This is a genomic window from Burkholderia sp. HI2761 (assembly GCF_002223355.1).
Classification (GTDB): Bacteria; Pseudomonadota; Gammaproteobacteria; order Burkholderiales; family Burkholderiaceae; genus Burkholderia.
Genome location: NZ_NKFN01000007.1, coordinates 803156 through 858627 on the forward strand (window position 1 = coordinate 803156; position 55472 = coordinate 858627).

Annotated in this window: 55 protein-coding genes, 1 pseudogene and 1 riboswitch (2 of these 57 running past the window's edge); of the genes and pseudogenes, 37 read left to right on the forward strand and 19 right to left on the reverse strand. The window is 66.4% G+C overall.

The genetic code is table 11. From position 1 onward, the window contains the following. The 4 genes from CFB46_RS36525 to cynR all read right to left on the reverse strand — a co-directional run. Window positions 1-368, reverse strand: partial view of a hypothetical protein gene (locus tag CFB46_RS36525; protein WP_227789698.1) — the 5' portion only. 187 nt of this gene lie to the left of the window's left edge; the window shows 368 of its 555 coding nt (coding positions 1-368); the start codon lies at window positions 366-368; its stop codon lies beyond the left edge, outside the window. Further along, window positions 356-844 (reverse strand): DUF4123 domain-containing protein, encoded by a 489-nt coding sequence (locus CFB46_RS36530; RefSeq protein ID WP_227789699.1) that lies wholly within the window; start codon window positions 842-844, stop codon window positions 356-358. The genes CFB46_RS36525 and CFB46_RS36530 overlap by 13 nt, the downstream gene beginning before the upstream one ends. Window positions 845-858: 14 nt before the next feature. Continuing rightward, window positions 859-3411 carry a type VI secretion system Vgr family protein gene (locus CFB46_RS21155; RefSeq protein ID WP_089501148.1) on the reverse strand — a complete coding sequence of 851 codons (2553 nt, stop codon included), beginning with the start codon at window positions 3409-3411 and terminating at the stop codon, window positions 859-861. Between the two features lie 208 nt (window positions 3412-3619). After that, window positions 3620-4516: a transcriptional regulator CynR gene (gene cynR / locus CFB46_RS21160; protein WP_089501149.1), complete on the reverse strand. Its 897-nt coding sequence runs from the start codon at window positions 4514-4516 to the stop codon at window positions 3620-3622. Between the two features lie 113 nt (window positions 4517-4629). Here cynR and CFB46_RS21165 point away from each other — a divergent pair, with 113 nt between their 5' ends. The 4 genes and pseudogenes from CFB46_RS21165 (at window position 4630) to CFB46_RS21185 (ending at window position 6752) form a co-directional block, all read left to right on the forward strand. Next, window positions 4630-5289, forward strand: coding sequence for a carbonic anhydrase (locus CFB46_RS21165; RefSeq protein WP_089501150.1), 660 nt, complete (start codon window positions 4630-4632; stop codon window positions 5287-5289). A gap of 30 nt (window positions 5290-5319) precedes the next feature. Next, on the forward strand, window positions 5320-5790 hold the full coding sequence (gene cynS / locus CFB46_RS21170) for a cyanase (RefSeq protein ID WP_089501151.1): 471 nt from the start codon (window positions 5320-5322) through the stop codon (window positions 5788-5790). 201 nt (window positions 5791-5991) lie between these two features. Beyond that, window positions 5992-6226 (forward strand): annotated as a pseudogene (locus CFB46_RS21180) (putrescine ABC transporter permease PotI); the annotation flags it as partial. Window positions 6227-6317: 91 nt separating this feature from the next. Then, window positions 6318-6752: a GNAT family N-acetyltransferase gene (locus CFB46_RS21185; protein ID WP_027782174.1), complete on the forward strand. Its 435-nt coding sequence runs from the start codon at window positions 6318-6320 to the stop codon at window positions 6750-6752. A 234-nt stretch (window positions 6753-6986) separates the two neighbouring features. On the opposite strand, the gene CFB46_RS21195 is transcribed toward CFB46_RS21185, so the two are convergent. The 4 genes from CFB46_RS21195 to CFB46_RS21210 all read right to left on the reverse strand — a co-directional run bounded on the left by CFB46_RS21195 (window position 6987) and on the right by CFB46_RS21210 (window position 11502). Beyond that, a complete protein-coding gene (locus CFB46_RS21195; RefSeq protein WP_089501152.1) occupies window positions 6987-9437 on the reverse strand; it encodes a phosphocholine-specific phospholipase C in 2451 nt (816 codons plus the stop codon). A 111-nt stretch (window positions 9438-9548) separates the two neighbouring features. Beyond that, the gene (locus tag CFB46_RS21200) at window positions 9549-9755 is read right to left on the reverse strand and encodes a hypothetical protein (RefSeq protein ID WP_227789700.1); all 207 of its coding nucleotides are present in this window, start codon (window positions 9753-9755) and stop codon (window positions 9549-9551) included. 98 nt (window positions 9756-9853) lie between these two features. Then, a complete protein-coding gene (locus CFB46_RS21205) occupies window positions 9854-10534 on the reverse strand; it encodes an HAD family hydrolase (RefSeq protein ID WP_089501154.1) in 681 nt (226 codons plus the stop codon). 23 nt (window positions 10535-10557) lie between these two features. Beyond that, window positions 10558-11502, reverse strand: a complete 945-nt coding sequence (locus tag CFB46_RS21210) for a choline ABC transporter substrate-binding protein (protein WP_089501155.1) — start codon at window positions 11500-11502, stop codon at window positions 10558-10560. A 266-nt stretch (window positions 11503-11768) separates the two neighbouring features. Here CFB46_RS21210 and CFB46_RS21215 point away from each other — a divergent pair, with 266 nt between their 5' ends. The 4 genes from CFB46_RS21215 (at window position 11769) to CFB46_RS21230 (ending at window position 14337) form a co-directional block, all read left to right on the forward strand. Beyond that, window positions 11769-12449, forward strand: a complete 681-nt coding sequence (locus CFB46_RS21215; RefSeq protein WP_089501156.1) for an MgtC/SapB family protein — start codon at window positions 11769-11771, stop codon at window positions 12447-12449. A gap of 43 nt (window positions 12450-12492) precedes the next feature. Continuing rightward, window positions 12493-13260 carry a DeoR/GlpR family DNA-binding transcription regulator gene (locus CFB46_RS21220; RefSeq protein ID WP_089501157.1) on the forward strand — a complete coding sequence of 256 codons (768 nt, stop codon included), beginning with the start codon at window positions 12493-12495 and terminating at the stop codon, window positions 13258-13260. A 141-nt stretch (window positions 13261-13401) separates the two neighbouring features. After that, complete coding sequence (locus CFB46_RS21225; RefSeq protein WP_089501158.1) at window positions 13402-13893, forward strand: molybdopterin-dependent oxidoreductase; 492 nt, start codon at window positions 13402-13404, stop codon at window positions 13891-13893. 120 nt (window positions 13894-14013) lie between these two features. Further along, on the forward strand, window positions 14014-14337 hold the full coding sequence (locus tag CFB46_RS21230) for a winged helix-turn-helix domain-containing protein (protein WP_089501159.1): 324 nt from the start codon (window positions 14014-14016) through the stop codon (window positions 14335-14337). A 24-nt stretch (window positions 14338-14361) separates the two neighbouring features. Here CFB46_RS21230 and CFB46_RS21235 read toward each other — a convergent pair whose 3' ends face one another. From CFB46_RS21235 to CFB46_RS21250, 4 genes are all read right to left on the reverse strand, one after another. Continuing rightward, the gene (locus tag CFB46_RS21235; RefSeq protein ID WP_089501160.1) at window positions 14362-15708 is read right to left on the reverse strand and encodes a DUF2325 domain-containing protein; all 1347 of its coding nucleotides are present in this window, start codon (window positions 15706-15708) and stop codon (window positions 14362-14364) included. A gap of 120 nt (window positions 15709-15828) precedes the next feature. Beyond that, a complete protein-coding gene (locus CFB46_RS21240) occupies window positions 15829-16530 on the reverse strand; it encodes a hypothetical protein (protein ID WP_227789702.1) in 702 nt (233 codons plus the stop codon). Between the two features lie 69 nt (window positions 16531-16599). Beyond that, complete coding sequence (locus tag CFB46_RS21245; protein WP_089501162.1) at window positions 16600-17493, reverse strand: helix-turn-helix transcriptional regulator; 894 nt, start codon at window positions 17491-17493, stop codon at window positions 16600-16602. 550 nt (window positions 17494-18043) lie between these two features. Beyond that, complete coding sequence (locus tag CFB46_RS21250; RefSeq protein WP_089501163.1) at window positions 18044-19435, reverse strand: MFS transporter; 1392 nt, start codon at window positions 19433-19435, stop codon at window positions 18044-18046. A 212-nt stretch (window positions 19436-19647) separates the two neighbouring features. On the opposite strand from CFB46_RS21250, the gene CFB46_RS21255 reads away from it, so the two are divergent. Continuing rightward, window positions 19648-20598 carry an IS110 family transposase gene (locus tag CFB46_RS21255; RefSeq protein ID WP_373558197.1) on the forward strand — a complete coding sequence of 317 codons (951 nt, stop codon included), beginning with the start codon at window positions 19648-19650 and terminating at the stop codon, window positions 20596-20598. 227 nt (window positions 20599-20825) lie between these two features. Here the strand turns inward: CFB46_RS21255 and CFB46_RS21260 are convergent, their stop codons facing one another. After that, window positions 20826-21194 (reverse strand): hypothetical protein, encoded by a 369-nt coding sequence (locus CFB46_RS21260; RefSeq protein ID WP_089501164.1) that lies wholly within the window; start codon window positions 21192-21194, stop codon window positions 20826-20828. Between the two features lie 22 nt (window positions 21195-21216). Beyond that, the gene (locus CFB46_RS21265) at window positions 21217-21597 is read right to left on the reverse strand and encodes a winged helix-turn-helix transcriptional regulator (RefSeq protein WP_089501165.1); all 381 of its coding nucleotides are present in this window, start codon (window positions 21595-21597) and stop codon (window positions 21217-21219) included. 136 nt (window positions 21598-21733) lie between these two features. Between CFB46_RS21265 and gstA the strand changes: the two genes are divergently transcribed. From gstA to CFB46_RS21295, 6 genes are all read left to right on the forward strand, one after another. Beyond that, entirely contained in the window at window positions 21734-22366 is a 633-nt protein-coding gene (gstA, locus tag CFB46_RS21270) for a glutathione transferase GstA (RefSeq protein ID WP_027782189.1), read from the forward strand. An 87-nt stretch (window positions 22367-22453) separates the two neighbouring features. Continuing rightward, entirely contained in the window at window positions 22454-22840 is a 387-nt protein-coding gene (locus CFB46_RS21275) for a hypothetical protein (protein ID WP_089501166.1), read from the forward strand. 91 nt (window positions 22841-22931) lie between these two features. Next, window positions 22932-24224 (forward strand): TolC family protein, encoded by a 1293-nt coding sequence (locus tag CFB46_RS21280; RefSeq protein WP_089501167.1) that lies wholly within the window; start codon window positions 22932-22934, stop codon window positions 24222-24224. A gap of 11 nt (window positions 24225-24235) precedes the next feature. Continuing rightward, window positions 24236-25759, forward strand: coding sequence for an efflux RND transporter periplasmic adaptor subunit (locus tag CFB46_RS21285; RefSeq protein ID WP_089502289.1), 1524 nt, complete (start codon window positions 24236-24238; stop codon window positions 25757-25759). After that, the gene (locus CFB46_RS21290; RefSeq protein WP_089501168.1) at window positions 25756-28962 is read left to right on the forward strand and encodes an efflux RND transporter permease subunit; all 3207 of its coding nucleotides are present in this window, start codon (window positions 25756-25758) and stop codon (window positions 28960-28962) included. The genes CFB46_RS21285 and CFB46_RS21290 overlap by 4 nt, the downstream gene beginning before the upstream one ends. Then, window positions 28959-29327: a copper-binding protein gene (locus CFB46_RS21295; RefSeq protein ID WP_027782194.1), complete on the forward strand. Its 369-nt coding sequence runs from the start codon at window positions 28959-28961 to the stop codon at window positions 29325-29327. Before CFB46_RS21290 ends, CFB46_RS21295 begins: the two co-directional genes overlap by 4 nt. 93 nt (window positions 29328-29420) lie before the next feature. On the opposite strand, the gene CFB46_RS21300 is transcribed toward CFB46_RS21295, so the two are convergent. Further along, complete coding sequence (locus tag CFB46_RS21300; RefSeq protein WP_089501169.1) at window positions 29421-30431, reverse strand: sodium:calcium antiporter; 1011 nt, start codon at window positions 30429-30431, stop codon at window positions 29421-29423. 68 nt (window positions 30432-30499) lie between these two features. After that, a riboswitch (yybP-ykoY riboswitch) is annotated at window positions 30500-30668 on the reverse strand. A 116-nt stretch (window positions 30669-30784) separates the two neighbouring features. Between CFB46_RS21300 and CFB46_RS21305 the strand changes: the two genes are divergently transcribed. The 6 genes from CFB46_RS21305 to CFB46_RS21330 all read left to right on the forward strand — a co-directional run bounded on the left by CFB46_RS21305 (window position 30785) and on the right by CFB46_RS21330 (window position 35737). Beyond that, the gene (locus tag CFB46_RS21305) at window positions 30785-31060 is read left to right on the forward strand and encodes a metal/formaldehyde-sensitive transcriptional repressor (protein ID WP_012338822.1); all 276 of its coding nucleotides are present in this window, start codon (window positions 30785-30787) and stop codon (window positions 31058-31060) included. Window positions 31061-31071: 11 nt separating this feature from the next. Further along, a complete protein-coding gene (gene dmeF, locus CFB46_RS21310) occupies window positions 31072-32082 on the forward strand; it encodes a CDF family Co(II)/Ni(II) efflux transporter DmeF (protein ID WP_089501170.1) in 1011 nt (336 codons plus the stop codon). 2 nt (window positions 32083-32084) lie between these two features. Further along, the gene (locus CFB46_RS21315; protein WP_027782197.1) at window positions 32085-32270 is read left to right on the forward strand and encodes a DUF1289 domain-containing protein; all 186 of its coding nucleotides are present in this window, start codon (window positions 32085-32087) and stop codon (window positions 32268-32270) included. A 98-nt stretch (window positions 32271-32368) separates the two neighbouring features. After that, window positions 32369-33577: an MFS transporter gene (locus CFB46_RS21320; RefSeq protein ID WP_089501171.1), complete on the forward strand. Its 1209-nt coding sequence runs from the start codon at window positions 32369-32371 to the stop codon at window positions 33575-33577. Between the two features lie 18 nt (window positions 33578-33595). Next, window positions 33596-33829: a hypothetical protein gene (locus CFB46_RS35985; protein ID WP_179235096.1), complete on the forward strand. Its 234-nt coding sequence runs from the start codon at window positions 33596-33598 to the stop codon at window positions 33827-33829. Between the two features lie 93 nt (window positions 33830-33922). Next, window positions 33923-35737, forward strand: coding sequence for an ExeM/NucH family extracellular endonuclease (locus CFB46_RS21330; RefSeq protein WP_089501173.1), 1815 nt, complete (start codon window positions 33923-33925; stop codon window positions 35735-35737). Here the strand turns inward: CFB46_RS21330 and CFB46_RS36535 are convergent. Then, complete coding sequence (locus CFB46_RS36535; protein WP_227789688.1) at window positions 35689-36198, reverse strand: hypothetical protein; 510 nt, start codon at window positions 36196-36198, stop codon at window positions 35689-35691. The genes CFB46_RS21330 and CFB46_RS36535 overlap by 49 nt on opposite strands. Window positions 36199-36435: 237 nt before the next feature. On the opposite strand from CFB46_RS36535, the gene CFB46_RS21345 reads away from it, so the two are divergent. After that, complete coding sequence (locus CFB46_RS21345) at window positions 36436-38283, forward strand: S10 family serine carboxypeptidase-like protein (RefSeq protein ID WP_089501174.1); 1848 nt, start codon at window positions 36436-36438, stop codon at window positions 38281-38283. Between the two features lie 82 nt (window positions 38284-38365). Beyond that, window positions 38366-38758, forward strand: coding sequence for a 2-oxoglutarate dehydrogenase (locus tag CFB46_RS21350; RefSeq protein ID WP_227789689.1), 393 nt, complete (start codon window positions 38366-38368; stop codon window positions 38756-38758). A 70-nt stretch (window positions 38759-38828) separates the two neighbouring features. Here the strand turns inward: CFB46_RS21350 and CFB46_RS21355 are convergent, their stop codons facing one another. After that, window positions 38829-39908, reverse strand: a complete 1080-nt coding sequence (locus CFB46_RS21355; protein ID WP_089501175.1) for an alcohol dehydrogenase catalytic domain-containing protein — start codon at window positions 39906-39908, stop codon at window positions 38829-38831. Between the two features lie 109 nt (window positions 39909-40017). On the opposite strand from CFB46_RS21355, the gene CFB46_RS21360 reads away from it, so the two are divergent. Continuing rightward, window positions 40018-40809 carry a helix-turn-helix transcriptional regulator gene (locus CFB46_RS21360; RefSeq protein WP_089501176.1) on the forward strand — a complete coding sequence of 264 codons (792 nt, stop codon included), beginning with the start codon at window positions 40018-40020 and terminating at the stop codon, window positions 40807-40809. A gap of 93 nt (window positions 40810-40902) precedes the next feature. On the opposite strand, the gene CFB46_RS21365 is transcribed toward CFB46_RS21360, so the two are convergent. Together CFB46_RS21365 and CFB46_RS21370 are read right to left on the reverse strand one after the other, a co-directional pair. Beyond that, complete coding sequence (locus CFB46_RS21365; RefSeq protein WP_089501177.1) at window positions 40903-42381, reverse strand: aminotransferase class V-fold PLP-dependent enzyme; 1479 nt, start codon at window positions 42379-42381, stop codon at window positions 40903-40905. A 182-nt stretch (window positions 42382-42563) separates the two neighbouring features. Further along, window positions 42564-43547, reverse strand: coding sequence for an NADPH:quinone reductase (locus tag CFB46_RS21370; RefSeq protein ID WP_089501178.1), 984 nt, complete (start codon window positions 43545-43547; stop codon window positions 42564-42566). Between the two features lie 141 nt (window positions 43548-43688). On the opposite strand from CFB46_RS21370, the gene CFB46_RS21375 reads away from it, so the two are divergent. The 13 genes from CFB46_RS21375 to CFB46_RS21440 all read left to right on the forward strand — a co-directional run. Then, on the forward strand, window positions 43689-44024 hold the full coding sequence (locus CFB46_RS21375) for a winged helix-turn-helix transcriptional regulator (protein ID WP_089501179.1): 336 nt from the start codon (window positions 43689-43691) through the stop codon (window positions 44022-44024). A 666-nt stretch (window positions 44025-44690) separates the two neighbouring features. Further along, the gene (locus CFB46_RS21385; RefSeq protein ID WP_089502290.1) at window positions 44691-45944 is read left to right on the forward strand and encodes an MFS transporter; all 1254 of its coding nucleotides are present in this window, start codon (window positions 44691-44693) and stop codon (window positions 45942-45944) included. 160 nt (window positions 45945-46104) lie between these two features. After that, entirely contained in the window at window positions 46105-47034 is a 930-nt protein-coding gene (locus tag CFB46_RS21390; protein WP_089501181.1) for a LysR family transcriptional regulator, read from the forward strand. 115 nt (window positions 47035-47149) lie between these two features. Beyond that, window positions 47150-47644 carry a hydroxyquinol 1,2-dioxygenase gene (locus CFB46_RS21395; protein ID WP_089501182.1) on the forward strand — a complete coding sequence of 165 codons (495 nt, stop codon included), beginning with the start codon at window positions 47150-47152 and terminating at the stop codon, window positions 47642-47644. A gap of 37 nt (window positions 47645-47681) precedes the next feature. Continuing rightward, a complete protein-coding gene (locus CFB46_RS21400) occupies window positions 47682-48701 on the forward strand; it encodes a hydroxyquinol 1,2-dioxygenase (RefSeq protein ID WP_089501183.1) in 1020 nt (339 codons plus the stop codon). Window positions 48702-48757: 56 nt separating this feature from the next. Next, on the forward strand, window positions 48758-50224 hold the full coding sequence (locus tag CFB46_RS21405) for an aldehyde dehydrogenase family protein (protein WP_089501184.1): 1467 nt from the start codon (window positions 48758-48760) through the stop codon (window positions 50222-50224). Window positions 50225-50231: 7 nt separating this feature from the next. Beyond that, the gene (locus tag CFB46_RS21410) at window positions 50232-51299 is read left to right on the forward strand and encodes a maleylacetate reductase (protein WP_089501185.1); all 1068 of its coding nucleotides are present in this window, start codon (window positions 50232-50234) and stop codon (window positions 51297-51299) included. A 108-nt stretch (window positions 51300-51407) separates the two neighbouring features. Further along, entirely contained in the window at window positions 51408-51719 is a 312-nt protein-coding gene (locus CFB46_RS21415; protein WP_089501186.1) for a YciI family protein, read from the forward strand. Between the two features lie 3 nt (window positions 51720-51722). After that, on the forward strand, window positions 51723-52058 hold the full coding sequence (locus tag CFB46_RS21420; protein ID WP_089501187.1) for a Rieske (2Fe-2S) protein: 336 nt from the start codon (window positions 51723-51725) through the stop codon (window positions 52056-52058). Between the two features lie 192 nt (window positions 52059-52250). After that, window positions 52251-53339, forward strand: coding sequence for a porin (locus CFB46_RS21425; protein ID WP_089501188.1), 1089 nt, complete (start codon window positions 52251-52253; stop codon window positions 53337-53339). A gap of 185 nt (window positions 53340-53524) precedes the next feature. Further along, window positions 53525-54340, forward strand: a complete 816-nt coding sequence (locus tag CFB46_RS21430) for a MipA/OmpV family protein (protein WP_089501189.1) — start codon at window positions 53525-53527, stop codon at window positions 54338-54340. Between the two features lie 8 nt (window positions 54341-54348). After that, the gene (locus CFB46_RS21435) at window positions 54349-55023 is read left to right on the forward strand and encodes a response regulator transcription factor (RefSeq protein ID WP_089501190.1); all 675 of its coding nucleotides are present in this window, start codon (window positions 54349-54351) and stop codon (window positions 55021-55023) included. A gap of 51 nt (window positions 55024-55074) precedes the next feature. Continuing rightward, window positions 55075-55472, forward strand: the start of a protein-coding gene (locus tag CFB46_RS21440; protein ID WP_089501191.1) for a sensor histidine kinase. Its footprint extends 955 nt past the window's final position; 398 of the gene's 1353 nt are visible here — the first part of the coding sequence; its start codon is at window positions 55075-55077; the stop codon falls past the right edge of the window.

Sequence of the window (55472 nt, forward strand, 5' to 3'; positions counted from 1 at the left end):
GCATCGAACGCCGGATGCACGTTCATCCCGACCAGCACGAAATAGGCGAGATCGTTCTCGTTCGCGAGCCCGTACCGCTCCCGCGCCCGCACGACCAGATCCTTCACATAGCGAATACCCCACCGGCCCGGCACAGCCGACATTGGCGGCAGGAATTCGTCGTGCAACTGGAAATAGAGCGTCTCCGCGAATCCCTCGCGCGCCAGCGCTTCGTACTGCGTATCCGTGAACACGATCGGTATTGCCGCCACGGCAGGCAACGGTCCCTCCTCCTCGCCGACCACGCTCTCCCACGGATCGAACCGGTAACGCAATTCGACGAATGCCGTCAGCAGTTCGCGCCGCTGTGCAGGCGTCAGAATCGGCACGAGGTTTTCGACATCGACGGATCGTAGTAGCGCAACAATGCCTGGCGCGTATCAGGCAACGTCGCCTCGGCCAGCGGATGCAGATATGCGGCGAGTTCGGGCAACGCATGGCCCGTCGCGAGCCAGACGACGAGATCCGAATCGCCGCCGGCATTCAGCAGGTCGAGCATCATTGCACGCGACGCATCGTCGTCCGCCGTCAGGTCGAGCAGGAACGGGCCGATTTCGGGCCGCGACGCCTCGAGCATCGTGGCCGGATACAGCGACTGCCATGCAATGCCGCGCCAGCGCGCTGCGTCGAGCACGGTCTCGTCCAGCGCGCCGTCGAGAAGCGCCAGCAGGCGCAGCGGGCGCGTCTCCGCGGCCTGCCGCGTGCGATGCCAGTCGCGCAGGTCGTCGAGCCGCTGCGCGGCGGTTGTGCGTGGCCATTGCGCCGGCAGCGGCAGCGCGCGCGTCAGATCGTGAAACGGCTTCATGGAGGCGGCGGATTTCATGTGCGGGGCGTCAACGCGGACTTCATTTTCGCGGCGCTGCGCCGGCATTCCGAACACACGCCTTCAGGCAGGCGCGGCAGCGGGTAGTTGGTACTGGCCGGGCCCGAGAAGCTGTGGTCGCCGCCCTTGAAATCCACCTTGCCGGGCGCATGGATCTCGATGTTGCCGTTGCCGATGCGGATGTACGCGCCGCCGGACGTCAACAGGATCGGCTGCTTCGATGCGACGTCGATCTGTTCGGTCGCGGCGAGGATCTTGACGGTCTTCTGCGCGGTGAGCTCGACGTTGTCGTCGTGCGCACGGATCTCGATCTTGCCCTTGCCGGCGAACAGCTTCATTCCGGCGTTCTGCGCGAACAGGCTGACCGACGAGATCACGCTCGCGACCAGCGATTTCCCGGCCGCGATGTGAGTGTTCTGGCCACTGACGACGTTGACATGCCGGTCGGCGACCATCTGCAGCGATTGCTGGCTCGCCATCCCGATGCCGGCCGGGCTGCCGAACAGCATCACCGGCTGCGTGAACGCGTTCGCGTTGCCCGTGCCGCCGCCGGCCGTGCGTCCGCCCGATGCCGCGCCTGGCACGCTCTGCTGTGTCGCGTCGGTGAACGTCTTCAGCGCGTCGCGACCGGGTTTCAGCGTGTCGGCCTGATGCGTCTCGCTCACGTCAGACAGCGATTCGAGCAGGCTCTCGGCGCCGACGAGCTGTTGCTGCGTCTCACGCACGTCGAGCGGCTGGCTCGACACGGTCTTCGGATGCGTGGTGACGTACAGGCCCTGGTTCGCGCGCACGGCGCCGTATGCATCGGTCCGCAGGTCGAAACCGCTGCCGACGTACGCGCCGCGTGTGTTGCCGGACTGTTCGATCAGATAACCGACATGCAGCAGGCTGTTCGCCGTGCTGCTGTAGAGCTGCGAGCGGTTTTGTCCGGTCGCGTCGTCCATCACGAGCTGGTTGTATCCGCCGCCCGCGTATTCCTTCGAGCGGAAGCCGGACAGGATGCCGTCCGTATGCCACTGCGGTTTGGTCGCACCGTTGTAGAGCCGGGCCGTGACGATCGGCCGGTCGCAGTCGCCGGACATCCAGTCGACCACCACTTCCTCGCCGATGCGCGGCACATGCACGCTGCCGTACCCGCCGCCGGTGTCCGACGACGCGACGCGCAGCCAGCACGATGCGCGCTCGTTGCCTTCGTTTAGACGATCCCAGTGGAACCGGACCTTGATCCGGTTAAGTTCGTCGGTATGCACTTCCTCGCCCTTCGGCCCCGCGACGGTCGCGGTCTGTAGATGCATCTCGGGCTTCGGATGTTCGAACGGGCTGCGGAACGGCACCGCCTGGCGCTGCGCCTCGATCTCGACGAGATAGAAACCCTCGCTGCCGTCGGCGTGGCGCACGGTCATCGTGCGGGCCGCGTCGCCGAGTTGCGCCTTCATCGCGTCGAACTGCGCGGCCAGGCCATGCGGAAAATGCGACGGCGCAACCGGAATGTTGTTCCTGATCCACCAGACCGTCTCGATGACGGCGAACCGGTTGCCGTCCTGTTCGGCCGGCGGATGGGCCGCATGGTCGGTCAGCTCGAATACCCGGCCAGCGTCGATGCCGCGCATGCCGCCGATACCGTGGAATCGCTTCGCGCGCGATTCCCATTCTTCCATCCGGATGGTCGACTGGCGATTGCCGTCGCCCTGCGCACCATACGTATAGGCGCCCGTGTACGTATAGACTTCGGTCTGGTTCGGCAGGTCGCCCTGATCCGGCCGGGTCGGAACATCGGTGCTCTTCGGATTGAGCGCGGTGCCGGGCGACTTGTAGTCGAACGTGCGCGTCGTGTAGTGGCTGCTCTGCAAGGTGCGCGTGCCCGACCACTGGACGAGCGCCTGCGTTTCGTCGCCCCAGGCCGCGCGCTGGAACGGCACGCGGGCCGGCGCGGCGGCGGGCAGTGCACGGAGCGAATCGGTGATCACCAGCGTGTGGTGCGAACCGTCGCTGGCCTGCTCGAAATAGCCGAACAGGCCTTCGTCCTCGAGCAGGCGATGGACGAAATTCCAGTCATCCTCGAATTGCATGCAGAACGAGCGGTTCGGCAGCGGTGCGGAGAGCGCGAACCGGAACATGCCGCCGGCTTGCGGATGCTGGTTGAAAACGTCAGTCAGGATTGCGTCGGCGGTGCGGTCCTGCCAGATGCGCTGGTCGCGGCGGTACCGGAGGAAGCCGAGCCACGACATGAACCGGATCTGGTACGCGGTGATGCCGCCGTCGAAGCCGAGCCGGCGCGCGGTCTGCACGTAGCCGTGCCACGGCAGATAGGTGTCGCCTTGCTGTTCGATCCACAGCGTGACAGGCTGCGCGATCAGCTTCTTCAGTTCGATGGTGTCGCGCGTGGAGACTGCGTCGACCGTCAACGTGAAATCGCGGCCCAGCCGCGATACGCCGTGAACCGTCTGGGGCAGCAGGACATTCTGGCCCAGCGGCGTATCGAGCTTGAGCAGGCGAGCTTGCTCAAACAGGCCGCCGCTGATCGCGCGAACCAGTTCTCGGGAATTCATCGTCGTGGCCCTCTTGAATCGAGAACGATGAGCAGGTAGGCGATTCGACCGCCGGTTTTATCGTACAAATTCTCTCGATCCGCGATTTTACAGGATAAATCAGGGGATTACGGCGGCGCGGCGCCGGTCAAAAATGGTGCCAGATTCGCCACTTCAGGCCGGCCCGACGGCCGTCGATGGCCATGCGTGCGCCATCCGGCAGCCCTTGTCATCGCGTGCGTCTGGCCGGTCTTGCCCCCTGCGCGAGCGCCAGCTCGACGAACGCGCGCGCGGCCGCGCTCCGGTACGCGCCCTTGCGCTGCAGCAACACGGCCGTGCGCCGCAGCACGGCCGGATCGAGCGCGACGGCGACGAGATCGTCGTGCCCGGTCGCGACCGTCGCGGGCAGTAGCGTCGCGAGGTGCGTGCGGCGCACGATCTCGATCACTGCACCCAGCGAATTCGCCTCCATCAGCACGCGCGGCCGCACGTCATGCTCGCGGAAGTAACGGTCGATCTGCGTGCGCGTCGCGAACTCGGCGGTCAGCAGCACGAGCGGCGCGTCGTGCAGGGCGCGCAGGCCGGCCTTGCGTTTGCCGCCGAGCGCGTGCCCGCGATTCACGACGAGCGCGAGCGTTTCGACCAGCAGCGTTTGTGCGTCGATATCCGTCGTCCGCACCTCGCCGAATGCAATGCCGACATCGAGCTCGTCGTCGACGAGCAGCGCTTCGATACGCTCCTGCGACATCTCGCGTACCGACAGCGACACGTTCGGATAGCGGCCGTGGAACGCTTCGACGAGCGGCCCGACGAGATAGCTCGTGAAGGTCGGCGTGACCGCGATCCGCAGCGAGCCGCGGCTGAGATCCTGCACGTCGTGAATGGCGCGCCGGCCTTCCGCGAGATCGTGCAGCGCTTGCCGCGCATAGCGGAAATACACGTCGCCGGCATCCGTCAGCCGCGTGACGCGCCCGGTGCGGTCGAACAGTTGTGCGCCGAGCGTGTCCTCGAGCTGGCGGATCTGCTGCGACAGCGCGGGTTGCGACACGTGCAGCGCGGCGGCCGCGCGCGTGAAGCTGCGGTGTTCGGCGATGGCGAGGAAGTAGTTGATGTGACGCAGCAGCATGGCGGTTCCTATAAGTCGTGCTTATCCGGTAAATCATAAATCGGTCTTTTACGTTATCGGAAGCCGGGCGTAACCTGCCCTTCATCGAATCCACCTGCACCGGAGAACACGCGATGAAGGACATCATTGAAGGCTTTCTGAAGTTCCAGCGCGACGCGTATCCGGCGCGCGCCGCGCTGTTCCGCGATCTCGCGCGCAGCCAGAACCCGCGGGCGCTGTTCATCTCGTGCTCGGACAGCCGGCTCGTGCCCGAGCTCGTCACGCAGCGCGAGCCGGGCGACCTGTTCGTGATCCGCAACGCCGGCAACATCGTGCCGTCGTACGGCCCGGAGCCGGGCGGCGTGTCGGCGTCGGTCGAATATGCGGTCGCCGCGCTACGCGTGACTGACGTCGTGATCTGCGGGCATTCCGATTGCGGCGCGATGACCGCGATCGCGACGTGCCAGTGCATGGACCACATGCCGGCCGTCGGCCACTGGCTGCGTTATGCCGATTCGGCGCGTGTCGTCAACGAGGCGCGCACGCATCGCAGCGAACGCGAGCGGATCGACTCGGTGGTGCGCGAGAACGTCGTCGCGCAACTCGCGAACCTGAAGACGCACCCTGCCGTGCGGCTCGCGCTCGAAGAGGGGCGCCTTGCGCTGCATGGCTGGGTGTACGACATCGAATCGGGCTGCATCGACGCCCATGACGGCGCGACCGGCCGGTTCGTAGCGCTCGCGGACCATCCCGGCGTCCGCGCCACGCCCGCGACGATTCCCGTCGCGGCCTGAACCTTTTCTACCTGCTCACGGGGTATTGCCATGATCCAGTCCCAGTACAGTCAGACGGCGCGCCACGCGCTTGCGGAGACCATCGTTCTCGCGAAGGCGCGCAAGAACCTGTCGTTCGCGCAGCTCACCGAAGGCACCGGCCTGAGCGAAGCGTTCGTCACGGCCGCGCTGCTCGGCCAGCATGCGCTGCCGGCCGACGCGGCGCGCGTCGTCGCCGACAAGCTCGGCCTTGACGACGACGCGGTGTTGCTGCTGCAGACGATCCCGCTGCGCGGCAGCATCGACGATCGCGTGCCGACCGACCCGACCATCTACCGTTTCTACGAAATGCTGCAGGTATACGGCACGACACTGAAGGCGCTTGTCCACGAGAAGTTCGGCGACGGCATCATCAGCGCAATCAATTTCCGGCTCGACGTGAAGAAGATCGACGATCCCGAAGGCGGTTCGCGTGCGGTGATCACGCTCGACGGCAAGTACTTGCCGACGAAGCCGTTCTGACGCCGCTGCGGCGCGGCTACAGCAACGCCGCACGGTTGCGCCCGACGTGCGCCGGTCGGCGCACGGTCCCGCTATGCGGTTGCAACGAGGACACGGTCATGGATTTCGTGAGACGCACGATCGATCTCGCGACGAAGAACGTGGAAGAGGGCGGTCGCCCGTTCGCGACGGTGATCGTCCGCGACAGCACCCGATCGTCGGCTGTCGATCGACGATCGGGTACTGTCGGCGTTCCTGTCCGGGCCGGGGTCGACGACGCTGCCGCTGGTGGCATTCTCGCGCGTGCGGCTGGGGCTGGCTGAACCCTGAGATGACCGCACTGGCGACGCTGTTCATCACGGCCGTGACGATCGACGTGATCGTCGTGAACCGGATGATGATCGCGAGCGTGCGATGCAGGATGGCCGATATGAAGGCGGCGTTCGCGATGGCCTGAGCGCATGCAAAGCGGGCGGCGCGCTATAGTCGTGCGACGCCCGCAGCGGGTGCTGCACGCCCGGCGGCCTATTCACGCACGCGTTCGCCCGATGACACCCGATCCCGACGTCACTCTTCGATTGACCGACACCGGCCAGCCGGCCGCCCGAGACTTCATCAGCCGCAAGCTCGGCGAATTCAACCATGCGATGGCGGGGCGCACCGATGAGGCCGCGCTCGACGTCTACGTGACCGACCGCGCGACCGGCGAGGTATTGGGCGGCCTCGCCGGCCGAACGTCGCTCGGCCTGTTCTTCATCGACCTGTTCTACCTGCCCGAGTCGCTGCGCGGCGGCGGCTTCGGCAGCCGGCTGCTGCGCGAGGCCGAAGCGGAAGCGAAGCGGCGCGGTTGTGCACGTGCGGTGCTGTACACGATCTCGTTCCAGGCGCCGGATTTCTATCGGAAGCACGGTTACGAGACGTTCGGCGAAGTGCCGTGCGAGCCGGAAGGCGCCGCGCGCGTGTTCATGGTCAAGGTGCTTTGAGCGCGTTTTCCGGGCAACGGGTTTGTTCGCGCCATCTACAAGACCGGCAATCTCGGCGATTTCGATGCCGCGCCGGCCGCCGGCCTGTGGATCCTTGAAGTCCAGATCGCCCACCCGACGCGGCCGTTCGGCGCGTTTTACGAAGACCTGCTCGTGTAAGCGCGGCGCCCGGCGACGCGCGCCATGAACGCGCGCCGGCCGGGGGCCTTGGACAATGGCGGTACCGCCGCGCGCTCAGATGCTGATCGCGACGGGACCCGCGAGCGGCGTGTAGCCGTCGTCGAACAGATACCACGCGTCGTACTGGCCCGACGCCAGCGTGCTGTTCGCAGTGGACGAGAACAGCAGCGAGCCGGTGCTTTTGGGCAGGTACGCCCACGACTTGTAGTTGCCCTTGGTCGGCTGCGCGCCGCGCGCATAGATGCCAACCCAGTTCTTCGGGCTGTGGCGCCACGGCGGCACGAGGTAGTCGAATCGCAGCGTGCCGTACGACGCCCCCTGCGACGCCAGCGTCGCGACGAATTTCCCGTTCGTATTGCCGATGGCCGAATCCGTCAGCAACGCGCCGGATTGCGCTTGCACGCAGCCGGCCACGCGGCGCAGGAAATTCGGGTCGTTCGCGTCGCGTATGCTCGCGTCGTACCAGCCGGCATCCCCATACCACGTGACGGCCTGGGTCGCACCGGCGGGCACGCTGACGGACTGCGCCGTGTTCATTCCGTACGCGTTGTCGACGAGCTGGAACGTCGTCGCGCTCGAACCGGCGGAGTTGTCGAGCGTGATCTGCACGTTGCCGTTCTGCACGTCGTAGCAGAGGCTGACTTCGGCTCTCGATCCCGTGTTTCCCGACGCGCCGATGTTGCCGCGGAACGTTTGCAGGAACCCGTTCGGGCCGTAGATCGAGTAGTCGTAGCCGCCGCCCGAATTCAGTGCGAGCGCATCCGACAGGGCAGCGCACGCACTCGTGCCGGCACCGATCGTGTATTGACGCGGGATCGTGCTGGTACCGTCGACCCACGCCTGCAGATGCACGCCGGCCGCGCCGGTGTTGGTCATCGTCAGCGCGAGCGTCTTGCCGGACCGGTTGACCTTGCCCTGGACGAAGAACTCGTACGGCAGCCGGCATGCGCCGTTGCGGCCGGCTGTCTGGGCCGGCACCGCGGTAGTGGTGGGGTAGGGGATCAGGACCGTCGAGCCGTTCGGGTCCATGTTGCTGGCGGGCCCCGGGATCGCCGGAATCGTCTGGTCGGGATTCGCGAAATCGAATGCCGACGTGAGATCGCCGCATACCGCGCGCCGCCATGGCGTGATGTTGGTTTCCTGCAGCCCGAAGCGCGCTTCCAGAAAGCGGATCACCGACGTGTGATCGAAGACCTGCGAATTGACCTTGCCGCCCTTCGACCATGGCGAGATCACGAACATCGGCACGCGCGGGCCGAGTCCGATCGGCACGTCGCCGCTGGCCGATCCGTCCGATGCGCCACCGCCGCTGGCGACGAATTCCGCCGCCGTCGATACGGTCGACTGGCCGGTGCCGGCGTAGGCGCTTGACGGGACGGCCGGCGGCACGTGATCGAACAGGCCGTCGTTCTCGTCATACATCACGAGCAGCACCGTGCTGGCCCACACCTTCGGATTCGACGTCAGCGCGTTGAGGACGTTGCTCACGTACCATTCGCCGCCGCTCGCGGCCCACGACGGATGTTCGCAATATGCGTAAGGCGCGGCGATCCAGGACACCTGCGGCAGCGTGTCGTTCGCGACGTCGGCCTGTAACTGGCTGAAGAGATTCGTGTCGTATTCCTTGCCGCCCCCGGCTGGATCGATCTGCGTGCCGTTGAGCGCCGGCGCGAGCGGATCGTTTGCGCCGAGGTTCTGGTACTGCTTGAAGTTCAGGATGACGTTGTCGCCGTAGTTGCCGTTCCACCACAGATCCTTGCTGGAGCCGTTGTACTCGCCGTAGCCGTGGCTGGAATCCAGCCCGTTGCCCTTGTCCTGGTAGAACTTCCACGTGACGCCGGCCGCGTTCAATCGTTCCGGCATGGTGGTCCACCCGGTGCCGGTCATCGTGTTCGTCGTGTACGGCGAATAGCCGGCGACGTTGCCGCAGCATCCGGTCCACAGATACAGGCGGTTCGGGTCGGTCGGGCCGAGCATCGAGCAGTGGTAGCCGTCGCACACGGTGAATGCGCTCGCCAGCGCGTAGTAGAACGGAATGTCGTTCTGCGTGAAGTAGTACATCGTGCCGGTGGTCTTCGCCGCGACCCAGTTGTCATAGCGGCCGTTGTTCCAGGCACTGTGCGTGCCGCTCCAGCTGTGATCGAGATCGCCGTAATAGGTGTCGCCGTTCGCCGCGCCGGCGGGCGGGGTCGGGTTGAACGGGAACACGTAGGACAGCATCCAGGGCTGGCGCCACACCGGATAGCCGCTCGAAATCACGACCGGCCGCGGATCGCCGAAGCCGCGCGCGCCGCGCAGCGTGCCGAGATAGTGGTCGAACGACCGGTTTTCCTGCATCAGGATGACGACGTGCTTGACGTCCTGAAGGGTGCCGGTGACGGTCGCCGCCGGAATCGACTGCGCGCGCAGGATGCTCTCGGGCAGCATGCCGGTGACCGCGGTGGCACCCGCGAGTTTCAGCGCGTCGGCCAGGAACTGGCGTCGTGTCGTGGATTTGTTTTGCATGATCGCTCTTTGTCGTGAATTGCCGGTCGGACTCGCCGGATGCGGCCGTTCGCCGTGCGGTGCGCGGGCTGTCGCCCGTTTCCCGCTACCCGGCCGTGGGGCCTGCGTCGCTCAGTGGCACGCGCTCGCGCAGTGCAGGACCGGCGCGGATGCCGAACCTGGTGCCGATGCGCGGGCGGCGGATACGTTGCCCGCCGCACTCGATTCGCCGTCGCCGCAGCCGGCCAGCGTGCACAGGAGCGCGATCATGAAAATGCCGCGCCAGTGCGGAAAGCGGCTTTCCGACTGGCGAGGCGATACGACATGCTTCCGATCCATTTCGAATCGGACTACTGATTGATCGAGACTGGTGCTGTGTGCTCCGAATTTCATTACCCCTCCAGATATGAAATGGACAGCAGAGAATATCGTCCGAATCAGAACAACTTCATGACAGGCCACCCGCGCGTGCCGGCAACGTGCGAAAGCCGCGCGTCGGGATTGGTGGCGACCGGATGCGTGACGTAGTCCAGCAGCGGCACGTCGTTGATCGAATCGCTGTAGAAGTAGGTCCGTTCGAAATCAGACGGCGCGTAGCCGAGCGAATCCAGCCATGCGGTCGTGCGCACGATCTTCCCTTCGCGGAAACTCGGCACGCCGATGCTGCGCCCGGTGAATTGCCCGCCGGGCGTGCCGTCGTCGGTATCGAGTTCGATGCCGAGCAGATGCTCGATCCCGAATTCGGCCGCGATCGGCCCGGTCACGAAGACGTTGGTCGCCGTGACGATGCAGCAGAGATCGCCGTTCTCGCGATGCCGGTCGACCAGCGCACGCGCCTGCGGCGTGATCGCCGGCCGGATCACTTCGTCCATGAACTGCGCATGCCAGCGCTCGAGCTGCGCACGCGGATAACGCGTGAGCGGCGCCAGCGTCACCGCGAGATACGCGTCCATGTCGAGCGTGCCGGCCGCGTAATGGCCGTAGTGCTCGTCAATCAGCGCCGCATGCTCGTCGCCTTCCTGCCAGCCGACCCGGGTAATGAAGCGGCTCCACGCCTGGTCGCTGTCGAGCGGCAACAGCGTGTGGTCGAGGTCGAACAGCGCGAGATTCTTGTGCATGTGGGGTTCCTGGTATTGCGTGCTTACGCGCCGATGAGTTTCTCGATCGCGTCCCTGGCGTTTTTCCCGTCGATGGTCGTGACGCCGTCGAGCCACTTCGACAGCACGCCGGGGTTCTTCTTCGCCCATTCCTTCGCGACCGCGACCGGATCCGCGTGATTCATGATCGGCACCATCAGCTGGTTCTCCTCGTCGGTCGTGAATTTCAGGTTGGTCAGCAGCCGGCCGACGTTCGGGCAGCGTTCGAGATAGCCGGGCGTGACGAGCGTGTAAACTTTCGCCGATCCGTAGTTCGGGCCGAACACGCTGTCGCCGCCGTCGAGATACGAAATCTTGTAGTTGAGGTTCATCGGGTGCGGCTCCCACGCGAGGAACACGATCATCCGGTGCTCCTGCACGGCGCGCGTGACCTGGACGAGCATCCCGGCCTCGCTCGATTCGACCAGCTTGAAGCCGCCGAGCCCGAATTCGTTCTTGTCGATCATTCGCTGGATCAGCGCGTTGCCATTGTTGCCTGCGCCGATCCCGTAGATCTTGCCGTCGAGCTGGTCGCGGAATTTGGCGATGTCGGCAAAACTCTTGAGGCCCTTGTCGGATGCGTATTGCGGCACGGCCAGCGTGTAGCGCGCCCCGATCAGGTTGGGTTGCGGCAGCTGGTGCACGGCGCCGGCGTCCACGAACGGCTTCACCGTCGGCGTCATGCTCGGATCCCAGTAGCCGAGGAACGCGTCGATCTGCGCCTTCTTCACGCCGGCCAGCACGATCGGCGGCGATGCGATCGTCTTGCTGGCCTCGTAGCCGAGGCCGTCCAGCAGCATCATCGCGACGCCGGTGGTGGCCGCGATGTCGCTCCAGCCGACATCGCCGAGCGTCACCTTCTTGCAGACGTCGCCGCCGGATGCGTGAACGGGGGCCGTCGCAAGCGTTGCCAGCAGCGTTGCGGCCAGCATCCATGCCTTTTTCATCATGTTGGTCTCCTAAGCAAGAGTTCCGGATCGGATTGCCTGATGGATCCGACGATCGATCGTATTGATCGGATGAAACAAACGAACTTCGGTCTAGCCATGTTGATTTTCGTACAGTATATTAGAAAGCACAAAATCGCAAGATCGCACAAAAATACAACTTGCCGGTCTTGGATGCGACGGCAAGTGGGCGAAGGCAGGAAAAGTCGGGCGGCGGTCCGCACGGGCCGTACTTCATCAAGTGGATAGGCAAAGCAGGGAGATTTCGAATGATCAGTCAGCTGGAAATCATTGCCCGCCTGCTGCTGGCGGCATTGCTCGGCAGCATCGTCGGTATAGAACGCGAGCGGCTGTCGTGGGCGGCCGGCTTGCGCACGCACATGCTGGTGGCGGTGGGCGCCGCGCTCGTGATGGTCGTCTCGGCGTTCGGCTTCGCCGATATCCAGGACGCGAAGAACGTATCGCTGGACCCGTCGCGGGTCGCCGCGCAGGTCGTGTCGGGCATCGGCTTTCTCGGCGCCGGGTCGATCATGCTGCGCGGCGAGATCATCCGCGGCCTGACGACCGCGGCGAGCCTGTGGGTCGTGGCGGCGGTCGGGCTGGCCGTCGGCGGCGGCATGTACGTGGCCGCGATCGCCGCGACGGCGATCGTGCTGGCGATCCTGGCCGGCCTGAAGCCGATCGAGAAACGCTTCTTCGCCGCGCGGCAGCGTTGGGGCGTGCGCATCCTCGCGAGCCGCGGCGCCGTGAAGCTGACGTCGCTGCAGGCGATGCCCGGCATCGATCAGGCGCGCATCGTCCAGTTCATCATCGAACAGGATGACGCCGAGCCGCACGACGACCGCATCCACGTGGTTTTTTCACGGATGACGAACGCCGAGTTCCAGGCCGTCCGTCAATCCCTGCAGACCCTCGTCGGCATCAAAAAGATGGAGGAGAGCGCAGCATAGATCGCCGTTCGAATAACATTGACGTTCACTCCGAGGACATTTCATGTGGCAAGAAGAGCGATATCAGAGGATCCGGCTTCTGTTATCGAAGATGCAGCGCGTCTCCACCGACCGGATCATGGCCGACCTGAACGTGTCGCGGGAAACCGTGCGCCGCGATCTCGTCGATCTCGAGGCGCTGGGGGAACTGAAGCGCGTGCACGGCGGCGCGGTGCAGGTGGGCGACGAAGCGCCGATCGCCGAGCGCGCGCAGACGCACGTCAAGGCGAAGCTGGCGATCGCCCGCGCGGCGGCCAGGCTGGTCACGGGCTCGCAGACGCTGTTCATCGATGCAGGCACGACCACCACGCTGCTGGCCGAGGAGTTGTCGAAACTGTCGGGCCTCACGATCGTCACGAACTCGATCGATGTCGCGCTGAAGATGCGTTCGAGCGACCCGGGGCAGGCGAAGAACGAAACGATCCTGCTCGGCGGGATGATCGGCAGCCGCGCGGCCGCGACGGTCGGCGACGGCACGGTCGCCGAAATCTTCCGCTATCGTGCCGACCTCGCGTTGCTGTCGCCGGTCGGCGTCGATCACGTCAGGGGCGCGACGAACTACGACCGGATGGAAACCGAAGTGGCGCGCGCGATGGTGAGCAACGCGGCGGACGTGGCGATCCTGGCCGATTTCAGCAAACTGGGCACGAACAGCCGGATCAGCTTCTGCGAGCCGGCGCGGGTCGGCACACTGGTGACGGACCAGAAGGCGGAATCGGTTAGCGGCTTCAAAAGCATCAGGAAGGTCATCAAGAATATCGTGCTGTCATAGCGCCGGAAGGCGCGGGGCACGATCGGCTGCCGTTATGCCCTCCATGCGACGCGCATTCCGCCCACCGGCTTTTTCCTGGCGTAATATATCCGCCGATACATCGAAGGCGCGCCGTCCGGCGGGCCGTGACGGAGGCGGGCGATGGAGATGGCAGGGACGGCGGCGCCTTCGGCGCATCAGACGGCGGCGGGCTCGATCGCGCTGACGGGCGCATTCGTGCGGCCGATGACGGTGACGCTCGACGATCTGCGCCGGCACGCGAGCGCAACGGCCGAACCGTTCGACCTGCGCTGCTTCACGACGAACCGCTTCATCCGCTCGGTCGCGCCGTATCGCGGCGCGCGGCTGAAGGACCTGCTCGATGCGGCCGGCCTGCGCAACGACGAGCCGGGCGACTTCAAGCGCACGGTGTTCATCGCGCATGCGCACGACGGTTATGCGGTCACGTTTTCATGGCACGAGCTGTTCAATACGCCGGTCGGCGAGCACGTGGTCGTCGCGTTCGAATGCGGCGATGCGCCGCTGTCGATCGACGACGGCGCGCCACTGCTGTTCTCCGGCGCCGACTTGCTGCCCGCGCCACGTCACGTGAAGCGGCTGGCCGGCATCGTCGCGCGCGTGCTCGAGGTCTGAGCCGGCGCGCATGCCGGCGGCGTTTGCCGCGTCGGCCATCGTGTATGCTTGCCCGCATCGTTTAAACGGCGGGACAACATGAAGACTTCGGCACACCCCAAGCCAGAGGTGCGGTTCAGGATGCGCATCCAGCAAGCCGACACGATCGCGCTCGGCCCGGGCAAGGTCGCGCTGCTCGAGGCCGTGCGCGAGCACGGCTCGATTTCGGCGGCGGCGCGCAGCCTGAAGATGTCGTACCGGCGCGCGTGGCTGCTGATGGACGAGTTGAACCGCTCGCTGAAATCGCCCGCCACGATTTCAGAGCATGGCGGGCAGAGCGGGGGCGGCAGCGTGCTCACGCCGGTCGGCGAGGAGATCATTCGCCTCTATCGCGGGATCGAGGCGCGCGCGTACGCGGCCTGCGCGGACGAGATCGCCGCGCTCACGAAGATGGTGCGCCGCTGAAGGATGCGTTCGGTCGGGTCCCGCCTACCCGTGCCGCAGGCAGAAGCGCGGCGTGCCGCCCGTGGATGCATCCGGCGACATGGCGTCACGCGCTTGCGCATCGAGCCGCCCAATCAGTTCGACGAAGCTGGCGACACTGGCGGTCCGCAGGGGGTAGTACGCGATCCGGTGGCGCTCGCAGATGCGCTTGAGCAGGTTCATCGAATCGTGGTCGATGCAGTCGACCGGGAACACGACCAGGTGCGCGCCCGGTAGCGCGGCGGCCAGCAGGCCCTTGCGATCCTCGATGCCGCCGTCGTGCATCGTCACGTCGCCGCCGGACGCCTCGACGATCCGCCGGATCGCGCGGTTCGAACCGGGCCGCCCGCCGACATAGACGATGCGCTTGCGCTGAAGGATCGACGGCGTGTCCATGGCCGGTTCGGCCGGATCGTCCGTCGACGCCAGCACCGCCTGTTCGAGCGCGCTCGCTTCGGCGCGCAGCGTTTTCACCATCGCCATCAGGTCGTCGAACCGCGCGCGCATCGCGCGGGCGCTTGCCTGTTCCGCGGCAATCCGCTGCTCAGCCGCCTCGCGGCGGCTCGTGTGCAGCGCGAGCCGTTCGTCGCGCGCGGCCAGCGCTTCGCGCAATTCACGCACTTCGTCGCGCAACACGGCGTCGTCGGCCAGCGGCTGGGCGTTCCGGCGCGCGTGGATCGCATCCAGTTCCTGCTGCGCCGCGTCGCGCTGCGTGCTCATCTCGTGCAGGCGCGCCTGCTGCCTTTCGATCTTCGCGTGCAGCGCGGCATTCTCTTCCTCCAGCGCGACCAGCCGCCGGTTATCGGCGCGATTGGCCGCGCCGACCAGGTGCGACAGCATGTGCAGATCGCCGAACGCGGCCTGGCGCACGCTCATCGTCGTGCGCGGATGCGTCATCAGCGCCCAGTACGCGGGCGGAATGTCGCCGTTCTTGAGGGCTTCCTTCCAGCGCGCGAGGAGTTCGTCCGCATCCTTCGCGCTGTCGAACGCGCGTATCGCGCCTGCATAGCGCTCATCGAGCGCCTTGTGCAGCGCCTTGCCGCCGGCCGCGCCTTCGATCGCGAGCTCGACGGCCGCGTGGTGGATTTCCAGGTCGGTCGCGCGCTGGCGGTCGAGATCGGTGAATTTCGGCACGAGCTTGCGCAGTTCGTGTGTGGTCAGGCAGGTGCCGATGATCGAGCAGTGCAGATGCGAATCGAGTTCGAACAGGCGCGTGCGGCGCCTCAGCTCAGCCTGTTGCGCACGGGACGGCGCGCAGCATGCGTCGATCCGCGCGCCGGTTCCCGCGGACGGATGGCCGGCGGACGACGGGAGGTCCGCCATGCGGGCAAGGCGAAAGGGCGGAGCGTGCATGTTGACCTCTATCCGGCGCGGTCGGACCGGAGACGGATGCGCGAAAGATTTGCGAAATATACCACGGAATATAACGAGGGAAATTCCGGGAAAATCGCGGAGAAAGGCACGGCGGCGCGCTCAGCAGAGCACGGTTGAACGGTCGGTGCGCGGCAGTGCGGCCGGGGCCGGCAGCGGCGCTGCGGGTGAAACGGGGAGCGACGCCGGCGCGTGGTGTTCCATCACGGACTCGACGCACAGCCCGACGAACAGCACGTCGACGTGCTCCAGCGCGGCGACCGCGTCACGCATCGCGGCCGGGTCGTTGCTGAATGAATCGGAGAACACGTCGTCGCGCGTGCGTTCAAGACGGTGCGCGTGTCCGATCGCCCGTTCGAGATCGGGCAGGTGCGTGAAGCGTGCGGCGCGTGCGTCAGCTTCGAGCGTCGACAGCAACTCGCGAAAACCCATCGCGGACAGCGCATCCTCAGGCGCGGTTGCGTTGCGCGCGGCCGAGAACATCCGGATAAAGCGCACGACGCTGCCGCGCAGGCGCCGAAATGCGTCGACGACATCCGTGACCTGCTGCGCACGCGCGTCGCTCGACAACGGCTTGAGCGCACTGATCTTGCGCGCAAGCGGCTGTTCCCGTGCGGCGCGCAGCGGGGCGAGATCCGTCGGCGTGCGGGTCATGTCGTTTCTCCGGGTGTGCAGGTATCGATATATTCTACGGTATATATCGATAAAGCAAAAAAGGGCTGTCTTCATTTTCCGAGGGAAAGCGATCGGCCGATGGTAGAGGAGAACGGCCGCGCGAAGATTCTGAAGTCGCAACGTTTGCATCGGCGGGTCTCGATGCGAGTGGCGCCGCGGCATCGACGCGGCGCAGCCGAAGGCGGCCGCGCGGTCAGGTCAGCCGGAGACGGCGGGCTGACCGGGCCGCAGCGCGCCGTCGTGCGATCCGGCGGAAGGGAATGGCGTCGCGGCCGAGCCCCACGCGGCGAGTTCGCGCTTCGTGCGCACGCCGAGCTTCGCGAATGCGCGCTTCACGTACGACTCGGCCGATGCCACGCGTACGCCGAGAATTCCGGCGGTTTCCGGCACGGTCTTGCCGGAGAGCAGGTGCTTGCAGGTTTCGTATTCGCGCTTCGACAGCTTCACGCCGTCGGCCGCGAGCCGCGCATCGAATTGCGCGAGCGGATGGACGTCGGGCGTCGCGTGCGCGATGCGCCGCGCGGCGGTGGTCGACGCATGCAGTTCGAGCAGCGGAAACAGCATGTCGCTGATGTCGCGGAAGCGGTTCATCTCGGCGAGCGTGAACGGTGGCCGGCCGCGGCCGCGCTCCAGTGCGATCGAATGCTGCGAATAGCGCGTGCCCCGCGCGAGCACGCATTCATGCCCGATATGCACGTCGTCGAACAGCCGCTGGCGGAATTCGCCGGGCGGGATCGCCGCGATGTCGCGCACCACCAGCATCGTGCCCGTCTTGCCGCGCAGCCCCGCGAACAGCGGGTCGCTGCCGAGAAAGCGCTCGTAGTAGAGCGTCATCACGTCGGAGATTTCGGCGGATGCGGCGCCGATGCCGCTGCTGCCGATCCATTCGCAACGGTAGCCGGTGGGCATCGTGCCGTCGACGCGCGAACGTTCGACGTGCGCGACGTCGAGCGGCACGATATGGTTCAGCAGTTGCGTGAGGCGCGGCACGAAGTGCGGCGTGCCGACCGTCTCGATCAGCTCGCCCAATGCCTTGAACGATACGTTGAAGCGATCGTTGTCGCGGTGCAAGGAGGTCACGTTGAGCAGCATGCGGTTACCAAGGGGCTGTTTCGCCCATCACGCGCGTTCCGCCGATACGAAAAAGCATGGGCGGGGCCGGCCATCGGAGCGGCCGACCGCAAGTCCATCGTCAGCGGGAGCAGGCCCCTTGAAGCGGTTGGATTCTAGCGCTTGCCGCGAGTGACGTCATCAGGGGGAAATACCGGCAGGCGTCCCGCCGATCCGTTCGCCCCGTAAAACGTCGCGTGTCATTCCGAAGAGGGCATACCGGGGCAGTGTAGACGAGTCGCCGCGTCTGGGCCTTTTTCAATCGAACGGCAAACGATTCCGATGACTACCGTGATCACGGACATCCTGCCGCCACGCGCACGCATGGGCGAATTCAAGACGCTCGACATTGGGAGAGACGAAAGCGACTGGCGGCCGATCTGCGCACCGTCGGAATCGATACCGATACATGTGCGCCCGATTGCGCGGCCGGCCATCCTCACGACCTCCCGCGTGACGCGTTGCGGCGGTCGTGACACCGCAAGGGAGCAGCGATCGAGCAGGGCGGCGCAAACGTGCCGCCCTTGTGCGTTCATGCGTCGATGCGCTCCACCTTGCCGACGAGCAGCCCGTACGACAGGCTGCCCGCGAGCGCCATCGCGGCGATGTAGGTGATCGCGCGCGAGAAGTCCGCGCCGTCGACGAGCAGCCCGATCACGATCGGCGTCGCGATCGCGGACAGGTTGCCGATCAGGTTGAATACGCCGCCCGTGAGGCCGATCAGCCGCGCGGGCGCGAGCCCCGACACGAGCGACCACGTGATCGATGCGAAGCCGTTGCCGAAGAACGCGATCGTCATGAACGCGATCACCCAGCCGGTGGAGCTCACGTAGTTCGCGCCGATGATGCAGGTCGAGATCAGCAGCCCCGAGATGATCGGCAGCTTGCGCGCGAAGCCTTGCGACGCGCCGCGCCGCATCAGCCAGTCCGACAGCACGCCCGAGCACAGCACGCCGACGAACGCGGCGAGGAACGGCAGCGACGCGAGGAAGCCCGACTTGATGAAGTCCATCCCGCGATACTTGACGAGGTAGGTCGGGAACCACGTGAGAAAGAACCACAGCGTCGAGTTCAACGCGAACTGGCCGAGGTAGATGCCCCACAGCTTGCGCCGGCCGAGCACGACGCCGAGGTCGCGCCACGTCGACGGTGCGCGTTCGCTGCGCGCCGCGACGCGGTCCTCGAGATCGACGAGACCGCCGCCGTCGCGGATCAGCGCGATTTCAGCCGCATTGACGCCGCGAAACGCGCGCGGCTCGCGATACACCGCATACCAGATCGCGGCCCATGCGATGCCGGCGAGACCGGTCGCGACGAACACCATGTGCCAGCCGAGATGCACCTGTAGCCACGCGAGCACCGGCGTGAGGAACGCGAGGCCGACGAACTGGCCCGACGTGTAGCCGCCGATCGCGCTGGCGCGCTCGCGGGTCGGGAACCACGTCGTCACCACGCGGTTGTTGATCGGGTAGGCCGGCGCCTCGAGCGCGCCGACCGCGAGGCGCAGCACGATCAGCCCGACGAACGAGCCGGCGAAACCGAGCAGCAGCGTCGCGGCCGACCACAATGCGAGCGCACCCGCATACAGCACGCGCGGCGACACCTTGTCGACGAGCCAGCCGCCCGGAATCTGCATCAGCGCATAGGTCCAGCCGAACGCGGAGAACACGAGGCCCGCGCGGACCGGATCGATGTTCAGTTCCTTGAACAGCTCGGGCGCCGCGATCGACAGGTTGCTGCGATCGAGATAGTTGATCACGACGGTGACGAACAGCAGCGCGAGGATCAGCAGCCGCTTGCGGCTCGGCGGCGTGGCGGGGGCCGCGGCCACGGTTGCGCGGGCGGCGGATTCGGACGAGGCGCCGGTGTGGGCGGACGGCCGCTCCGGCGGGTTGGCATGGGTGCGTGACGCGGATTGGGCCACGGTCGTCTCCTTATATCTTCGATTTGCTTCAAACTTCAGTTGTGGCCCGCCGTGAGGCGGGCTGCCTTACCGGTTGGCGGCCATGGCACAGCTTGTGTCTCCTGCGAGCCATCGAGCTCGAATCACAGCTCAAGGCGTGTCGTGGCTGCCTCGTTTAACGCTATCCCGAATGGTTGATTGATCTCATTTCGCATCTATAAGGCTGGGAGTCGATGAACATGAGCCAACCGGTTTTCGTCGGTATCGATGTCGCCAAGGACAGTGTCGAAGTCTGCTGCTCGGACGCCTCGACGCATGCGTTCGAGAACACTGAAGCCGGACACGCGAAGTTGTTGCGCTGGCTCAGGCGCAAGACAGTTACGTTGGTCATACTTGAGGCCACCGGCGGCTACGAGCGAGCCTGCGCGGTGGCGCTGGCGGGCGTCGGATTGCCCGTGTCGGTCATCAACCCTCGCCAGGCACGTGATTTTGCGCGGGCTATGGGGCGACTGGCCAAGACCGATCGGCTTGACGCGCGGGCATTGGCCGAGTTCGCCGCCGTGTTGCATGCCCAGGGGCATCAGCCCCGTGCGTTGGCCACTCAGGAGCAGCGTGAGCTCGTCGCACTTGTTACGCGCCGACGGCAACTCGTGGCCATGCTCGTGAGCGAGCGGCAACGCCTGGCCGTCGCTCACGAGCGGGCCCGTGCCAGCATCGAGGCAATGATCGAGGCCTTGCTCAGTCAGTTGGCCGACATCGATAACGACGTACAACGTGTGCTTCAGGAACGCTACGCCGATCTGTCGGCTTTGCTGCAATCGGTCAAGGGCGTTGGCCCGACCACCGCCAGTACACTCATCGCTGAACTGCCCGAACTCGGACACCTCACTCGCAAGCAGATCACCAGTCTTGCGGGGCTTGCACCCATCAATCGCGATTCGGGCACCCTGCGCGGGCAGCGCCATATCTTCGGCGGGCGCTCCAGTGTCCGACGCGTACTGTACGTCGCCGCACTGGTCGCCACGCGCTTCAATCCGCTGATCCGTAGCTGCTATCTGAGGCTGATCGCCGCCGGCAAGCCCAAAAAAGTCGCCCTCGTCGCGTGCATGCGCAAACTGCTCATCACGCTCAATGCCATCGCCCGCTCGGGCGAGCGGTGGCAGCCGGATTTCAAGGGCGCATGACATGGGCTGTCTCAAGATGGTTGCTGTGTTCTATGCGCCGGCCGGCGCTCGCGAACGAGGCGGCCGAATCGAATGGCGTTGGAGCGAACGTTAGAGCCGTGGCGCGGCGTGCGTCAACATTTGGGCAGGCATCCCTATTAATGGGATGGTTGGCGCTCAATATGTGGGAATGAATGCCGGCCGGCGTGTGTCGGCGTCGTCACGAAGGAGAGGGCGCAGGCGGGCGTTCAGCCGCGCGTGCTGTCGTCGCGATAGCCGTTCTTGCCGATGAAGATTTCCTTCAACGCGGCGCGCAGCGTGATCGGATCGTACTGGCCGGGCGCGAGGTGAATCACGTAACGCGTCTGGCCGTCGAGACGCGCGGCGATGCCCGGCTCGATCTCGACGTCGATCGTGTCGTCGGTCAGCCGCACCGACAGATCCTTGACGCGCAGGTTGAGCTGGTCGCGCACCATCACTTCGATCAGTGTGTCGTCCGGAAAGCGCGACAGCGCGAAGCAATAGTCCTGCTCCGCATCGTGACAGTAGATGTTGGCGAAGCTTTCGTCGTCGTCGAGGTCGGACGTGGCCGCGCCGACGGTAGCGTGAAGTTGCATGAATGAGATTCCTGCTGAAGGGTTATTCGTGGGCGTGCATCGTCGTGCCGATCGCAGCCGTGCTGTCGGACATCGTGTCGGTCCGCACGTCGCGCGCCTTCAGCCACAGCCCGAATTCGCGCATGACCTCGACCACCGGCCGCAGCCGGTCGCCGTCCGCGGTGAGATCGTACTCGACGCGCACCGGCACGTCCGGGTAGACGGTCCGCTGCACGAGCCCCGCGTCTTCCAGTGCGCGCAGGTCGAGCGTCAGCATGCGCTGCGAGATGCCCGGCATGTCGCGCCGCAGGTCGCTGAAGCGGCGCGGCCCGTCGAGCAGATACGACACCAGCAGCAGCCGCCAGCGGCCGCCGAGCAGGCGCATCGCTTCTTCAACGGAACATCCTGTCGCACTCGTTTTCATCGTGCCGAATCCTGGTCGGTAAATTTTTTGCGACTACGGCACAAACGACTGCCGTCTTCTCAGCGCTGCGCCGATGCGAGATATTAGCGCCCGCGTCGCGGCGAATCGATACATGGACAACTCACGAAGGAAACGTATGAAGCTCTATCACGCTCCCGGCAGCTGTTCGCAGGCGATCTGCATCGTGCTGCGCGAAGGCGGGTTCGACGCGGAGATCGTCAGGGTCGACGCGCGCAAGCATGTCGTCGAAGGCGGCCGCGACTACTACGACGTGACCGAACTCGGCTACGTGCCGCTGCTCGAACTCGACGACGGCACGATGCTGCGCGAAGGGCCGGTGATTGCCCAGTATCTCGCGGACCAGCGCCCGCAAGCCGCGCTTGCGCCCGCTTACGGCACGCTCGCGCGCTACCGGCTGATGGAATGGCTCAACTTTCTCGGCACCGAGATCCACAAGGGCTTCATCCCGCTGCTGTATGCGGTGCAGGCAGGGAAGTACGTAGAGCCCGTGCGGCAGAAGCTCGACAGCCGCTTCGCGTGGATCGACCGCCAGCTCGACGGCAGGACGTTCGTCACCGGCGACACGTTCACGGTCGCCGATGCGTACCTGTTCGCGCTGACCGGCTGGGGCAAGGCCGACTGGTTGCGCTCGGTGTACAACGCGGATATCGATCTGAGCCGGCATGCGCATCTGCGTGCGTGGTACGAGCGGGTGCGCGGGCGGCCGGCCGTGCAAGCCGTGCTGGCGGCAGACAACCTGCTGCGATGACGCGCGGCGGCGGCGGCAGGGAACGCGCGTTGTTTTGCCGTAGCGACGCCGCGCCATGCTGAAACGGGCCGCGCTATAATCGCCGCCATGAAATGGCTTCGGACCTTCATCCTGCTGTTGCTGTGCGCGGTGCTGCCCATCAGCGGGCTGGCAGCCAGCGGCCTGACCGGTGAATGTCCGATGCAGCACACGAAGTCGATGGAGGCGGGCACGGGCATGAACATGGCCATGTCCGCCGACATGAGCGGCTGCGATTCGATACAGCCGTCATCCGCCGATCACGCGAAGGCCAAAGCCAAGGGCATGGCCTGCAAGGTGACGGCCCAATGCCAGTTCGGCAGTCTCTACCACCCGGCCGCCCGCGCCGACGTCAGCCGTCCCGCTGCATTCGCCAGCACGATCGTCTTCCACTACACGCGGTCCGTCCCGGCCCGCGACCCGAACGGGTTGTGGCGCCCTCCACGCATCAGCTGATCCCGATTTGACCGGTTCACCGCGCACGCGGTGAGGTTCGTCCTGCGCGCAGGACGGGGAATCCCTTTGGGTTCCGATTTGGGGTTACACCATGTCATTCGCTTTTCGCACGCTGCGCATGCCGCGTGCATGTCGGCGCGCGCCCGTACCGTGGGCCGCGCTGCTGGTGGCGGGCGCCGTTCACGCGCAGCAGTCGCCGTTTACGCTGGACGCCGCGCTGCAGTCCGCCACCGATCGTTCCGCGTCGATGCAGGCCGCGCAAGCTTCCGTGCTCGCGCGCGCCGAAGCGGCCGTCAAGGCCGGCCAATTGCCGGACCCGATGCTCAAGGCCGGCATCGACAACCTGCCGGTCAACGGCGGGCAGCGCTTCACCGTCGGCCAGGATTTCATGACGATGCGCCGCATCGGCATCGAGCAGGAATGGGTGTCCGGCGACAAGCGGCGGCTGCGTACTGCGCTGGCCGACGAACAGGTCGGCCGCGAGCGCGCCGGCTATCTCGCGCAGCTGGCGGCCGTACGCCGGCAGACCGCGACGGCTTGGCTCGATGCCGTCTATGCGAAGCAGGCACTCGTGCTTCAGCAGGCGCTGCTCGGTCACATGAACCATGAATTCGATGCGACGCAGGCGTCGTATCGCGGCGCGAAGGCGAGCGCGGGCGACGTCGTGCAGGCCCGCTCGATGCTCGCACAGACGCAGGACCAGGTGCTCAAGGCACAGCAGGCGTACCGCACCGCGCTCGTCGCGCTGGCGCGCTGGACGGCGGCGCCCGTGACGGACGTGACGGGTACGCCGCCCGCGCCTGAATCCTTCGTTTCGTCGTTGCCGCCGGACGAGCTGCGCCTGTCGCAGCCGGCGCTCGTCGCCGCCGCGGACGATATCGCGGTGGCCGAAGCCGACGCGGCGGTCGCGAACAGCGAGCGCAGCCCCAACTGGACGTGGGAAATCGCGTACCAGCAGCGCGGCGGCGCGTACTCGAACATGGTGTCGGTCGGCGTCTCGATCCCGCTGCCGCTCAATCGCAAGAATCGCCAGAACCGCGACGTGGCCGAAAAGGCTGCGCTCGCAACGAAGGCGCGCCTGATGTACGAGGACACGCTGCGTCAGGTACAGGCCGATATCCGCACGCAATCCGACACGCTGGCGAGCGGTCGTGAACGCATCGCGAACCTGGGCGCCGCGCTGTTGCCGGCCGCCGACCAGCGTGTGCGGCTCGCGACGGCCGCGTACCGGGCGGGCACGGGGTCGCTCGCCGACACGTTCGCCGCGCGGCGGGCGCAACTCGAAGCCCAGTTGCAGGTGCTCGATCTCAGGCGCGACGTGTCGCAGACCTGGGCGCAGCTCGAATATCAAGTCGTGCCGTCGGCAATGGCCGCCGCGCAGTGAAGGAGACCGCCATGACCAAGCAATTACTGGCGCGTGCGGTGCCGATCGCGTTCGCCGGCGCGGCGCTCGTCGGCGCCGGTTACTTCGCGGGCCTCCGCCATGCCACGGGCGATGCGGCGACGGCCGCCACGGCTGCCGCCGCACCGTCGGGCATGCAGGCTCGGCAGCCCGCACGCAAGGTGCTGTACTGGAACGACCCGATGGTGCCGAACCAGCACTTCGACAAACCGGGCAAATCGCCGTTCATGGACATGCAGTTACAGCCCGTCTATGCGGATGAAGGCGACGCCGCGGCGGGTATCCGGATCGATCCGGGCCTGCAGCAGAACCTCGGCATCCGCTATGCGACCGTGCGCCGGCAGCAAACGGCGGCCGGTTTCGACGCGGTGGGCACCACGCAGTTCGACGAAGCGCGCACGAAAGTCGTGCAGTCGCGCGTCACGGGCTACATCGACCATCTGTATGCACGCGCGCCGATGCGGCGCATCGCGAAGGGAGCGCCGGTCGCATCGCTGTTCGTGCCCGACTGGCTCGCGCCGCAGGAGGAATATCTCGCGCTGAAGCGAGGCGGGATGGACGGCAGCCTGCTCGATGCGGCGCGCGCGCGGATGCGGGCGCTGTCGATCCCGGACGGCATGATCGCGAATCTCGATCGTACCGGCCGCGCGCAGACGCACGTCGTGTTGAGTGCGCCGGAGGCCGGCGTCGTCAGCGAGCTCAATGTGCGCGACGGCGCGATGGTCGCGCCCGGCCAGACGCTCGCGAAGATCGCCGGGTTGTCCACGCTGTGGCTGATCGTCGAGGTGCCGGAAGCGCTTGCTTTGAACGTGCAGCCGGGAATGTCGGTCGACGCGACGTTCGCGGGCGATCCGGCCCGGCATTTCAGTGGACGCATCCGCGAAGTGCTGCCCGGCATCAGCACGGACAGCCGCACGCTGCAGGCGCGGGTGGAGATCGACAACGCATCGCTGAAGCTCACGCCCGGCATGCTGATGCGCGTACGGGTCGCCGATAAGGCGACGGTGTCGCGCCTGCTTGTGCCGTCCGAGGCCGTGATCGCGACCGGCCAGCGCACGATCGTCATCGTGAAGAACGGCGACGGCCGGTTTCAGCCGGCGTCGGTGACGGTCGGCAACGACGTCGGCGGCGACACGGAAGTGCTCGGCGGATTGAACGAAGGCGATACGGTCGTCGCGTCGGGGCAGTTCCTGATCGATTCGGAAGCCAGCCTGAAAAGCGTGCTGCCGCGGCTGGAGCGCGCGGCAGGGACAACCGCGGCCGCATCGTCCGCGACGGCAACCGCGCCGGTCTACGAAACCACCGGCAAGGTGGAGAAGGTCACGGCCGACGACATCACGTTCTCGCATCAGCCGGTGCCGGCGCTCGGCTGGGGTGCGATGACGATGGCGTTCGGCAAGCCGTCGGCGCAGGCGTTCGCGGACGTGAAGCCGGGCCAGACCGTGCGTTTCGCGTTCATGCAGACCGACGACGGCTACCGGCTGACGAAGGTCGAGCCGCAGGGAGGGGGGCGATGATCGCGCGCATCATTCACTGGTCCGTCCATCACCGGTTTCTGGTGCTGCTGGCTACCGTGCTGCTCGCGGCATGGGGCGTGCATTCGCTGCGGCAGACGCCGCTCGATGCGTTGCCCGATCTGTCGGACACGCAGGTGATCGTGAAGGCGTCGTATCCGGGCAACGCGCCGCAGGTCGTCGAGGACCAGGTGACCTATCCGCTCACGACGACGCTGCTCGGCGTGCCGGGCGCGAAAACCGTGCGCGCGTACTCGTCGTTCGGCGACGCGTTCGTCTATGTGCTGTTCGACGACCATACGGATCCGTACTGGGCGCGTTCGCGTGTGCTCGAATACCTGAGTCAGGTGCAGAGCCGCCTGCCGGCGGGCGCGACCGTGTCGCTCGGCCCGGATGCGACGGGCGTCGGCTGGGTATACGAGTACGCGCTCGTCGATCGCACCGGCCATCACGATCCCGGGCAACTGCGCGCGCTCAACGACTGGTTCCTGAAGTTCGAGCTGAAGGGCGTGCCGGACGTATCGGAAGTCGCGAGCATTGGCGGCATGGTGCGCCAGTACCAGGTCGTGCTGGATCCGGACAAGCTGCGCGCATACGGGGTCCCGCAGGCGGCGGTCGCTGAGGCCCTCGGCAAGGCCAACCAGGCATCCGGCGGCTCTGTCGTCGAGCTGGCCGAGTCGGAGTACATGGTGCGGTCGTCGGGCTACCTGCGCACGCTCGACGATTTCCGTCGCGTCGTGCTGCGCACCGACGCCGCCGGCACGCCGGTCCTGCTCGGCGACGTCGCACGCATCCAGGTCGGCCCGGCGATGCGGCGCGGCATCGCGGAATTGAACGGGCAGGGCGAGGTGACGGGCGGCGTCGTCGTGATGCGCTCGGGCAAGAACGCGCTGACGACGATCGACGCGGTGAAGTCGAAGCTCGCCGACCTGAAGCGTTCGCTGCCGGCCGGCGTCGAGATCGTCACGACCTACGACCGTTCGCAACTGATCGCGCGCGCGGTCGACAACCTGACGGACAAGCTGATCGAGGAGTTCGTGATCGTCGGGATCGTCTGCGCGGTGTTCCTGTTCCATCTGCGCAGCGCGCTGGTCGCGATCCTGTCGCTGCCGCTCGGCGTGCTGGCAGCGTTCATCGTGATGCGCTACCAGGGCGTGAACGCAAACCTGATGTCGCTCGGCGGGATTGCGATCGCGATCGGCGCGATGATCGACGCCGCGATCGTGATGATCGAGAACGCGCACAAGCATCTGGAAGCGTACGACCGCGCGCACCCCGGCGAGCCGATCACGACCGCACGGCGCTGGGAACTCGTGGCGGCGTCTGCCGCGGAAGTGGGCCCCGCGCTGTTCTTCTCGTTGCTGATCATCACGCTGTCGTTCGTTCCGGTGTTTTCGCTGGAAGGGCAGGAGGGCAAGCTGTTCGCGCCGCTCGCGTTCACGAAGACCTACACGATTGCCGCCGCCGCGGGGCTGTCGGTGACGCTGGTGCCCGTGCTGATGGGCTATCTCGTGCGCGGCCGCATTCCGCACGAGTACGCGAACCCGATCAACCGCGTGCTGATCCGCCTGTACCGGCCGTGGCTCGAAGCGACGCTGCGGCGCCCGTGGGCGGCGATCGGCATCGCGGCCGTCGCACTCGTGCTGACTGCCGTGCCGTTGTCGCGGCTCGGCGGCGAATTCATGCCGCCGCTCGACGAAGGCGATTTGCTGTACATGCCGACCGCGCTGCCGGGCATCTCGGCGGACAAGGCGAGCGAACTGCTGCAGCAGACCGACCGGCTGATCAAGACCGTGCCCGAGGTCGACACGGTGTTCGGCAAGTCGGGCCGCGCCGATACGGCGACCGACCCGGCGCCGCTCGAAATGTTCGAGACGACGATCCGGTTCAAGCCGCGCAGCGCGTGGCGGCCCGGCATGACGCCGGAGAAGCTCGTCGACGAACTCGACCGGACGGTGAAGGTGCCGGGCCTGTCGAACGTATGGGTGCCGCCGATCCGCAACCGGCTCGACATGCTGTCCACCGGGATCAAGACGCCGGTCGGCGTGAAGATCTCGGGGCCGGACCTGGCGGGGATCGACGCGATCGCGACGCAGGTCGAGGCGGCCGTGAAGCACGTCCGGGGCGTGACGTCCGCGCTCGCGGAGCGGCTGAACGGCGGCCGCTACATCGACGTCGACATCGACCGGCTTGCCGCCGCGCGTTACGGGCTGTCGGTGGCCGATATCCAGTCGGTCGTGTCGTCGGCCATCGGCGGCGAGGAGGTCGGCGAAGTGATCGCGGGGCGCGAGCGCTTTCCGATCAACATCCGCTATCCACGCGAGATCCGCGATTCGCTCGAGAACCTGCGGCAACTGCCGATCGTGACCGCGCGCGGCGCGCAGATCCGCCTCGGCGACGTCGCGCATGTCGCGATCGCCGACGGGCCGCCGATGATCCGCAGCGAGAACGCACGGCTGTCCGGCTACGTGTACGTCGATCTTCGCGGTACCGACCTCGGCACGGCCGTCCGTGCGATGCAGCAGGCCGTCGCGCGGCAGGTCGCGTTGCCGCCCGGCTATTCGATCGCATGGTCGGGTCAGTTCGAGTATCTCGAACGGGCGGCGGCGACGCTGCGCACCGTCGTGCCCGTCACGCTCGTCGTGATCTTCGTGCTGCTGTTCGTCACGTTCGATTCGGCAGCCGATGCGTTGCTGCTGATGTCGACGGTGCCATTCGCGCTGGTCGGCGGATTCTGGCTCGTGTGGGCGCTCGGTCATGCGGTGTCCGTCGCGACGTCGGTCGGCTTCATCGCGCTCGCGGGCGTGGCCGCCGAATTCGGCGTCGTGATGCTGCTGTACCTGAAGGGCGCGCTGCAACGCCGGCTCGATGCCGGCGAACCGCTGACCGATGCGTTGCTGCTCGACGCGATTCGCGAAGGCGCGGTGCTGCGTGTACGCCCGAAGGCGATGACGGTCGCCGTCGTGCTCGCCGGGCTCGTGCCGATCATGATCGGCCACGGCGCCGGTTCCGAAGTCATGCAGCGCATCGCCGCGCCGATGGTCGGCGGCATGGTCACGGCGCCGCTGCTGTCGATGTTCGTCATTCCCGCCGCCTGGCTTCTGCTTCAGCGCCGTCGTGCGCGAAGCGCGGGCCGCCCGCGGCATTCCGATGCAGTTCCTTCCGGCACGAACGTGCCATCCATTCCCACCGGAGAATCACGATGAAGATGAATCAATTGATCGCCACCGCCGCCGCCGTTCTCGCGTGCGGCGCTTTCGCCGTCCCGGCCGTTGCCGCCGGCGACATGTCGGGCATGGACATGTCCGGCATGAAGATGTCGTCGGACGGCGCGGCGGAATCGAACGCCGCGCTGACCGACGCCGAAGTGAAGAAGGTCGATGCCGCGAGCGGCCGGATCACGCTGAAGCACGGCGCGCTGGAGAACGTCGGGATGCCGCCGATGACGATGGCGTTCAAGGCGAAGGATGCGGCGATGCTCGCGCACGCGCATGCCGGCGACAAGGTCAAGGTGCGGATCGAGAAGGTCGACGGCACGCTGACGATCGTCAGGCTCGTCAAGGGCTCCTGATCGTCCGGATGCGGGCGTTCGCTGCCGCCCGCATCCGGCGCCGTGAAGCGCGTCGCGCCGACGTGTCCGCCGGCCGGCGCGCCCGATGTACGCTCAGCGCGTCAGCGTCAACGCCAGATACCCCGCATAACCCGCGCCGTTCGCGAGCAACGCCCACAGCGCGAGCCCGCGCGTGCGCGCATTGACGCGCAGCCAGGCCGCCGCCGCGAGCGTGATGATCACGCCGGTCAGCACTTCGGGGCGCGGCTCCCACGGCGTCAGCATGATGCCGATCGCCGGCAGCAGCGTGCCCTGGAACACCATCGCGCCGGTGATGTTGCCGAACGCGAGCGTGTCCTTGCCGCGGCGGATCCACAGCACGCTGTTGACCTTCTCGGGCAGTTCCGTCGCGATCGGCACGATGATCAGCGACAGCAGCAGCGCCGACACGCCGAGCACGTGCGATACGCCTTCCACGCCGTGAATGAAGCCCTTCGCCCCACCGACCAGCAGCGCGACGCCGATCAGCAGTTGCAGCATGATCGTCGCCAGGTTGGTCGGCAAGCCGACGCGCGACAGGAACATCGCGTGCGGCGCCTCGGTGCCGTGCCCGGCGTCGACGAGCCCGGTCGACGCGCGGAACGTCATCACGACGTACATCACGTAGAGGCCGACCAGCATCGCGGCGAGCAGCGCGCGCACGGCCCAGTTGTGATGCGGGACGAACATCGCGATGGTCGCCAGCGAGAATGCGGCGAGGAAGGTGTTCATGTCGCGCACGAAGCCCGTGCGTTCGGGTGCGATCGTGCCGCGCGGCCCGCGCGAGCGGATCACGGCGAGCGTCATCAGGAACGTGGTGAGCGTCGCGAGCATCAGCGGCGCGCCGAGAATCGCGCCGACGCCGATCTCCTCGTTCACGGCCTGGTTCGACGTGCCGCCGGCCAGGGCGAGCAGCGGCACCATCGTTTCGGGCAGCGCGGTGCCGACGGCCGCGAACAGCGAGCCGGTCACGCCTTCGGAAATCTTCAGGCGTTCGCCGAGATGTTCGAGCGCATTGGTGAAGACCTCGGCCGCGACGAGGATGACGATCAGCATGAACGCCAGTTCGACAAACATGAAGGTCATGCGGCACCTCCGCAGGCAGCGGTGGCGTGAGGGAAGCGAGCGGGAAGGGACATGGGGACTCCGTGGTCGGACGCTGACGAACCATGACACATCCGCCGCCGTCCGACCAGGAACGACGCGATGTGCCCATGGTCTCGCCAAGCCGATCAGGCCGAACGCGCCACGGCCGCAGGCCGAGTGTGTTGACGCGTTCGCTTTCCGGGGACGGAAAGCAGGCTACTCCCCAAAGACGGAAAGCAGTCTAGCCGAGCGGTTTTCTTTCGACAAGCCTTCGTCTCGAAAAAATATATCCCTTCGCCCGGTGAGGGTAGCCGTCAGGATATATACTCCCCTACCCTATACAGGAGCCATCGATGAGCCATACCGTTCGCGAAAAACAGAAGCTGCTGAACCGCGTGCGCCGTATCAAGGGACAGGTCGAAGCGATCGAGCGGGCACTGGAAGATGAGCGCGGCTGCAACGACGTGCTGCAACTGATCACGAGTTGTCGCGGCGCGATGAACGGCCTGCTGGCCGTCGTGCTGGAAGACCACATCCGGTCGCATCTCGTCGATGCGGACACGCCCGATGCACACGAAGGCAGCGCGACCGAGCAGCTCATCGACGTCGTGCACAGCTATTTCAAGTAAGCGGATCGAACATGAACGAATTCAAGGGCCCGGCAACAGGCGGCATGCACAGCCACGCGTTTCTGGGGGCCGCACACGCGCAGAACGAGCGGAAGACGTGGATGGTCATCGGCCTCTGCACGGCGATGATGATCGCCGAGATCGTCGGCGGCACGCTGTTCGGCTCGCTCGCGCTGGTCGCCGACGGACTGCACATGTCGACGCACGCGGGCGCGATGCTGATCGCGGCGCTGGCCTATACCTATGCGCGCCGGTACGCCGACGATCCGCGTTTCGTGTTCGGCACCGGCAAGCTCGGCGACCTGGCCGGCTTCACGAGCGCGATCGTGCTGGCGATGATTGCGTTGCTGATCGGCTACGAGGCGATCGCGCGGCTGCTGGCGCCGGTGCCGATTCACTTCGACGAAGCGATTCCGATCGCCGTGCTGGGGCTCGCCGTGAACCTCGCCAGCGTGTGGCTGCTGAGCGGCGATCACCATCACGGGCATCATCACGGTCATGGGCATGATCATCCCCACGACCATGATCACGACGATGCCCACCACGCGCACCACGCGCATCATGGTCACGGTTCGCACTCGGCGGCGCATCGCGACCACAACATCCGGTCGGCCTACGTGCACGTGATCGCCGACGCGGCCGTGTCGGTGCTGGCGATCGTCGGCCTGCTGCTCGCGCGCGCGTTCGGATGGGTCTGGATGGACCCGCTCGCGGGCATCGTCGGCGCGCTGGTGATCGCCAACTGGGCGTACGGGCTGATACGTGATACGGGCGGTGTCCTGCTCGACGTCAACGTCGATCGCAAGCTGACGGACAACGTCCGCCGCGCGATCGAGGCGCTCGGCGACAAGGTCAACGATCTCCATGTGTGGCGCGTGGGCCCCGGGCACATGAGCGCGATCGTGTCGGTCGAATCGGGTGACACCGCACGCGATGCGCGTTTCTATCATGCGCTGCTCGCGGGCTTCGACGGCGTGTCGCACGTGACCGTCGAAGTGATGACACCTGCGAAGGCGGCCTGATCGTGGCCGTGAAATCGCCATGTATCGACCTGTGCGCGTTCGACGGTCGCACGGGTTTTTGTGTCGGCTGCCTGCGCACGCGCGACGAGGCGCGCGACTGGAAGAAGCTGACCGACCATCGCCGCCACCAGATACTCAACGACCGTACGCGCCGGCAAGCGAAACTCCGGCGCGACGACGCGCAATAGCAAGGGCGCCCGCGCTCCCGAAGCCTGCGATCGGCGCCACGAGCCTGCGGTAGTATCGCTGGCATCCAGTGCCAGGATTCCTGAACCGGGAGCGCCCCATGCAGACCGACTCATCGACCGGCATTCTTCGCCAGATTCCGCGCAGCGTGTGGGTGCTCGGCTGCGTCAGCCTGCTGATGGACGTGTCGTCCGAAATCATCCACGGCCTGTTGCCGATGTTCCTCATGGCGGGTCTTGGCGCGAGCGCGACGACGATCGGCCTGATCGAGGGGATCGCCGAAGCGACGTCGCCGGTCGTCAAGGTGTTCTCCGGCACGCTGAGCGACTACCTGCGCAATCGCAAATGGCTCGCGGTGACCGGCTACGCGCTCGGCGCGCTCAGCAAGCCGCTGTTCGCGATCGCGCCGACGATCGGCGTCGTGGTGACCGCGCGGATCGTCGACCGCGTCGGCAAGGGGATTCGCGGCGCGCCGCGCGATGCGCTCGTCGCCGACGTCACGCCCGTTCACCTGCGCGGCGCAGCGTACGGGTTGCGCCAGTCGCTCGACACGGTGGGCGCGTTCCTCGGGCCGCTGCTGGCCGTCGTCATCATGCTGGCGTGGCGCGACAATTTCCGCCTCGCGTTCTGGCTGGCCGTGATTCCCGGCGTGCTGGCCGTGGCGCTGCTCGCGTTCGGCATCGACGAGCCGGCACGTGCGCCGGGCGAGAAGCGCGTGAACCCGATCCGCCGCGAGGTCGTCGCGCAACTCGGCGCCCGCTACTGGTGGGTGGTGGCCGTCGGCGGCGTGTTCGCGCTGGCGCGTTTCAGCGAGGCGTTTCTGGTGCTGCGCGCGATGGGCAGCGGCGTGCCCGTCGCGCTCGTGCCGCTCGTGATGGTCGCCATGAACGTCGTGTATGCGTCGTCCGCTTACCCATTCGGCAAGCTCGCCGATACGACGAGCCACACGAAGCTGATGGTGGTCGGGCTCGTCCTGCTGATCGCCGCCGATATCGTGTTGGCGCACGGCGCGTACTGGCCGACCGTGCTCGTCGGCGTCGCGCTATGGGGGCTCCATATGGGGATGACGCAAGGGCTGCTCGCGACGATGGTCGCGCATGCCGCGCCGGCCGAATTGAGAGGGACGGCGTTCGGCGTATTCAACCTGATCAGCGGCATCGTGACGCTCGTCTCGAGCGTCGTCGCGGGCGTCCTGTGGGATCGGGCCGGTGCTGCCGCGACGTTCTACGCGGGGGCCGTATTCAGCGCGGCGACCATCGCGCTGCTCCTGTGCGTTCGCACGTCGTTCGGTACGGTGCGGGATCGCTAGCGCCGAACGCGGCGGCGCATGACCTGGCTGCCCGTGCCGCGCGGAAAGTACTGCGCGAACGTCGTGCGCCCGTCGCGGCTCGCGATCTCCACCTTGCCGCGATGCCGTTCCCTGATCGACTTCACGATCGCGAGTGGCGGCCGTACTCGTATCGAGCGCGCTGCGGGGGATGGTCTGGCGCGGCGGTTTTCGTCGGAAGATTCGCTGCATTTTATCGGCTCGATCGTACGGCGCATGGCGATCGCGGCGTGATGGCGACAATTACATCGGCCTGTCTGCCGATTACCAAAAACTGTCATTGAGCGCCGCTAAGCTTTCGCCACCCTCACAACCGGGATTCCCGCCATGCGCTCCACAATCCGCCTGTTTGCCCCGCTATTGCTGCTCCCGACGCTCGCCGCGCCGGCATTCGCCGCCACTGCCGCGCCCGTCAGCCCGAACTGCGGCGGCAGCACGACGCCGATCGCCGAGATCCAGGGGCCGGGCGCGCCGTCGCCGCTCGCCGGCCAGAACGCGTCGATCGAAGCCGTCGTCACCGCCGATTTCGGCGGCACGGACGGCTTCGGCGGCTTCTTCGTCCAGCAGGCCGACGCGCAGCGCCGCAACCAGCCGGGCGTGTCCGAAGGCCTGTTCGTCTATGCGCCGAAAGCGCGCGCGAAGGCCGGCGATCTCGTGCACGTGACGGGCAAGGTCGAGGAGAAATACGGGCAGACGCAACTCACGCTGTCGGGCGCGATCGCGGTGTGCGCGAACGGCCAGACGGTCACGCCCGCGACGCTCACGCTGCCGGTCGACAGCCCGAACGCGTTCGCCGCATACGAAGGGATGCTCGTGCGCCTGCCGCAGACGCTGAGCGTCACCGACAACTACGAGCTCGGCCGTTATGGCAGCGTGATGCTCAGCAACGGCCGCCTGCGCACGCCGACGAGCGTCGTGCCGCCCGCGCAGGCGCAGACGCAGATCGACGCGAACGCGCGCAACCGCCTGATCCTCGACGACGGCTCGAACAAGCAGAACCCCGCGACCGTACCGTATCCGGCGCCGGGCCTGTCGGCCGCGAACACGCTGCGCGCGGGCTACACCGTGCGCGACGTCGAAGGCGTGCTCGAAGTGCGTTACGGCGCATGGCGCGTGCAGCCGCTGCCCGGCGCGGCCGTGCCGGCGTTCGACGCACGTGCGAACCCGCGCACCAACGCACCGGCGCGCGATCCGAAATCGAACCTGCGCGTAGCCTCCTTCAACGTGCTGAACTATTTCAACGGCAACGGTCTCGGCGGCGGCTTCGACGATCCGAACAACCGCGGCGCGAAGACGTTCCAGGAATTCCAGCGCCAGGAAGCGAAGATCGTCAGCGCGCTGAAGGCGATCGACGCCGACGTGATCGGCCTGATGGAAATCCAGAACAACGGTTACGGCGAACTGAGCGCGGTGCGCCAGCTCGCGGCGAAGCTCGGCAACCAGTGGCGCGTGGTCGATCCGGGCACGTCGCGGCTCGGCGGCGACGCGATCGCGGTCGCGCTGATCTACGACAGCCGCAAGGTCGAACCGGTCGGCCGCGCGGCGACGCTCGCGATCGACGACAAGAACCGTCAGCCGCTCGCGCAGTCGTTCCGGCTGGCCGGCGGCAACAAGCAGGCGCTGACGGTGGCCGTGAACCACCTGAAGTCGAAGAACTGCCCGGACGCCGCGAACGACGATCTCGACCAGGGCGATGGCCAGGGCTGCTGGAACCCGACGCGCACGCGCGCGGCGGCGAAGGTGGCCGACTGGCTGGCCGGCAATCCGACGGGCGTCAAGAGCCAGGGCGTGCTGCTGATCGGCGACTTCAACAGCTACACGTACGAAGACCCGATCCGCACGCTCGAATCGCGCGGCTACCGCAACCTCGTCGCGCGCTGGATCGGCGCGAACGCGTACAGCTACGTGTACAACGGCGAAGCCGGCTATCTCGACCATGCGCTCGCGACGCTGCCGCTCGCATCGCACGTGAAGGCCGTGCACGAATGGCACATCAACGCGGACGAGCCGCTCGCGCTGCAGTACACGCTCGCGTACAAGTCGGCCGAGCAGCAGAAGACGTTCTATGCGGCCGATGCGTATCGTTCGTCCGATCACGATCCGGTGCTGATCGATATCGCGCTGCCGGGCGGCGGGAAGTGACCAGGGTTTGAGTTTTTGCGACAGGCGCGACGCGCGGCAATGCCGTACGTCGCGCCTGTCCGGGAAATCCGTTCGAATATCGGGTAAATAATGCCGCGAAGAATTAATCGAACCGGTATTTTATGGATGACGCAGTGCACATCGATTCTGTAATTGAAGAATGATGGAAGTGAATCGAATTTCCGAATGACGTGCGTATGCCGCTGCATCGTCCCAATCGATTGGCGATAATAAAAATGAAAGAATAATCCTGTCGATCCGAAGGCTTTGAATGCGCTGCGCCGATGCAGGAAAGGTTTCTGCGTTGTGCGGGAAAAGTAAAATATTCGACGCGGCATTGCCGATAAGGCACACCTTTCACGAATAATCCCGTTTTCTTTCAAATACCAGACACTATCCGCCCTTCGCATCATTGCGGGATTTTTAATATCCGAATGATCTTTGACAACGCGGCGCAGCACCGCCTATTTTTGTCATGGCTTAAGTTTCAGTTATACAAAAGTTGTCCAAACTGCAGGGGGCGCGTCCGGCATCATTCTCGCCAAGCAGTTTGCTGTGTCTGTATCACGTTCAGTCTCTTGGAAGTCCGATCCCCAACCGCCGACTGCCGACCGTGCAACGCGAGTGGCGGGTAGGCCTGCGCGTTTCGCGGGCGTTGGCGGCCTTTGTGACGCGGTATCCGAAATCAAAGGGCAGAGATGAAACCAGACAGGAGCAGTACCGGCAGCCGCCGTGTTCGTCGCGGCCGGCTGGCCGGGCTAGGCGCATTGACCGCCATGACACTGGCGCTCGCGGCATGCGGCGGCGACGATTCGTCGTCCGTCGGCGCATCGAGCCTCGCGCAGGCCACGGCGAGCCAGCAGGCCAGCGCGCAGGCGGCCGGTAATCCGGCGCCGGCGGCCAACCAGCCGTACGTCGACCCGGTCGCGTACTCGATGAACGCGACCGACGGCCTCGCGCCGTCGCAGGTGTCCGAGAAAGCGGCCGTCATGCATTACCAGTGGAAAGGCGGCGGCAAGACGATCGACTACACGACGACCACCGGCCACCTGACCGCGCAGGACGCGAACGGCAATGCGGAAGCGTCGATGTCGTATGTCGCGTACACCGCGCCCAGCACGAACGGCAAGCCGCGCCCGGTCACGTTCGTCTATAACGGCGGCCCCGGCTCGTCGTCGATCTGGCTGCGGCTCGGCTCGTTCGCGCCGACCCGCGTGGCCACGCCCGATCCGCTGTTCGGCAACAACTGGCCGAACTATCCGCTCGTCGACAATGCGGAGAGCCTGATCGACACCACCGATCTCGTGTTCATCGACCCGCCCGGCACCGGGCTGTCGGAAGCCGTGTTGCCGAACACCAACCAGAAGTACTGGGGTTCCGACGTCGACGTGAACATCATGCGCGACTTCATCCAGCGCTATCTGAACGTCAACAGCCGCGGCACGTCGCCGATCTACCTGTACGGCGAATCGTACGGGACGCCGCGTACCGACATGCTCGCGCTCGCGCTCGAATCGGCCGGCGTGCACCTGACGGGCATCGTGCTGCAGTCGTCGATCCTGAACTACTTCGCGGATGCGGTGGAAGCGGTGGCGATCACGCAGTCGACCGAAGGGCTGCTGCTCGATACCGATACGGTGGCCGGCTATCTGCCCGGCTACGCGGCGGTCGCGGCGTACTTCAACCAGGTGTCGCCGGCGCCGGTGAACCAGGATCTGTACGCATTTCAGACGGAGCTGTTCACGACGCTGATCTACAACCAGCTGCAGAAGTACTCGCAGTCGTGGGTGTTGAGCCAGCTCGGCATTCCGGATGCGCTCGGCACGCCGGTGTTCCCGAGCGATGCGACGCTCAGGCTGTGGTCGATCCCGTCGAGCCTCACGCAGCAGGCGCTGCGCGGCTACTTCAACGCGAATCCGTTCGGCACGAGCCTGCTGCCCGGCACGACGATCGGCCGGTATGACGGGCGCGTGTCGTTGCCGAATTCCGACCCGCGGCTGCAGACCGACGGCGATCCGTCCGACATCCTGATCTCGCAGCCGTTCACGAACGCGCTCGCGACGCAGATGCCGGACTACCTCGGCTACACGGCCCCGAACGCGACGTACCTGCCGCTGAACGACAACATCATCGGCGTCTGGGACTTCTCGCACGACGGCCAGCCGATGCCCGACACGATCCCCGATCTGCTCGGTGCGCTGCAGCTCAACCCGAAGCTTCGCGTGCTGGCGGAGAACGGCTACCACGATCTCGCGACGCCGTTCTTCAACACGGAGAAGCAACTCGCGCGGCTGCAGACGGTGAAGGGCCTGAATCCGAAGCTGCAGGTGAACTTCTTCCAGGGCGGTCACATGACTTACCTGGACGACGTCGCCCGTCCGCTGATGAAGCGGGACCTGCAGACGTTCTACAAGGGCGCGCGGATTCCGACGGCGCTGACGCTGCACACGCTGCCGCCGCCGTGGCCGGATGAAAACCCGCCCAGCGTACCGACCGGCAGCGTCCCGGGCGCGACGGCCGCGACGACGCTGGCGGCAGCCCCGTGAGCGACGGATGCCTGGTCATCGGAACCCTCTATTCATCCATTGAATGCGAGCGATCATGTCCCTAATCCAATTGATGCGGCGTATGTCCCCGTTGATCGTGCTCGGTGCCGTGATGAGCAGTGCCTACGCGTTGCCGCCGCAGGCGGTGGCGCCGGTGAAACTGCCGCACGGCGGGCGCGGTGTCGACGGTCCGTTCTTTCCGGCCACGCGGGCGGCGCCGGTGTTGCCGTCGACCGGCGCGGCGTTGCAGCAGCAGGCGCAGCAGCGCGTCGACGCGAGGCTCGGCGGCAATACCGTGCTGAGCAACGGCGCAGCCGTGACGAAGGCGCAGGCGCAGAGCAGCGGGCTCGGCTTCGTGTCGAAGCACTTCGACGAGATCGATGCGAAGCACACCGGCCGCGTGACGATGAGCGACGTACGGCAGTTCATCCGGCAGCGGCAGGTGCAGGCGCAGCAGGAACAGCAGGACGAGTGACGTAGCAGGCAGGGCGGCGGCCGGTGCGGCTTTCCAGCGTACCGGCCGCCGAATCGTCGGCGGGCGCGGGCTAAGGCGCGATCACCGTCATCCTGAACGGCCCGCCATGCTCCGCCGCATGCGCGACCGCGTCGTTCGCGTCGTCGAGCGCGAAGGCCGTCACGTCGAATTGTCCGAGGTCGAGCAGGCCGCCGCGAACGAGGCCGGTCATCAGCGTCACGGCTTGCGTCGGGTACATCCATTTGCCGCGCAGCGTGATGTCGTTGCGCATGATCCACGGATACGGCAGCTCGAGCCCGGCGCCGCCGAGCATGCCGACGCCGCCCATCAGCACCACGCGCCCGTACGGGCGAACCGCCATCACGGCCGCCCGCACCGTCGTCGCCGGCACCGACGGCGGCATCAGGTCGATCACGCAGTCGATCGGCCCCGGCGCCGCCTGCTGCATGCGGATGCGGTCCCCGGTTTCATCGCCGGTCAGCTCGACCGTGCGCACGCGGTCGCCGAAGCGGCGTTCGAGATCCGAGAGCACGCGCACGTTGCGGCCGGGCGCGACCACGCAGCGCGCGCCCATCGCCAGCGCCACCGCGACGCAGGCGCTGCCGAAATTGCCGGTCGCGCCGCTGACGAGCAGGATTTCGCCGGCGCGCAGGTCGGACGCCAGCAGCCCGCCGTAAGGCACGAGCAGCGTATTGAGCGCGCACCAGCGTGCGGCGTCGGCCGACGCGATCGCGCCGATGCGCACCGCGTTCTCGGTCGGCACGCGCAACCGTTCGGCGAACGGACCGTCGTGAAAGTAGCGCTGCAACTGCTTGCCGCCTTCGCCACGCGTGCTCCAGCCCTGCAGCACGATGTCGGGCATCCGTGCGTCGTCGCGCGAGCGTACGGTCGGGTCGCAGAAGACCCAGTCGCCCGGCTGCAACTGCGTCGCGTCGGGGCCGGTTTGCCGGACTCGGCCGATCGCGCCGCAGCCGGGCACGATCGGCAGCTCGATCGGATAGCGGCGCTCGCCGCTGAACACTTCCCGCGCATAGGACAGAACCGGCGTCGCGACGACGTCCACGATGACTTCGCCGGTGCCGAGCACGGGGTCCGGCATCGTTTTGATCGCGAGCGGCCTGCCGAACGATTTCAGAATCGCAGCTTTCATGACGCTTCATGACGGTGGGGATGCGTCGATTCTGGCAGGCTTAGAATCCGCAACAAGGCCCGGCGCGAACCCAGGATCGGCCGATACCACCCTGCTCGGAGCGAACCCGATGACCGTCACCACGCGAACCCCGTTCGGCGATTTCCTGCGCTCGCGGCGCAAGAAACTGCGCCCGGAGGCCGTCGGCCTGCACGACGGCCCGCGCCGGCGCACGCCCGGCCTGCGGCGCGAGGAAGTCGCGGAACTGGCCGGCATCGGCGTCGACTGGTACGTACGGCTCGAGCAGGGGCGCGACGTCAACCCGTCGGATGCGACGCTCGACGCACTGGCGCGCGCGTTGCGGCTCGACAAGGCCGAAGCCGTCCATCTGCGCACGCTCGCACGGCGCGATGGGGCCCGTGCGTTCGTGCCGGAACGCGTGCCGCCGACTCTGGCGCGGCTCGTCGCGCATCTTCAGCAGCCTGCGTACGTGACCGGCCGGCGCTGGGACATCCTCGCGTGGAATGCCGCCGCGGCCGACGTGCTCGGCTTCGACCGGCTGGCGCCGGCCGACCGCAACATCCTCGTCTACATGTTCGAGACGCCGCACGCGCATGCGCTGTTCGCCGCGAGCTGGGCCGACGAGGCGCGGCGGATGATCGCGCTGTTTCGCACGAACCACGATCTCTACGCGAGCGATCCGGCGTTCGTCGCACTGGTCGCGCGATTGCGCGCCGGCAGCGGCGAGTTCGCGCAATCGTGGGATGCGCATGACGTGCGCAGCGGCGTGTCGGGCGAGAAGGTGCTCGTGCATGCGCAACGCGGCACGCAGCGCTACGAGTACGCGACGTTCCAGGCGAACGACGATCCCGCGCTGAAGCTGGCGATCTATACGCCGGTGAACGGCGATGAAGAGACCTGATGCGGTTGTGACCGGCGCCGCCACGCGGCCACGCGGCGAAGCATCGGCTTCATGCGCGATCGCGGATGGTCAGGCGTAATGGTAGGGAGCGGCTCAGGCCGCCCGTCGAGCGGACAGTCGATTCCACAGCATGCCGGAGCGGCTGCCGCTGCGGCAATACGCGAGCACCGGCTTCGGCAGCGTGTCGACCAGTGCGCCGAACGCGTCGACTTCCGCGTCGCCGATGCGGTCGCGCTCGACCGGCAGGTAGCGCGCGTCCATCCCCAGTTCGCGCGCGGCAGCGGCGATCTCCTCGAACGACGGCTGATCCGCGCCTTCGCCATCCGGCCGGTTGCAGATCACCGCACGAAAGCCCGCATTGCGGATCGCCTTCAGGTCGGCGGGCGTGATCTGCCGCGATGCGGTGAAGCCGGTCGCCGCGGCCGCCCGGCATTGCTCGATCGCCCGCGCGAAACAGCCGATCGCGAAGTCGACGTCCTGCTCCGTCGTGAAACGCCCGAAACTGATGCGCACGGTACGCCCGGCCGTTTCCGCGTCGAGGCCGATCGCGGTCAGCACGTGGGACGGCGCGCCGCTGGTCGAATTGCAGGCTGAGGTGGACGACACGGCGAGCGCTTCGCCGAGCATGAACGGGAAGAAGCCCGGCGCATTGATCGTGAGGCTCAGCGTGTGCGGGATGCGGCGGGCGGCGGCCGCGTTCTGCGTGACGTCGCCGAGCGCGAACAGCGCGTCGGTGAGCCGCGCGCCGAGCGCGGCGATCCGCGCGGCTTCGCCGTCGAGTTTTTCGGCGGCGAGTTCGCACGCGACGCCCATGCCGACGATCTGATGCGTCGCGAGCGTGCCCGAACGCAGCCCGCGCTCGTGGCCGCCGCCGTGAATCTGCGGCGCGATCCGGCTCGCGATCTCGCGGCGGACGAACAGTGCGCCGATGCCCTTGGGGCCGTACACCTTGTGGGCGGACATCGACATCATGTCGATGCCGAGCGCGCGCACGTCGATCGGCGTCTTGCCGAGCGCCTGCGCGGCGTCGACGTGGAGCAGCGCGCCGGCGGCGTGCACGATGCGGGCGATCGCGCCGATGTCGGTCAGCGTGCCGATCTCGTTGTTCACGAGCATCAGCGACACGAGGCCGGTGTCGGGGCCGATCGCGGCCGCCACCGCGTCGGCGGTGATTTCGCCGTCGGCGTCGGGCGTCAGGAAAGTGACCTGCATGCCGTGCCTCGACAGGTTCGCCATCGTGTCGAGAACGGCCTTGTGCTCGAGGCGGCTCGTGATCAGATGGCGCTTGCCGGTCGCGTTTTCCGCATAGCCCTTCAGCGCGAGGTTGTTCGATTCGGTGGCGCCCGACGTCCAGACGATCTCGTCGGCGTGGGCGCCGATGAGCGCGGCGACCTGCGCACGGGCCTGCTCGACCTTGTCTTTCGCGAGCCGGCCGGCGGCGTGCGAACTGGATGCGGGGTTGCCGAAGATGCCGTCGAAGCCGAGGCAGGCCGTCATCGCCTCGATCACGCGGGGATCGGCGGGGGTCGTGGCTGCGTAATCGAGGTAGTGCAGCGGGGTGGGTTCGCTCATGTCCGTCTCTTGCTCATTGCGTGGTGACGGAAATGATACGGGGGGCGGAGGGGAAAAAGGATCCAAATGTGGCTGACGATTCAGCTCGATGTGGAATAACGTTTTCTCCATATATGGAATGAGGGAACTTATTTCCTGGTGTGGCGGGCCGCGTCGGCGATGGTACGTGAAGGTGAATCGAATCAGTTGTGCAGCAGCACCTTCCCGATGACCTGCCCGGATTCCAGCGCCTCGTGCGCGTCGATCACCTGATCCAGCGGCACCTTCATACCGATGCGCGGCGCGTAAGCGCCGGCGGCGACGCATGCGTTGATGTCCGCGATGGCGGCCCGTTTGGCTTCGGCGGCCACGTGATAGATATAGACGAAACGCAACACGCAACCGTGCGTCATGGCCTTCAGCAGCGGCACCGACAGTTCGTCCGTTGCACGGGCCGTTGCGTAGGCGCTGATCACGCCGCCTTGCGACAGGCACGCGAGGTCGATGTCGAGGTTGGATTTCAGGTCGACGTCGACGATACGGTCGACACCGAGCCCGCCGGTTGCGTCGCGAACGGCGCGCGCCATGTCCGCGTCGTTTCGGTCGAGCACCAGATCGGCGCCGTTCGCTGTCGCGATGGTCGCCTGTTCGGCGGTTCTGACCGATGCCGAGACCCATGCGCCCGCCCATTTCGCCAACTGAATCGCCGCGCTGCCGACCACGCCCGCACCACCGTGCACCAGCACGTGCCGCCCCGCCAGGCTGCCGTCGGCGAACAGGCAGTGATGCGCGGTCAACGCCGGAATGCCCAGTGACGCACCGACGTCGAACGATACGTGGTCGGGCAGGCGCACCGCATGGCTCGACGGCACCACGACGAACTCCGCCGCCGTGCCCGCGGCGCGGCCATATTGCGCTTCGTAGACCCAGACCCGCTCGCCGAGCCGGTCGGGCGATACGTCGATGCCGACCGCATCGATCACGCCGGCGCCATCCTGGTGCGGCGTGATGCGCGGGTAGGGCATCGCGGCCGAAAATCCGCCACGCGCTTTCACGTCGGTCGGATTCAGTCCCGAGACTGCGATGCGAACGCGCACCTCGTTCGGCCCGGGCTGCGGCATTGGCAATTCCCCGACGCTCAGGACATCGCGGGCGGCACCCTGGCGCTCGTAAAACGCTGCTTTCATCTGTCATGCTCCGATTGGTTTGGCAAAAGGGGCATGCAGCGAGGTGTCGACTGCAGCCCGGGAAAATTCTGGGTTGCAGGGATATCGATGGCAAGTAAGTACGACTTTGATATATAGGGCAAATTTTTATACTATCGGCCGATGAAAAAAACCGATACGAACGGATACCGATGCACGGTGGAGGCGACCGTCGACGTGATCGGCGGAAAGTGGAAGCCGTTGATCATCTACTACCTGCTCGGCGGCACGAAGCGCTTCGGCGAGCTGCGTTCCGTCATCGGCGGCGTCACGCAACGCTCGCTGACGCTGCAGCTTCGTGAGCTTGAAGCGCACGGTATCGTGTCCCGCAAAGTATTCGCAGAAGTCCCGCCCCGTGTCGAATATTCGTTGACGGACGTGGGGCGCACCCTCACGCCCGTGCTCGATGCGATGAAGAACTGGGGCGACCGCTACGTTGCGCGAGGCGAGTCGCGTTAAGTGCATCTGGATACGGGCCGGCCGGCGCCGGCGGCCGGCGGCTTGCCGCGTCACGACCGAATGGCGGCAAGTGCGGGATGAGCACGCGCGGCCGCCCGCCCGTCAAACGTGCAGCGCCGGCTGGCCAGCGGCTGAACCACGCCGGCTGCCGATCGAGACGGTGACGCTGAAGCCCGGCTATGCGTCGCCGGCTGCGTTCAGCTGCTCGTTCAAGCGCGTGACGGGCATGTCGCCCGGGGCGAGCCGGCAGGTCGTTCGTCGTACCTGAAAAGCGGCGAACCCGTTACGTCGCTCGACACGGCCGCATCGACCTCGCGCGCGAAGCGGAGCGCCGATGCACCGATGTCCATGCGGGATTTCCCCGTCACGCACGAGCGAGCGCCACATCGCCCTCGCGTGCCTCCGCCCGACGCTTTCCTGCCGCCCTTTCCGGCCCGCCGTTCCCGATTATTTGCGTTTCGCGAATGGCGCGTTCGCCGGTTGTTCCATACCCGATCGGCGGCCGTGCACCTATCGTGGTGGCGTCGGCTGAGCCCGTTCGACGCGTCGAATCCGGACGCCAGCCGGCACTTCCTCGCGATTCGCGTCGCACACAAAAACCATCGGAGCCGACCATGCGCAGGCGCTGCGGCGCGCGCGGGCGAACCGGCGTCCACGGAGACGGACATGAAAGCAAACGAGTGGGATACCTCATACGAGTGGAAGGCGGTCACGCTGCTGGCGCTCGGTTTCGGGCTGGTCGGCCTCGACCGCTGGCTCATCGCGCCGCTGTTTCCTTCGATCATGAAGGACCTCAACCTGAACGCGCAGGACGTCGGCAACTGCATCGGCGTGCTCGGCCTGTCGTGGGGCATCTTCGCGGCGCTGATGGGCGGCATCTCGGACAAGATCGGCCGCCGGAAGGTGCTGATTCCGGCCATCGTCGCGTTTTCGCTGCTGTCGGGCTTCTCGGGGCTCGCGGGCGGGCTGCTCGGCCTGATGGCGATTCGCGGGCTGATGGGCGTCGCGGAAGGCTCGTTCTGTCCGACGAGTTTCGCGGCGACGGCCGATGCGTCGCATCCGCGGCGGCGCGGCCTGAACCTCGGCCTGCAGCAAAGCGGCTTCGCGCTGTTCGGGCTCGCGCTGTCGCCGATCATCGCCACGCAACTACTCGGCGTTATGTCGTGGCGCTGGGTCTTTGCGCTCGTGGCGATTCCCGGCCTGATCCTCGGCGCGATCATGTTCTTCGTGATCCGCGAGCCGAAGGTTGCGAAGGACGTCGCGTCGGAGCATGCGCCCGCGTCGCTCGGCCATGTGCTCAAGAGCCGCAACATCCTCGTGGCGATGGCCGCGCTATGCTGCGCGATGACCGGCGTCTTCGTGCTCGGCGCGCTGCTGCCGCTGTACCTGACCGATTACCTGTCGCTCGGTACGCAGAAGATGGGCCTCGTCGTGTCCGCGATCGGCTTCGGCGGCTTTCTCGGCCAGTTCGGGTTGCCCGGCCTGTCCGATCTGGTCGGCCGCCGTGTCGCCTGCATCGTCGGCTTCGCGGGCACGGCCGTGATGCTCTACGTCTTCCGCGGCCTCGGCCCGCAGCCGCTCGCGCTGTTCGGCGTGCTGTTCGTCGCGTCGTTCTTCACGCTCGGGCTGGTGTCGCTGCTGTCCGGCCCGGTGGCGACCGAGGCCGCGCCGGTCGGCCTCGTGTCGACGTCCATCGGCGTGGTGGTCGGCGTCGGCGAGATCTTCGGCGGCGGCATCGCGCCGGCGATGGGCGGCTACGTTGCCGCACACTTCGGCATCCAGAACATTCTGTGGCTGCCGATGGGCTCGGTGCTGCTCGGCATCGTGGTCAGCCTGCTGCTGAAGGAAACCGCGCCGGCCGTGCTGCAGCGCCGCGCGCTCGTGCAGCCGGGGCTGGCCGCCGGGGAGCAGTCGCGGTAAATGCCGGCGCGGGATACCGGCGCGGGCATACCGTCGATTGCCGGTGTCGGCGCGCCCGGCGATTGACATCGATTTGGCGACACAGTGACGTCTTTCGCATGACACAGCACTTTATCCGCACGGGTAGACTGCCGGTTTCGCCGTCGAAAAAGGGCGCGGTATGGACCGGTTTCTGAGCATCGAGGCATTCGTGAGGGTCGCGGAGGCGAGCAGCTTCGCCGAGGCGGCGCGGCAGCTGGGTGTGACGAGTTCAGTCGTGACGAACCGCATTCAGCAGCTCGAGAAGTTCGTCAACGCGCCGCTGTTTCACCGCAGCACGCGTCACGTGCGGCTGTCCGAAGTCGGCGAGACGTTCTATCGCGAGTGCGCCGACGTGGTGAGCCGCGTCAACGAGCTGACGGACCAGATGCGCGAGCTGCGCGCGACGCCGACCGGGCGGCTGCGCATCCAGATGCTGCCCGGTTTCGCGCTCGATCACTTTGGCACGCCGCTCGCCGCATTCAATCAGCGCTATCCGGGCATCCAGCTCGACATCATCGTCAACGATCGCGTCGTCGACCCCGTCGAGGAAGGGTTCGACATCGCGTTCCAGATCTTCCCGCCGATTTCCGAGTCGCTGATCGAGCGACGGCTGTTCACGGTCCGGCGCCTCTTCTGTGCCTCGCCCGCGTACGTCGACGCGCATGGTGCACCACAACATCCGCGCGATCTGCTGCAGCACACCACGGCGCTGTATTCGGGCTATCCGTCGCGCAACCGCTGGACGATGACGCGCGGCGACGAGGTCGTCGAAATGGAGTTGCCGGGCATGATCCGCTCGAACTCCGTTCATCTGTTGCGCGAGTACGCGCTGACCGGCGGCGGCGTCGTCTGCCTGCCGACGCTCGTGGCGAGCGACGCGCTCGTCGCGGGCCGCCTGGTGCCGATCCTGACCGACTACCAGCTCGCGCCGCTGAGCTTCGCCGCCGTTTATCCCGCCACGCAGCGGCAGGCGTTGAAGGTGAAGGCTCTGGTCGAATTCCTCGCCGAATACATCGGCGACGAATCCCCGTGGGATCTGCCGCTGCTGGCGCGCGGCTGGGTGCGTTGAGCCGCGCGGATTATTCGCGAAACGCAAATGCCGTAATCGCCGTCCGTTGCCTTGTTGCGGCTGTTCGTTGCCCCTAGAGTGGAATCCAACAAGCGGTTCAACTCAGGAGACAGTCATGACGAGCACGGCATTCCACACCGTCTTCGGTTCGCTCGATGGTTACCGGAAGGGCGAGATCGAAATCACCAGCGGCAGCGCGCAGCACTACGCCTTCTCGAACGTCTTCGAGGTGGCGTCGAAGTCGGCCCCTTACGAAAAGGTCGTCGCCGGCAAGAACCTCGAATACGTGATCGAAGTGTTGCGGACCGACGGCCAGTCGCCGTGGTTCGCGTGTGCGCACGACGAGTTCACGATCCAGATGGACGGCGAGGTCCGGATCGACTTCGTCAAGCTCGACGACCCGCCGCAATCGGGCCGCGGCACCGTGAGCGCGGGCGCGCACCCGGCCGGCCGGAACATGGGGTACGTCGTGTTGCGCCAGGGGCATCAGGCGCTGCTGCCGGCCGGCTGCGCGTATCGCTTCACCGCGAGCCGGCCGGGCGTCGCGCTCGTCCAGACCGTGCTCGGCGAGCTGTCCGTCGAGAAGTGGGCCGAGATCTGCCTGCACTGACCTTCCGACCGCATTCGACTATTCCAGGAGACACGTTATGGCCACCCTCGAGACCCTCGACCTTTCCACGGGCTTCGCCGTCGATCTGGTGCGATCGACCGAAGCCGATGCCGTCACCGGCTACCGCGGCTTTCAGCTCGGTGAATTCGCCTTCCGGCGCGACGAATATTTCGTGAAGATCAGCTGGCCCGCGAAAGGCCAGACCCGCACGCATGCGATGCCGGCCGACGCGTTCCTGCGCGCGATGATGCGCGACGTCGCGTGGGGCTTCTTCTACGGCTGGGTGAATTTCGATCACGTATTCGGCACGCGCAATCACTACGGCAAGGTCGACATGTATGCGGGAACCTTCAACGGCATCCTGAAGGACGCCGGCGTCGACTACACCGAGACCTTCGACACGCCGACGATCATGGCGACCTTCAAGGCGATGCTGCACGACTGGACCAACGAGGGCTTCGATCCGTTCGCGGCGCCCGAGGAAACGGGCACGGCGTTCGGACGCAAGCACGGCGACAACGGCTCCGCGATCGAGCGCACGCGTATCGCGACGCGTCGCATGCCGGGCCTCGAAGGCGACTCGCCGCTGCGCGACGAGCTGCCGGTCAACCGCGCGTTTCTCGACGTGGCGCAGGACGAACCGGAAGTGCACGTCGAGCCGGGCTTCGAAGGCGAGCTGCACGCGTTCAACCTGTTCAAGTACCTGTCGCGCTCGGACGTGACGTGGAATCCGTCGGTGACGTCGGTGTGCGGGCGCAGCCTGTTCTGCCCGACCACGGAAGAATTCATCCTGCCGGTATTCCACGGCAACGACCGCGTCGAATGGTTCCTGCAACTGTCCGACGAAATCGTGTGGGACATCGGCGACAAGAACACCGGCGCGCCGCGCGCACGCATCACGATGCGAGCCGGCGACATCTGCGCGATGCCGGCCGATATCCGGCACCAGGGCTATTCGACGAAGCGCTCGATGCTGCTGGTCTGGGAGAACGCGACGCCGGATCTGCCGCAACGCTACGAGAGCGGCGAGCTCGCGCCGTATCCGATCGCGTTCTAGGCCGCGCTTCAGTTTCAGTTCCAGCTTCCGCTTCCGCATTACACCGAGGACGATTCATGCAAACCCAACTCTTCATCGACGGGCGCTTCGTCGACGCTGTCGATCGCGGCACGATCGACGTGCTGAACCCGCACGACGGTTCCGTCATCACGAAGATCGCCGCGGCCTCCGCGGCGGACGTCGACCTCGCCGTCGAAGCCGCGACGCGCGCGTTCCCGACATGGTCCGCGATGTCGGCCGCCGAGCGCGGCCGTTTGCTGCTGCGCCTGGCCGATGCGATCGAAGCCAACGCGGAGGAGCTGGCGCAGCTCGAATCGCTGGACACCGGCCACCCGATTCGCGATTCGCGTGCGCTCGACGTGCCGCGCACGGCGGCCTGCTTCCGCTATTTCGGCGGCATGGCCGACAAGCTGCAAGGCTCGGTGATACCGGTCGAGCCCGGTTTCCTGAACTACGTGCAGCGCGCGCCGATCGGCGTGGTCGGCCAGATCGTGCCGTGGAATTTTCCGCTGATGTTCACGAGCTGGAAAATGGGTCCGGCGCTGGCGGCCGGCAACACGGTGGTGCTCAAGCCGTCTGAAATCACACCGCTGTCGACGCTGCGCATCGTCGAGCTGATGGCCGAGGTCGGGTTTCCTGCCGGCGTCGTCAACATCGTGCCCGGCTACGGTCATACGGCCGGCCAGCGGCTCGCCGAACATCCCGGCGTGGGCAAGATCGCGTTCACCGGATCGACGGCGACGGGCCGGCGAATCGTCGAAGCGTCGCAGGGCAACCTGAAGCGCGTGCAACTGGAACTGGGCGGCAAGGGCGCCAACATCGTGTTCGACGATGCCAACCTCGACGCGGCCATCAACGGCGCCGCGTGGGCGATCTTCCACAACCAGGGGCAGGCGTGTATCGCGGGGTCGCGTCTGGTGCTGCACGAACGCATCGCGGACGCGTTCCTCGAGCGCTTCGTCGCGCTCGCATCGTCGATCCGGATCGGCAATCCTCTCGATCCGAATACCGAAATGGGGCCGCTCACGTCGAAGCAGCACCTCGATCGCGTGCTGTCATACGTCGACGTCGCGCGTGAGCAGGGCGGCCGCGTGCTGACGGGCGGCAGCGCGCCGCAGGATCCGGCGCTCGCCAATGGCTATTACGTGCGCCCGACGATCGTCGAGGCGAAGCATGCGACCGACCGCGTCGCGCAGGAGGAAGTGTTCGGGCCGTTCGTCACCGTGCTGCGCTTCGGCAGCGACGAAGAAGCGTTGGCCATCGCCAACGCAACGGAATACGGGCTCGGCAGCGGCCTGTGGACCAACGATCTGTCGCGTGCCCACCGGATGGCGGCGCGGATCGACGCGGGCATGTGCTGGATCAACTGCTACAAGCGCGTCAATCCGGGCAGCCCGTTCGGCGGGGTGGGCAAGTCGGGCTACGGCCGCGAGATGGGCTTCGAGGCCATGCACGACTACACGGAAGCGCGCTCGGTGTGGGTCAACGTCGACGGCAACGTGCCGCCGCATTTCAAGCGCTGAGGCTCGTATGGAGCGCTTCGTCTATCAGGGAACGCCGTCCCGCGTCGTGTTCGAATGGGGCGCGCTCGAACGGCTGCCGGACGAGCTGTCCGCGCTCGGCGCGCAGCGCGCGCTGATTCTGTCGACGCCCGAACAGCAGCCGCTCGCCGACCGCGTGAAGGACGTGCTCGGCGAGCGTGCGGCCGGCGTGTGCGCGCAGGCCGTGATGCACGTGCCGGTCGAAGTCGCGCGTGCCGCGCGCGAGATGGCCGCCGAGCTGGGCGCGGACTGCTGCATCGCGATCGGCGGCGGCTCGACGATCGGGCTCGGCAAGGCGATCGCGCTCGAATCGTCGCTGCCGATCCTCGCCGTGCCGACGACCTACGCCGGCTCGGAGATGACGCCGATCTACGGGCTCACCGAAGGCCGGTTGAAGCGCACCGGGCGCGATGCGCGCGTGCTGCCGCGTACCGTGATTTACGACCCTTCGCTGACGTTGTCGCTGCCGTCGGGTATTTCGGCGGCGTCCGGTATCAATGCGATGGCGCATGCCGTCGAGGCGCTCTACGCGGAAGACGCGAACCCGGTCATCAGCCTGATGGCGGAAGAATCGATTCGTGCGCTCGGCGAAGCGTTGCCCGGCGTGGTGCGCGATCCGCAAGATCGCGCGATGCGCAGCCGCGCGTTGTATGGCGCATGGCTGGCCGGCACGTGCCTCGGTGCGGTCGGCATGGCGTTGCACCACAAGCTCTGTCACACGCTGGGCGGCACGTTCAACCTGCCGCACGCGCAGACGCACGCGGCGATGTTGCCGCATACCGCGCATTACAACCACGCCGCCGCGCCCGACGCGCTGCGGCGCGTGGCGCGGGCGCTGGGGGGGCGCGACGCGGCCGACGCCGGGCCGCTGCTGTTCGCGCTGAACGCGCAGCTCGGTATCGCACCGGCGCTGGCTGATATCGGGATGCCGGAGCAAGGGCTCGATGAAGCGGCCGATCTCGCGTGCAGGAACCCGTATGCGAACCCGCGGCCGATCGAACGCACCGCGATTCGCGCGTTGCTTCAGCATGCATGGGAAGGGCGCGCGCCGCATTGAGCCGCCGGATGCGCGAACGGAGAACGACGTGATGAATGACCAGATCGGCCTGCACGGCTTGTCCCGCGAAGCGATGTTCGGCTTTGCCCTCGATCGGAGCTGATCGCCATGGCGCGTTTTTTTGCGGTGTTTGCCACCGACCAGCCGGGTATGCGCGACGTGCGCGACCGCATGCGGCCGATTCACCGGACGTATCTGCGCTCGGCGGCCGAGCACGGCGTGTACGTGCGGCTCGGCGGCCCGACGCTGGACCCGCAGGGCGATTCGATGAACGGCACGCTGCTCGTCGTCGAGGCGGACGATATTCATGCGGTGATGCGGTTCGTCGGCAACGACCCGTATGTGAAGGAGGGCCTGTTCTCGCACGTCGAGGTGCGTCCGTGGGACTGGAGCCTCGGCAACCCCGAGCAAAGGGTGTGAGCGATGGAAGCGAAACGGCTGTGCCGCGTGTCCGATGTGCCCGACGGCGGCGCGCGGGTCGTCGATGAAGCCTGCATCGGACGGCCCGTCGTCGTGGTGCGGCGTGGCGAGCAGGTGTGGGCGTACGTGAATCGTTGCCCGCACTTCTCGGTGCCGCTCGATTTTGTGCCGGGGCGTGTGTCGTGCTACCGGTCGCAGGTGCTGATGTGTGCGCATCACAGTGCGTTGTTCCGGTTCGACGACGGCATGTGTATCGACGGGCCTTGCACGGGGGCCGGGCTGGACACCGTGGCCGTCGAGGTGGATGCATCCGCGTGGGTCGTCTTTCGGGGCGCTTGATTTCGCGGCTTTCGAATCGTTTGGAGTCGATGTCGGTTCACCGGGAATTTTTCGAATTGATCAATCAGTAAAACTAAATTCAGGTGTTGTTGTGACTGCCTGATTCAAGGCGATTTTCCACGAAGCAATGAGCGAACACCCGCCTCGAAGCAGGTGACGGATGCGTATTTTCATAAAAAAGACGGAGACAACATGAAACTCAGGTTTGGTGTATTGGCGGTGCTTGCCGTGGCGCAGGGCGCATGGGCGCAAAGCAGCGTGACGATGTTCGGATTGATCGATTCCGGCATCTCGTATGTCAGCAACGAGGGCGGCGGAAAGAACGTCAAGTTCGACGACGGCATATTCGCGCCCAACCTGTTCGGCCTGCGCGGCACCGAGAATCTCGGCGGCGGATATCGTGCGATCTTCGCGCTCGTGAATCAGTTCTCGATGGCGAACGGCAGCATCGTCGGTACCGGGATTTTCGGGCGCAATGCCTACGTGGGCCTCGAGAGCGACCGATTCGGCAGCCTCACGCTGGGCAATCAGTACGACTTCATGGTGGATTCGCTCTTTTCAAAGGGCAACGCGATTTCGCGGGACATCTCCGGGCTGTACGGCTTTCGGAATGGCCCGTTCCAGCGTCTTGCGCTTCCCGGTAATCCGACCGGTGCGTTCGACTGGGACCGCACGGCCGGCAGCAAGCCGATCGCGAATTCGGTCAAGTACAGCTCGCCGACGGTCGCGGGCTTTTCCGGTGGCGTGATGTATGCGTTCGGCGGCGTGGCCGGCTCGGTCGGCGCGGACAACGCCGTCAGCGCCGGCGTGAACTATGAGCTGGGGCCCTTCGGCGTGGGCGCGGCCTATACGAACGAGAAATACGGCCCGGCGCCGGGCGTGCCGTCGACCAGCGTGCGCAACTGGGGTGTCGGGATGCACTGCGACTTTGGCGTGGTTGCCGCGAAGGCGCTGGTGACCAGCGTGCGCAACGCGTTCAACGGTGCGGGCGTGTGGATGGCCGAAGCCGGCGGCCTGTGGCGGATCAGGCCGGACGTCGTGCTGGGCGCGAAATACATGTACATGAAGGGCAATGAAGCGGTGAACGACAACCATGCGCATCAGGTCAGCGTCGCCCTTCAATACCTGTTGTCGAAGCGGACGATGGTGTATGTATCGGCGGATTATCAGCGGGCGAATAGCGGCGCGAATGCGCAGGTGAACGGGGTGCTGGATCCGAACGGGGCGTCGAGCTCCGCGAGTCAGGCGGTGGCGCGGGTGGGGCTGCATACGGTGTTTTGACGACGCGCATTGCCGCGTTCTTCAAGCGCGCAGGGCGGCACGAGATCGCCCTGCGCCGATATTTCCCACCATTTGAGTTTCCCGCATAGTCCGCAAAGAGACGATATTTTTCCTGGTAAGTGAGCGGTAAGTCGACTGGTCCTACAGTAGCCCCCGTTTTGACCGCCGACTCCAGGAAAACGATTGTGAAAATTGCCTCCCGCCGCGAACGCCCGTTATTGCTGCTTGCTGCTTCATTTGCACTTTCATCTGTTTCCGCGTGGGCGGACGAGGGCACGAACCCACCCGACCCCGACAATACGGGGCTGACCATCCTCGACCATGCGACGAACGTCACGCATTGGGGACTCGGCGCCGGCGTCGGCATCGAGCCGTCGGTTTACAGGGGCGACGGCACCCGCGTATTGCCTTTTCCGCTGGTCTACTTCGACAACAAATGGGTGCAGGCCATCGGCACCACGGTCGATCTGAAAATCGGCAGCTGGAGCGGCGTCAGTGTCGCGCTTCGTGGCCAGTTCTCGCTGTTCGACGGATACAAGGGCTCGGACGCACCGATCCTGAACGGCATGGAAAATCGCAAGGGCGCGTTATGGTACGGCCCTGCACTGTCATGGAGCACGAGCTTCGGCACCTTGTCGGGCAGTTTCCTGCTCGGCGGCAACAAGGGCGAGCGCGCGAAGATCGGCTTCGAGAAGGCGTTTGCCCTCGGCGCGTTCTCGATCGCGCCACATGTCGGCGTGGAATGGCTGAGCGACAAATACGTCGACTACTATTACGGCGTGCGACCATCCGAGGCGCGTGCCTGGCGTGCCGCATACAGTGCGGGTTCGACCGTGAACGTATCGGCCGGCACCCGTGTCGACTACCGGCTGACGAAGCAGCAGACGATTTTTGTGGACGTGGGCGTGTCGCGTCTCGGCGACGGCATCACCGACAGTCCGCTCGTCGGCAGACGGTTCGTTCCCGAGGCCAGAATCGGCTACATGTATCGGTTCAAGTGAGTGCGAGTATGCCAAGAGTGGCGATTGTCGAGGATCACGAGCGCCTGGCCGGCCTGTTGGCACAGGCCCTGGCTGCGGCCGGGATCGAATCCGATCGGTTCGGTAATGCTCGGGAAGCCGCCTACGGTGTCGAGCGGGCCGACTATGCGCTGCTGATCGTCGACCGCGGCTTGCCCGACGGAGACGGTCTGGCGTTCTTGCGGACGCTGCGTGCGGCGGGGCGCATGATGCCTTGCCTGATGCTGACGGCACGCGATGCGTTGCATGACCGCATCGACGGACTCGAAAGCGGCGCCGACGACTATGTGACCAAGCCGTTCGAAATGAGCGAACTCGTCGCCCGCGTGCGCACGCTGATGCGGCGCCCGGCGCTGCTCACGACCCTCGTCGCATCGTTCGCGGACGTGACCGTGGACCCGGCCCAGCGCGCGATGCGCTGTGGCGACCGGACGGTACTGCTGGCGCCGGCCGAACTGCAGGTCATGCTCTGCCTGATCGAAGCCGGGGGGCGGACCGTCCGGCATTCGATACTCGAGCATGCCGCATGGGGGCTCGCCGAGGCGGTCACGCCGAACGCGCTCGAGGTGACCGTGCACCGCTTGCGCAAGAAACTGACGGCGATCGGGGCAACGATGCGGCTCACCAACATCCGCGGCGCCGGCTTCGCGCTGCGGGGCGCGTGACGATGCTTCGCCGCGCGTCGCCCGTCGCCACTCCCTCGTAAGAAAACCGCCATGTTCCGTCATTGGATCCTGCGCCTGTCGACGCGTCTATGGGTGACCAACGTCGTCGCGTTCGCCGTCAGCCTGGCGCTGCTGTCCGCGCTTTCCATGTATTTTCTCGCGCGATATCCGGAACTCCTCGGGCGGCGCCAGCAGATGGAGAGCATCCGTCATATCGAGGCCGGCATGCGCTTCGACGCGACCGGGCGGCCGGTATCGGTGCGATTGGGCGAGCGTCCGGCGGCGATGTTCCGGCTCTTGCCAACCGACGCGATGTACCGCGTGCTCGATGCGACGGGGAAGGTGTTGCTGGCGTCGGCGCCGTCGAACGGGGATCGGCCGTGGCTGACGGAGGATCTCGCGACGGCGGCCGGCAAGGTATTGCCCGTCACGATCGACGGCAAGGCGTA

Excerpts from the sequence above, each read along its gene's own strand:
- CFB46_RS36530 (WP_227789699.1), bottom strand. The coding sequence starts at position 844 with ATGAAGCCGTTTCACGATCTGACGCGCGCGCTGCCGCTGCCGGCGCAA.
- CFB46_RS21155 (WP_089501148.1), bottom strand. The coding sequence starts at position 3,411 with ATGAATTCCCGAGAACTGGTTCGCGCGATCAGCGGCGGCCTGTTTGAG.
- cynR (WP_089501149.1), bottom strand. The coding sequence starts at position 4,516 with ATGCTGCTGCGTCACATCAACTACTTCCTCGCCATCGCCGAACACCGC.
- CFB46_RS21165 (WP_089501150.1), top strand. The coding sequence starts at position 4,630 with ATGAAGGACATCATTGAAGGCTTTCTGAAGTTCCAGCGCGACGCGTAT.
- cynS (WP_089501151.1), top strand. The coding sequence starts at position 5,320 with ATGATCCAGTCCCAGTACAGTCAGACGGCGCGCCACGCGCTTGCGGAG.
- CFB46_RS21185 (WP_027782174.1), top strand. The coding sequence starts at position 6,318 with ATGACACCCGATCCCGACGTCACTCTTCGATTGACCGACACCGGCCAG.
- CFB46_RS21195 (WP_089501152.1), bottom strand. The coding sequence starts at position 9,437 with ATGCAAAACAAATCCACGACACGACGCCAGTTCCTGGCCGACGCGCTG.
- CFB46_RS21200 (WP_227789700.1), bottom strand. The coding sequence starts at position 9,755 with ATGGATCGGAAGCATGTCGTATCGCCTCGCCAGTCGGAAAGCCGCTTT.
- CFB46_RS21205 (WP_089501154.1), bottom strand. The coding sequence starts at position 10,534 with ATGCACAAGAATCTCGCGCTGTTCGACCTCGACCACACGCTGTTGCCG.
- CFB46_RS21210 (WP_089501155.1), bottom strand. The coding sequence starts at position 11,502 with ATGATGAAAAAGGCATGGATGCTGGCCGCAACGCTGCTGGCAACGCTT.
- CFB46_RS21215 (WP_089501156.1), top strand. The coding sequence starts at position 11,769 with ATGATCAGTCAGCTGGAAATCATTGCCCGCCTGCTGCTGGCGGCATTG.
- CFB46_RS21220 (WP_089501157.1), top strand. The coding sequence starts at position 12,493 with ATGTGGCAAGAAGAGCGATATCAGAGGATCCGGCTTCTGTTATCGAAG.
- CFB46_RS21225 (WP_089501158.1), top strand. The coding sequence starts at position 13,402 with ATGGAGATGGCAGGGACGGCGGCGCCTTCGGCGCATCAGACGGCGGCG.
- CFB46_RS21230 (WP_089501159.1), top strand. The coding sequence starts at position 14,014 with ATGCGCATCCAGCAAGCCGACACGATCGCGCTCGGCCCGGGCAAGGTC.
- CFB46_RS21235 (WP_089501160.1), bottom strand. The coding sequence starts at position 15,708 with ATGCACGCTCCGCCCTTTCGCCTTGCCCGCATGGCGGACCTCCCGTCG.
- CFB46_RS21240 (WP_227789702.1), bottom strand. The coding sequence starts at position 16,530 with ATGCAAACGTTGCGACTTCAGAATCTTCGCGCGGCCGTTCTCCTCTAC.
- CFB46_RS21245 (WP_089501162.1), bottom strand. The coding sequence starts at position 17,493 with ATGCTGCTCAACGTGACCTCCTTGCACCGCGACAACGATCGCTTCAAC.
- CFB46_RS21255 (WP_373558197.1), top strand. The coding sequence starts at position 19,648 with ATGAACATGAGCCAACCGGTTTTCGTCGGTATCGATGTCGCCAAGGAC.
- CFB46_RS21260 (WP_089501164.1), bottom strand. The coding sequence starts at position 21,194 with ATGCAACTTCACGCTACCGTCGGCGCGGCCACGTCCGACCTCGACGAC.
- CFB46_RS21265 (WP_089501165.1), bottom strand. The coding sequence starts at position 21,597 with ATGAAAACGAGTGCGACAGGATGTTCCGTTGAAGAAGCGATGCGCCTG.
- gstA (WP_027782189.1), top strand. The coding sequence starts at position 21,734 with ATGAAGCTCTATCACGCTCCCGGCAGCTGTTCGCAGGCGATCTGCATC.
- CFB46_RS21275 (WP_089501166.1), top strand. The coding sequence starts at position 22,454 with ATGAAATGGCTTCGGACCTTCATCCTGCTGTTGCTGTGCGCGGTGCTG.
- CFB46_RS21280 (WP_089501167.1), top strand. The coding sequence starts at position 22,932 with ATGTCATTCGCTTTTCGCACGCTGCGCATGCCGCGTGCATGTCGGCGC.
- CFB46_RS21285 (WP_089502289.1), top strand. The coding sequence starts at position 24,236 with ATGACCAAGCAATTACTGGCGCGTGCGGTGCCGATCGCGTTCGCCGGC.
- CFB46_RS21290 (WP_089501168.1), top strand. The coding sequence starts at position 25,756 with ATGATCGCGCGCATCATTCACTGGTCCGTCCATCACCGGTTTCTGGTG.
- CFB46_RS21295 (WP_027782194.1), top strand. The coding sequence starts at position 28,959 with ATGAAGATGAATCAATTGATCGCCACCGCCGCCGCCGTTCTCGCGTGC.
- CFB46_RS21300 (WP_089501169.1), bottom strand. The coding sequence starts at position 30,431 with ATGACCTTCATGTTTGTCGAACTGGCGTTCATGCTGATCGTCATCCTC.
- CFB46_RS21305 (WP_012338822.1), top strand. The coding sequence starts at position 30,785 with ATGAGCCATACCGTTCGCGAAAAACAGAAGCTGCTGAACCGCGTGCGC.
- dmeF (WP_089501170.1), top strand. The coding sequence starts at position 31,072 with ATGAACGAATTCAAGGGCCCGGCAACAGGCGGCATGCACAGCCACGCG.
- CFB46_RS21320 (WP_089501171.1), top strand. The coding sequence starts at position 32,369 with ATGCAGACCGACTCATCGACCGGCATTCTTCGCCAGATTCCGCGCAGC.
- CFB46_RS35985 (WP_179235096.1), top strand. The coding sequence starts at position 33,596 with ATGACCTGGCTGCCCGTGCCGCGCGGAAAGTACTGCGCGAACGTCGTG.
- CFB46_RS21330 (WP_089501173.1), top strand. The coding sequence starts at position 33,923 with ATGCGCTCCACAATCCGCCTGTTTGCCCCGCTATTGCTGCTCCCGACG.
- CFB46_RS21345 (WP_089501174.1), top strand. The coding sequence starts at position 36,436 with ATGAAACCAGACAGGAGCAGTACCGGCAGCCGCCGTGTTCGTCGCGGC.
- CFB46_RS21350 (WP_227789689.1), top strand. The coding sequence starts at position 38,366 with ATGTCCCCGTTGATCGTGCTCGGTGCCGTGATGAGCAGTGCCTACGCG.
- CFB46_RS21355 (WP_089501175.1), bottom strand. The coding sequence starts at position 39,908 with ATGAAAGCTGCGATTCTGAAATCGTTCGGCAGGCCGCTCGCGATCAAA.
- CFB46_RS21360 (WP_089501176.1), top strand. The coding sequence starts at position 40,018 with ATGACCGTCACCACGCGAACCCCGTTCGGCGATTTCCTGCGCTCGCGG.
- CFB46_RS21365 (WP_089501177.1), bottom strand. The coding sequence starts at position 42,381 with ATGAGCGAACCCACCCCGCTGCACTACCTCGATTACGCAGCCACGACC.
- CFB46_RS21370 (WP_089501178.1), bottom strand. The coding sequence starts at position 43,547 with ATGAAAGCAGCGTTTTACGAGCGCCAGGGTGCCGCCCGCGATGTCCTG.
- CFB46_RS21375 (WP_089501179.1), top strand. The coding sequence starts at position 43,689 with ATGAAAAAAACCGATACGAACGGATACCGATGCACGGTGGAGGCGACC.
- CFB46_RS21385 (WP_089502290.1), top strand. The coding sequence starts at position 44,691 with ATGAAAGCAAACGAGTGGGATACCTCATACGAGTGGAAGGCGGTCACG.
- CFB46_RS21390 (WP_089501181.1), top strand. The coding sequence starts at position 46,105 with ATGGACCGGTTTCTGAGCATCGAGGCATTCGTGAGGGTCGCGGAGGCG.
- CFB46_RS21395 (WP_089501182.1), top strand. The coding sequence starts at position 47,150 with ATGACGAGCACGGCATTCCACACCGTCTTCGGTTCGCTCGATGGTTAC.
- CFB46_RS21400 (WP_089501183.1), top strand. The coding sequence starts at position 47,682 with ATGGCCACCCTCGAGACCCTCGACCTTTCCACGGGCTTCGCCGTCGAT.
- CFB46_RS21405 (WP_089501184.1), top strand. The coding sequence starts at position 48,758 with ATGCAAACCCAACTCTTCATCGACGGGCGCTTCGTCGACGCTGTCGAT.
- CFB46_RS21410 (WP_089501185.1), top strand. The coding sequence starts at position 50,232 with ATGGAGCGCTTCGTCTATCAGGGAACGCCGTCCCGCGTCGTGTTCGAA.
- CFB46_RS21415 (WP_089501186.1), top strand. The coding sequence starts at position 51,408 with ATGGCGCGTTTTTTTGCGGTGTTTGCCACCGACCAGCCGGGTATGCGC.
- CFB46_RS21420 (WP_089501187.1), top strand. The coding sequence starts at position 51,723 with ATGGAAGCGAAACGGCTGTGCCGCGTGTCCGATGTGCCCGACGGCGGC.
- CFB46_RS21425 (WP_089501188.1), top strand. The coding sequence starts at position 52,251 with ATGAAACTCAGGTTTGGTGTATTGGCGGTGCTTGCCGTGGCGCAGGGC.
- CFB46_RS21435 (WP_089501190.1), top strand. The coding sequence starts at position 54,349 with ATGCCAAGAGTGGCGATTGTCGAGGATCACGAGCGCCTGGCCGGCCTG.